Raw genomic sequence first — 56921 nt, 5'->3', positions numbered from 1 at the left:
CTCGGAGTAGCTCATGCCGGTCGCTGCGGCGACGGCCTGCCCCGCGGTCGCCGCGCCCAGGTTCGAGTATGCCCATGAGCCGCGGCCGAACAAGTATTGCTCTCGGATCTCCTCTGTCATTTCCTCAGCGGTGGTGGTGAGGAAGTTGAGGCCCAGCGGGGCGCTCCAAGCGGCTCGGTGCTCGGTCGACGATCCGAAGTCGGCATATCCGGCGGTATGAGTTACGAGCTCGGCGAGGGTGACTTCGCCGGCGGGCGATCCGATGAGCTCCGGAAGGTAGCGGGAAACAGGCGCATCCAGCTCGACCTCTCCACGGGCCACGGCATCGGCGATGACGAGGCCGGTCATCGCCTTGGTCAGCGACCCGGCCTCCATGCGCGTTGTCTCGACAGCTCCAAAGCCTGCCAAACGCACCGGTTGTGGCGCGTCCAAATCGATCTGGGCGACCGCGATGTTCTCGAAGCCATTCAAGGCGCCCACCAGTTGCTCGGCCTTGAGCTGGTCGAGGAGCACCGGGTCGCCGGTGCCTGATGTGGACAGGGTTGGGGCGAGTAGTGCGGAGGAGACGCCGACGATCAGCGTGGAGACCACGACCGTCACGATGAGCCGACGCGAGATGAGGTACACGCCGGCGAGTGCGACGGCCATCAACGGTGCGGGCCAGATGTCGGCGTACCCGCCTGAGCTGAGCGAAAGCTGGAGCACGGCGATCGGAAGCACGAGCATGACGAGTGCGATCAGCAGCTTCCCGGGCCACCGGCGGGCGAAGGATTCGGTGTCCCGCATCCACACGAGGCTCAGTGGCCGGCGACGCAACGCCGCGCGGACCCTGGATCTCCGGGTTTTGCTTTCCGGCGCAGGCTGTTGGGGCGTCGCACCTGGCTTCGATCCCTGAGGGTCCTCCGCACCCTCGAACGTGAGCTCGTGGTCCAGCGTGCGAGCCGACGGAAAAGGATCATCGGTATTGGTGGGATGCAGCATGTGCTCGGCGGCAGGATGCGGGCTGGTCACTTGTGTTCTATCCATTCTCGATATGAAACTGCGTAATTATCAAGCTATGGCGGTGGGGCAAACGGCAACAATCTGGCTAACCCCCTGACAACCGGGGGTTAACCCTCGGATTCGGGCGAGGGCTCGGCCGTCTCGGCTTCAGGGACTTAGCCGGGTTCTCAGACAGGTTGAGACATACGCGCGATCAAGGATCCCCGGGGTTAGTGGGCCGGATGAATGATCAGATTTTCATTCAGAGGGATCCAGCCCGTGGGGATTTCTTGTGCGCTAGGGGCTGAGGCAAGGTAGGTAGCCTTGCCGCTGGAGGCGTGGTCACGCATGCGGCGAGGCTCACCAACTGTAGGAATCACGTTTAGTTTCGTGAGCGCAGAAAAGTTTTCGTAAGCAGCAGCGCGCCCTGAAGCTCCGTAGTGAGGAGCTCATGGTCCGCGTTGCGACTCCCTGACCCTCTCCGAACACGGAACTGCTGTCCGTCTCCGAGCGAGGCGACAGGAGTGCTCGAGCTTACTAGCGCCGCTGGTCGCAGATTCCCCGTCTCGTGCCACACTTCGCCTCTTACGGCCGAGGGGAAGCGGCGGGACGATGAGGGCGACCGTCGTGGACACCTCGGACGGCTGCGGAGGCGAGTAACCCCACCGCCGGCAAGGTATTTAGGCTCAGTCCCGGCTGGAGAATGGTCGCAACGGCGAGACCGAGGGCGGCGCCGATCCCTATGATCCATGAGAGCCGCCTGGTCAGCACGAGAGTGACCAGCCCAGCTGCAACGCTGAGGGTGCTGACGGCGGCAGCCGGCCCGACCGCGTGTGCCCAATACTCTGTTCCTGTCATCGGAGCGTACTCATCCTGAACAAGCTCGCTGGATCCGTACCAGGTCCATCCGAGAATCCACGCGGTCGAAATCGCGGCAAGTAGAACAAGAAGCACGCGCGCCGTTCGATTCCGCTCGACGAGCAGCGCGACGAGGGAGCCAGCCAGAACCACAAGGAACCACATCACTCCGAGAACGACGGCTACACCGACATATCCGATGCCGTCGCTGCAATGCCAGCTATCCGCACCCTCAGAACCAGGTGGACCCATGCTGCATCTGATGTGCAACTGGTCTCGTGTGAGCGAAATGGCCGACCAGCCGAACAGGAATGCGAGGAGCCCGCTGCCGAGCACCCAAAGCGCAGCAGCAAGACGGTGACGGGACCGCGCAGCGTTGTCTACTCGATGCGTGTCCGTCCTCATGTCATCCATTTATATGAGCGACCCTAGCAATGGGGTGCTCTCGGCGGAGTATCTCACGACCGGGCGTTACCTGGAGTGCGATCGACGATTCTTCGATCACTCACTCGGCGCGACCGCGAAAACATTCTTGCGTTCACGAAAACTAACCTTGGGCGCGCGAAAAGTAACTTTGCGTCCGACAACAGAGCGAGAACAGCAGTCGTCACTTTGTGGAGCGGATGACGGGAATCGAACCCGCGCTATCAGCTTGGGAAGCTGAAGTTCTGCCATTAAACTACATCCGCACACCGGGCCATTCGGCGTCGGTTCACCCATGTTAGCGCGCCCCGCCTCCGCGTCTACATCCGGATGCGCGCCTCGATAGGCTGTCCACCATGCTGCTGAGCGACCGCGATATCCTGGCCGAACTCGACGCCGGGCGGGTGCGCCTCGACCCGTTTGAGCCGGCCATGGTTCAGCCCTCGAGCGTCGACGTGCGCATCGACCGCTACTTCCGCCTGTTCGACAACCACAAGTACCCCTACATCGACCCCGCCGAAGACCAGCCCGAGCTCACCCGCCTCCTCGAGGTCGACGCCACCCGGCCGTTCATCCTTCACCCCGGCGAGTTCGTGCTCGCCTCCACCTTCGAGGCCGTCACCCTCCCCGACGACATCGCGGCGCGCCTCGAAGGCAAGAGCTCGCTCGGCCGCCTCGGCCTGCTCACGCACTCCACCGCCGGCTTCATCGACCCCGGCTTCAGCGGCCACGTCACCCTAGAACTGAGCAACGTCGCGACGCTGCCGATCAAGCTGTGGCCGGGCATGAAGATCGGCCAGCTGTGCTTCTTCCGCCTGAGCTCGCCCGCCGAGCACCCGTACGGTTCCGAGAAGTACGGTTCCCGCTACCTGGGCCAGCGCGGCCCCACCGCCTCCCGCTCGCACAAGAACTTCCACCGCACCGACGTCTCGGTGACGAGTGCTGGCAGCACCGGCGGCTGACCCTCAGCGCTCCAACTGCTGCAACTGCAGCACCAGCCACGGGCTGAACGCGAACGGTGCGGCGTCGACCGCGCGGCGCAGCGCATCCGGCTCCACCCAGCGCCACTCCGCCACCTCGTCCGGGTTCGGCTCAAGCGTGTCGGTGACGACGGCCCGGAACACCGGGCACACCTCGTTCTCGACGATCCCGGATGCGTCGGTCGCCCGGTAGCGGAAGTCCGGCAGCAGTGGTTGAAGTTCGCCAACATTGACGCCCAGTTCGTGCACGGCCCGGCCGCGCACGGCATCCTCCAGCGGCTCGTCGGGCAGCGGATGCCCGCAGAACGCGTTCGTCCACACTCCCGGCCAGGTCGCCTTGGACAGGGCACGCCGCGTCACCAGCACTAGCCCAGTCGGGTCGAACAGGTGGCACGAGAAGGCCAGGTGCAGCGCGGTGTCCCGCGTGTGCACGGTCGCCTTCGGCGCGGTACCGACCGGGGTGCCGTCCTCGGCGAGCAGCACAACCTCTTCAGCGACCACGGTCATCCGATCATGAAAACGCATGACCCGGTGAACGAGCCGTGACTCACTCGCTCCAGCCCAGGTTCCGGGCGAGCCGCTCGAGCACGTCGATGGTCGCCGAGTACTCTTCCTCGGACACGTCCTTGGTCACCGCCGCCCGGTTGTCGTTCACGACCTCGGACAGCCGAGCGAATGCCGTCATGCCACGCTCGGTCAGGTCGTAGCGGTCGTCGTTGAGCACGACCCACTCGCTCTCGATCAGTTCGCCGAGATGGTCGGCGGATGACTCGCCGCCGGCGGTGTCGAGGAACGGCTCGAGGGCAGCGTCCAGCTGGGTGGCCGTCGCAGGGTTGTGCGAGAGCGCATTCAGTAGTTGCCACTGTCGCCGCGTGATTCCGTGCTCCTCGAGCGTCGTCGCGAACTGCTCGTCGATGAGCCGGTCGACGAGCTTCAACCAGAATCCGATCGGCCGCTGATCCGCCATGGCTCGACCCTAAGCGCGCTTCGAGCCGCTGGCAATCATGCGACGCGCATCAGCTGGCCGGAACCGGGTCCTTACCCACTTTCACGAACAGCATGAGCACGAACCCGACCGCGACCACGATCATGATTCCGAGGATGCCCCAGTGCGTCGCGGCGAACACGCCGGTGAACAGCGCCCACAACCCGGGTGCCATGAAGCTCGCCGCCCGACCGGTCGTGGCATAGAGACCGAAGATCTCACCCTCGTGCCCAGGGGGCGACAGGCGCGCCAGGAGTGCGCGGCTCGACGCCTGCGCCGGCCCGACGAAGAGGCACAGGATGAGACCGGCGACCCAGAACACGGTGCTGCCTGCATCGTGCAGGAAGAACACCGCCAGGCCGGTGACGAGCAAGCCGCCGAGCGCGAACAGGATGACCGCGCGAGCGCCGAAGCGATCGTCGAAGCGGCCGGAGATGATGGTCGAGACCCCGGCAACCAGGTTCGCGACGATGCCGAAGATCATGACCTCGTTGTTGGAGAACCCGAACACCTTTGCGGCGATGATCGCACCGAACGCGAACACGCCGGCGAGGCCGTCCCGGTAGATCGCGGCGGCGATCAGGAACCAGAACGTCGATCGGCTCATCCGGAACAACCGGACGATGTCGTGCCAGAGCACGACGTAGCTGCGGAAAAAGCTGACCTGCGGTCGGCCAGGCGTCGGAGCGACCTCGGGCACGTTGAGCAGCAGCGGGATGGTGAACAGGATCGCCCAGACGGCGCTGCCCAGCGCGATCATCCGGTACGCCATGCCGTTGCTGGTGTCCATGCCGAACCAGTTGAGCTGGGTGATCACGACCACGATCACGAGCGCGACGATGCCACCGAGGTAGCCGAAGCCCCAGCCGAGGCCGCTCACCCTGCCGACCGTCTTGCGCGTCGACACCTGGGACAGCATCGCGTTGTAGTTGACTCCCGCGATCTCGCTGAAGACGCTCGCGGCGGAGATGAGCGAGATGCCGAACAGGAAGTACGCCGGCGAGGCCTCGACGAAGAACAGCAGCGCCATGCAGATGATGAGGATGGCCGTGTTGACCAGAAGCCACTTCTTCCGACTGCCGGAGGCGTCACCGCGCTGTCCCATGACCGGCGCGATCAGCATGATCAGCAGGCCGCCGATGAACAGGGCGAATCCGAATTGGCTGTCGAGCTGTGCTGCTGCGGCGACGTAATCCGGATGCTGCGGCCCGAGCGCGCGGATCGCCGGATCCATGAAGTCATCGCCGACCAGGTACAGCGCCACGAAGACGAAGGTGAGGATCACCGAGTTGAACGGCTGGGTCGCCCAGTCCCACAGCGCCCAGGAGAAGACCTGCTTGCGCGGAACGACCCTGCCTTCCTGCAGGTCCAGTCCGGCGACCGCTACGGCCCCGGTGTTGGCCACCACGGGAACCTTCTTGGCGGTCGAGGGGGTGGTGGTGACTTCGTTGTCGGGAACCTTCTCGCTCATGCGACTCAGGCTAGTGGCGACCGGTAAACAATCGGTATTCCACGATCGGGGGGAATGGACCCGAACTTGACAGCGTTACTATCAAGGACGAAACTTGAGTTCGACAGACTCAAGTCTCAAAGAGATTTACACCGTGAGGAGAACAGAGCACATGGCTCGAGCAGTAGGAATTGACCTCGGAACGACGAACTCGGTTGTTTCGGTTCTCGAGGGTGGCGAGCCGACGGTGATCGCCAATGCGGAGGGTTTCCGCACCACCCCGTCGGTTGTGGCATTCACGAAGGACGGAGAGGTGCTCGTTGGGGAGACCGCCAAGCGGCAGGCCGTGACCAACGTCGACCGCACCATCGCATCCGTCAAGCGCCACATGGGCACTGACTGGAACCACGACATCGACGCCAAGCGGTACACGCCGCAAGAGATCTCGGCGCGCATCCTGCAGAAGCTGAAGCGCGACGCCGAGCAGTACCTGGGCGAGACCGTGACGGATGCCGTCATCACCGTTCCCGCGTACTTCAACGACGCCGAGCGCCAGGCAACCAAGGAGGCGGGCGAGATCGCCGGCCTCAACGTGCTTCGCATCATCAACGAGCCGACCGCGGCCGCACTGGCCTACGGCCTCGACCGCGGCAAGGAAGACGAGCTCATCCTGGTCTTCGACCTCGGTGGTGGAACGTTCGACGTGTCCCTGCTCGAGGTTGGCAAGGACGATGACTTCTCCACCATCCAGGTGCGCGCGACCGCCGGTGACAACCGGCTCGGTGGCGACGACTGGGACCAGCGCATCGTCGAACACCTGATCAAGCGCTTCAAGGAGACCACCGGCGTCGACGTGACGGGTGACAAGATCGCCCGCCAGCGCCTCAAGGAGGCCGCGGAGCAGGCGAAGAAGGAGCTCAGCTCCTCAACGAGCACCAGCATCCAGCTGCCGTACCTGTCTCTCACCGAGAACGGCCCGGCCAACCTCGACGAGACCCTGACCCGCGCGCAGTTCGAGAACATGACGTCCGACCTGCTCGACCGCACCAAGAAGCCGTTCGAGGATGTCATCCGCGAAGCCGGCATCAAGGTGTCCGACATCGCGCACGTCGTGCTGGTCGGTGGTTCGACCCGCATGCCGTCGGTCAGCGACCTCGTGAAGAAGGAGACCGGGCAGGAGCCCAACAAGGGCGTGAACCCGGATGAGGTCGTCGCCGTTGGCGCCGCCATCCAGGCCGGTGTGCTGATGGGCGAGCGCAAGGACGTCCTGCTCATAGACGTCACCCCCCTGAGCCTCGGTATCGAGACCAAGGGCGGAATCATGACCAAGCTCATCGAGCGCAACACCGCGATTCCGACCAAGCGCAGCGAGACCTTCACCACGGCGGACGACAACCAGCCATCCGTCGCCATCCAGGTCTTCCAGGGCGAGCGCGAGTTCACTCGCGACAACAAGCCGCTCGGCACGTTCGAGCTGACCGGTATCGCCCCCGCCCCGCGCGGCGTCCCGCAGATCGAGGTCACCTTCGACCTCGACGCGAACGGCATCGTGCACGTGTCCGCCAAGGACAAGGGCACCGGCAAGGAGCAGTCGATGACCATCACCGGCGGCTCGTCGCTGCCGCGCGAAGACATCGACCGGATGGTCCGCGAGGCCGAGGAGCACGCGGCAGAGGACAAGGCCCGTCGTGAAACGGCAGAGATGCGCAACAGCTCCGAGCAGCTGGCGTTCTCGACCGACAAGCTGCTCAAGGACAACGCCGACAAGCTGCCGGAAGACGTGAAGACCGAGATCCAGGCGGATGTCGACGCGCTCAACTCGGCGCTCGCGGGCGAGGACGACGACGCGGTGCGTGCCGCGTTCGACAAGCTCAACGCGAGCCAAAGCAAGATCGGCGAGGCGCTGTACCAGCAGTCGGAGACCGCGAACGCGAACCCGACCGATGAGGGCGCACCGTCTGAGCCGACGAGCGGAACCGACGACGAGGACATCGTCGACGCTGAGGTTGTCGACGACGAGCCAGAAGGCGGCCGGAAGTAACAATGGCTGACAAGGGCAAGGACAAGGACAAAGAGCCGAAGGACGAGCCGGTCATCCGCGACAAGCGGCGGGTCGACCCCGAGACCGGTGACCTGCGCGAGCCGGAGGCGAAGGCGGACGAGCAGGCAGAGCAGGCATCCGCGGAACTGTCCGAGGGTGAGAAGTTGACGGACGAGGACCTCGCTCGGCTGCTGGAGGAACCAGTGGCAGAGCGCGAGCCCGAGTCCGACCTGCTGAACGACCTCAAACGGGTGCAGGCCGAGTACGCCAACTACCGCAAGCGCGTCGAGCGCGACCGGGCGGTGGCCCGCGAGCGAGCGATAGCCGACGTCATCAGCGGCATCCTGCCGCTGTTGGACGATCTCGATCTTGCCGACAAACACGGCGACCTCGAGGGCAGTCCGCTCGAGCTCATCGCGCAGAAGCTCAAGGTGGCGTTTGAGAAGTACGGGCTGGAGCGCGTCGGGGAGGTCGGCGAGCCGTTCGACCCGAACATCCACGAAGCGATAGCGCAGCTGCCGTCCGCGGATGCGACGGTGGAGACGGTGGCGGATGTCGTGCTGCCCGGCTATCGCATCGGCGAGCGTCTGCTTCGGCCCGCCAAGGTAGCGGTCACAGTTCCGGCAGGCTGACGTGGCAAGTCAGGATTGGTTCGAGAAGGACTTCTACAAGGCCCTTGGCGTGTCGAAGGGCGTCTCCGAGGCCGACCTGAAGAAGACCTACCGCAAGCTGGCGCGCAAGTATCACCCGGATTCTAACCCGGGTGATACTGCGGCCGAAGCGAAGTTCAAGGAGATCAGCGAGGCGTACGCCGTGCTTTCCGACGCCGAGCAGCGGGCGGAGTACGACCAGATGCGCGCGCTCGGCGCCGGTGCGCCGCGCTTTGCGACCGGCGGTCGCGGCGGTGGCTTCGAGGACGTCTTCGGCGGCATGTTCGGCCAGAGCGGCTCCGGTGGCCGCCAGAGCTACAGCAGCAGCGACTTCGAGGACATCTTCGGCAGCATGTTCGGCGGCGGCGGGTTCGGGCAGTCGACCGGCGGCTTCCGCGGGTTCGGTGGCCCAACCAGGGGCCGCGACCTGAGCGCCACCACGACTCTCGACTTCGTTACGGCCATCAACGGCGACACCATCCGGCTGCAACCGGCCGGCGGGAAGCCCATCAGCGTCCGCATCCCAGCCGGAGTCGCCGACGGGCAGAAGATCCGACTGAAGGGCAAGGGAGAGCCCAGCCCGGATGGCGGTGAAGCCGGGGACCTGGTGATCACGGTCACCGTGCGCAAGCATCCGGTGTTCGAGCGGGAGGGGCTGAACCTGCGCGTCGATGTGCCCGTCACCTTTGCCGAGGCCACCCTCGGCGCGACCATCGAGGTGCCGACCCTGGACGGGCCGCCGGTCAAGCTCAAGGTGCCGGCCGCGACACCCAGCGGACGCGTGATGCGCGTCAAGGGCCGCGGGGTCACGACCAAGAAGGGCACCGGCGACCTGCTCGCAACCATCCACATCGTCGTGCCGCGTCACGTGCCGGCTGACGCGAAGAAGCACCTGGAAGCGTTCGAGAAGGCGATGCCCAAGGAGAACCCCCGGGATGAGCTGATGGCGAGGGCCGGATGATGATGGACATGGACGAGAACTCGCCGCTGTTCGCGATCGCCATCGCGGCCGAGTTGTCAGAGATGCACCCGCAGACGCTGCGGCAGTATGACCGACTCGGGCTGGTGAGCCCGAAGCGCACCGCGGGCAAGTCGCGCCGCTACTCGATGCGGGATGTCGCCCAGCTGCGGGAGATCGCCCGGCTCAGCTCCGAAGGGGTCAGTCTCGAAGGCATCCGCAGGGTGCTCGACCTGGAGAACCAGGTCAACGAGCTCGCGCAACGCGTGCGGGAACTGGAAACCGCACTCGCCGACGAACTGCTGAACCGCCCCGGCCGGCGGGTGTTCGCCGCGGACGAGGCTGGCGACGTCATCCCGTTGCGCGCCGGAACGAGAACACAACGCAATACACAGGTCGTGCTGTGGAAACCCTTCACCCGATGACTCATGAGAGCTCGACAAAGGAGTAGGAGACCATGACCACCGAAGACCCGAACCAGCAGCCCTACGGTCAGCAGCCAACGCCCGGGCAGCCCTACGGAGAGCAGCCCACGCAGCCTTACGGGCAGCAGCCCGCACCCGGGCAGCCGTATGCCCCGCAGTACGCGCCGGCAACCCCACCCCGCCCCCCACTGGGCAGTCGGCAGAAGATCGGCGCCGCGTGGGCAGGCATCGTCGGCTTCAACCTCCTGACGATCGGCTTCGGGCTGTTCATCGTGCCGATCATCCTCGGCCTGTTCGCGGGGCTTTTCGCCTGGATCGCCCGCGTGAGCACCGACTACGGCCAGTACGCCGGACTCGAGGAGTTCGTCGAGAACGTCAACCTCAGTGCGTGGGTCATCCCGCTCATCATCATCTCGATCGTCGGCCTCGGCATCATGTGGCTCGGCCTATACCTGAGCAAGGTCATCCTCGCCCGGCACGACGTCAATCGGCCGTGGCCGGTGACCTGGGCCGGGGCGGGTGTCGCCGTCGCGGCGTTCTGGGTCGTCCAGTCGTTCACGAGCTTCGGCCTCCAGCTGGGAGGCGGTGCACTGTCGGCAGGCGGCCTCGACGGTGGAGCCATCGCCGCCGTGCTCGGCGTCGTCGGCTTCCTGCTCGGGTTCATCGTCAACTCGGTCATCGGCTGGCTGAGCTGGTGGTGGATGGCGCACGTGATGCGCTCCGGCCTTGAGACTGCGACATCCGAGCCGAGGACAACAGTAATTCCCTAAGAACCAAGAGAAAGAAACGCGAAAGCTATGGCGAACATGCAGGGCGCTCCGGCGACCGATGAGGAACAGAAGACCGCGCTCGAGCAGTACGGGGTCGACCTCACGGCGATCGCCCGCACGGGCAAACTCGATCCGGTCATCGGCCGCGACGCGGAGATCCGACGGGTCAGTCAGGTGCTCACCCGACGCACCAAGAACAACCCGGTGCTCATCGGCGAGCCCGGCGTCGGCAAGACCGCGGTGGTCGAGGGGCTCGCGCAGCGCATCGTCGCTGGCGACGTCGCCGACTCGCTGAAGGACAAGCGACTCGTCTCCCTCGACCTTGCTGCGCTGGTCGCGGGCGCCAAGTACCGCGGTGAGTTCGAAGAGCGACTCAAGGCGGTGCTGAAGGAGATCAACGACGCCGACGGCCAGATCATCACTTTCGTCGACGAACTGCACACACTTATGGGCGCAGGCGGTGGAGAGGGCTCGGTCGCCGCATCCAACATGCTGAAGCCCATGCTGGCCCGCGGCGAGCTGCGCCTTATCGGTGCGACGACGCTGGACGAGTACCGCGAGTACATCGAGAAGGATGCCGCCCTCGAGCGGCGGTTCCAGCAGGTCTTCGTCGGCGAGCCGAGCGTCGAAGACACCATCGCCATCCTGCGCGGCTTGAAGGAGCGCTACGAGGCGCACCACAAGGTCGCGATCGCGGACACCGCGCTCGTGGCCGCGGCGACCCTCAGCAACCGCTACATCTCCGGCCGGCAGCTGCCGGACAAGGCGATCGACCTCGTCGATGAGGCGGCCTCCCGGCTGAAGATGGAGATCGACTCGTCCCCGGTGGAGATCGACCAGCTCAAGCGGCAGGTCGACCGGATGAAGATCGAGGAGCTCGCCCTGAAGAAGGAGAAGGACGAGGCCTCCAAGCAGCGGTTGAAGAAGCTGCGCGAGGAGATGAGCGAGAAGCAGGCCTCCCTGGACGAGCTCGAGGAGCGCTGGCGCTCGGAGAAGGCCGAACTGCAGGACATCGGTGAGCTGAAGATGAAGCTCAACGATGCCCGCATCGACCTCGACCGAGCCATCCGGGAGGGACGCTATGAGGATGCCGCCCGACTGAACTACGAGGTCATCAAGAAGATCGAGGATGACCTCACCGCGGCAGAGAAGGCCGAGAGCTCGGGCGAGCGGATGGTCAACGAGCAGGTCACCGATGAGGACATCGCCGCAGTGGTCGCCGCGTGGACCGGCATCCCGGTGGGTCGCCTCATGCAAGGCGAGACCGAGAAGCTGCTGAATCTCGAGGGTGAGCTCGCCCGCCGGGTGGTGGGGCAGAAGCAGGCGGTGCGCGCCGTGTCGGAGGCGGTTCGCCGCAGCCGCGCCGGCATCGCCGATCCAGACCGGCCGACCGGTTCTTTCCTGTTCCTCGGCCCCACCGGGGTGGGCAAGACCGAGCTGGCCAAGGCGCTCGCCGAGTTCCTCTTCGACGATGAGAAGGCGATGATCCGGATCGACATGAGCGAGTACGCCGAGCGGCACTCGGTCGCGCGGCTCATCGGCGCCCCACCCGGATACATCGGCTTCGAGCAGGGCGGTCAGCTCACCGAGGCGGTGCGCCGGCGCCCGTACTCCGTGGTGCTGCTCGATGAGGTTGAGAAGGCGCACGGCGACGTATTCGACGTGCTGCTGCAGGTGCTCGACGACGGTCGCCTGACCGACGGTCAGGGCCGCACTGTCGACTTCCGCAACGTCATCCTGATCCTCACCTCCAACCTCGGCAGCCAGTTCCTGGTCGACACCGACCTGTCCTGGGAGCAGAAGGAGGAGGCGGTCCAGCTCGCGGTGCGGCAGGCGTTCAAGCCGGAGTTCATCAACCGGCTCGACGACATCGTCATCTTCTCGCCGCTGTCCACCGACGATCTGGGCCAGATCGTGGAGCTGTACATCGATCGGCTGCAGCGCAGGCTGACCGAGCGTCGGCTCGACCTCGCGGTGGTGCCGGATGCGCGGACCTGGCTTGCCGAGCGCGGCTTCGACGCGATCTATGGCGCCCGGCCGCTGCGCCGGCTCATGCAGCACGAGATCGACGACCGGCTCGCGAGTGCCATCCTGGCCGGTGAGATCCGGGACGGCGACACCGTGCTGGTCGAGTTGAATCCGGATGCCGATGAGCTCAGCATCCGGAGCGCGGAGCACGAACCGGCGTGAGATACCCTGACTGGCGATGACTGATCAGCGCCAGTCGGTACACACTCGAGCGGAGCACCCGCCGACACCGGCTCGCTTCCAGCCACGCCTTCAGGGACTGCGAGCGATCGCGGTGCTGCTGGTCGTGCTGCATCACGTGTGGCCGGACCGGCTAACCGGCGGTTACGTCGGTGTCGACGTGTTCTTCGTCATTTCCGGGTTCCTCATCACCGGGCAGCTCGCCATCGAGCTCGAGCAGAGTGGGCGACTCGACCTGCCGGCGTTCTGGGCGAAACGCGCGCGACGGCTGCTGCCCGCGTCGATCACCGTGCTCGTGTTCTGCGGGCTCGCTGTGCTGTTCATCCTTCCGCTCAGTGCGCTTCCCGGCGAAGTTCGCGAGATTCTCGCCAGCACCTTCTATGTCGAGAACTGGGCACTCGCCTTCGGCTCGGCCGATCAGGATGTGACCACCGCGCAGCACTTCTGGGCGCTTTCGCTCGCCGGGCAGTTCTCCATCATCTGGCCGCTGCTGCTGCTCGGGGCGACCTGGCTCGGCGCGAGATATGCGGCCGACCGCAAGTGGACATCGCTGATCGCGGTGATCGGGGTCGTCAGCGTGCTGTCGCTTGGCGCATCCGTCATCTTCACCATGACCAACCCGGCTGAGGCCTACTTCGTCACGTTCACGCGCATCTGGGAGTTCGGCGCCGGCGCTGCACTCGCGCTGCTTCCGCGGTTCCGCCCGCACGGTGAGCTCGCCCACAATCTCGTCGGCTACACCGGTCTCGCGATGATCCTCGCGGCGGCGTGGTTCTTCGACGCCGAGACACCGTTCCCCGGCTACATGGCGCTGCTGCCGGTCGTCGGTACCGCGCTCGTGATCATCAGCGACCGGGCCGAGCGCTGGTGGGACATCGGCAGCGCGCTCGGCGGGCCGCCTCAGCGCTTCATCGGCGGGCTCTCCTATTCGATCTACCTGTGGCACTGGCCGCTCATCATCGTGCTGCCGTTCGTGCCTGGCTGGGGGGCGGGCGACCTTAGTCGGGTGCTGCTCATCGCCATCTGCATCGTGCTCGCGTGGCTCACCAAGAAGTACGTCGAGGACCCGGCCCGCACCTGGAGTTTCCTCACCGAGAACCAGCCGCGCTACACCTTCGCCGGCGTCGTCGCGCTCATGGCGGTCTCGAGCCTGGTCGTCGGCACCGCGTGGGCGGTCACGAGCCCGAAGTATGACGCGGCGGCCGCTCAGCGTGAGGCGGTCGGCGAGACCCCACCGGAGTGTTTCGGCGTCGAGACCAGCGTCGATTGCGTGAATCCGGCGCTGGCGGACGCCATCATCCCCGACCCCGGGCTCGGCAATGCTGACCGGCCGGGTCACGTCGAGTGCCTCGTGCAGCCGAACGAGATCGAGGCGCGCAGTTGCCAGTTCGGGTCGACGGATGCCGGTGCCCCGCGGATCGCGCTCATCGGCGACAGCCATGCCTACCAGTACATCGAGGCGCTGATCAGGGTTGCGGAGGAACGCGGCTGGTCGCTCACCACCCACCTGAAGGATGTGTGCCCGTGGACCGATGCCCCCGTCGGCGCGCTCGCCGAGGGGGATGCGGACTCGTGCTCATCGTGGCGCGCCGTCGTCGCTACCGAGCTGGCCGAGGGTGAAGCGTTTGACGCAATCTTCACGGCCGCGCACGCAAGCACCCCGTATCGGGTGTCGGCCGCCGAGAAAGATGAGGTTGCGATCCAGGGATTCGTCGACGCGTGGGCACAGGCGCGAGGAGCTTCCATCATCGCCATCGCTGACAACCCGGACTTCGAGGACGATCCCAACCGCTGCCTGCGCTTCAACCCGGCAGACGAGTGCACCCAGTCACGCGACAGCGCGCTGGTTCGAACGGATGCGCTGAGAGAGGCAGCGGTACGTGCCAGCGCCACGCTCATCGACTTCACCGACAAGTACTGCGACGAAGAGCGCTGTCGCAGCGTCGTCGGCGGCGCGAATGTCTACCGCGACAAGGAGCACCTCACCAACACCTTCGCCCTGAGCATGGTGCCGGTCATCGGCGCCGCCATTGCGCACGTGGTCTCGCCGGGGGAGTAGGCGGAGTCCCGGCGATCGCCTCTCCCGGTGATCGAGGATTCCGAGATCCCGGCTGTAACGGGCCCTGTCACTCAAGGGACCAGCCGACCCACAGAACGCTAATCGCGGGAGGCTGCCGGCGCCCGTGGCGGCTACCACCGCGTCGCGCGTACGGCACCCCGACGGGTGCGAAAATCACCACGTGAAGCCCTGCGCCGAGCAGACCCACGGAAGTGACAACGACCCAACTCCCCATGCGCCCAATTTGCCGCTCAGGTGAGTCTGTCCTCATCAGGTTCGATGCCGTGCGAGGTTCGGGGTCGGGCGCTGTTTCCGCTAACGTCTGGTTATGCCTCAGTCCCTGTTCAGCATTTGGCCGGATTTTGGGTTCTCAGCGAATCCGTACAACCAGGAAACACTTACAGCGGATGCTGTGGGAGATGAACTCCTAGTTGGTCGTGATTCGGAATCGGCCCGTCTTCAACGGCTCATCGGCACGGACGGCTCATTTCCTACAGTGGAAGGCTCCATAGGGGTCGGAAAGAGCAGCCTTCTTGAGGTCTCCGCGTATCGCATGCGAAAGGCATGCCTCAATTCGCCTAGCGGTGAGCTCTACGTCCCCGCCGTGTCGAGATTGCAACCCGGGACTGATGCGGAGAGTTTCGAGTTCGATGCTCTTCGCGTAATAGCGCAGACGCTCATTAGGTACGCTGACGACTTCGAACAGGTGGGAATGTTCCGCCCCAAAGTCGATGAGCTTGACAGGTGGCTCAACGCCAGCATGTTCCGGCACCATGAAGGTGGCGGACAGGTCTTGGGCGTCGGCGCAAATTGGGGAAGCGGCGAGGACGCAAATACCAGCGAAGGTTACTCTCGCTCTGGGTTCCCAACTGCGATTCGCCAACTCCTCGAGGAGTCCTTCGATGGTCAGCGAGGCGGAATTGTAATCATCCTCGACAATCTCGAGCTTTTAGAAACGGTCGGAGCCGCACGGCGTTCGCTTGACCTTCTTAGGGACACTGTATTCAATTTGCCACACGTGCGATGGGTTCTTAGCGGGTCGCGCGGGATCGTCTCTCGGGCGAGAAGCGAACGGCTCAGCGGAGTGTTTCAGGCTCCACTAGTTCTCCGTCCGCTAGATGATAGGCAGGCGGTTGCGGCGATTCAAAAGCGAATCGAGAGTTTCGGTGGACCCTCAGCGGCTGCACCGGTTACGCCTAGGGGCTTCGCATATCTTTACCAAGCGCTGAATTCAAACCTGCGTGAATCGTTGGCAACGGCGCAACAGTTTGCGCAGTGGTTACATGAGGAATTTGTCGTGTCGGGCCGAGGCGTTCCGTCGCCGGAGGACTGTGACGCGTACCTAGAGTCTTGGCTGCTGGAGCGCGCTGAGAGCGCTTTCGCGGACGCGGGTCGAGTGCAGGCTCGGAACTGGCAGTTCTTTGAGGAGCTGTGTCGTGCTGATGGTCGGGCCGGTTCCTCCGACTGGGAGCGATTCGGGTTTGGTGTTCAACAGCAGATGGTCGGTGCCGTAACGCAGCTATCCGAGGTCAACCTCGTATCGCGGGAGACCGACCCGGATGACGGAACCAAAACTGTGAACTCTGTTACCCCGTTGGGTTGGCTCGTCTACTTTTTCCGTTCCCGCTTCCGTTTCCCGGCGGCGCGCGAAGCGCGCTCTTGACTTGAGTACGCCAGGTACCTCGGGAGTGCGGTTGAACCATCGAAGGTAACTGTTTGAGTCGAGGCACCAAATGGATGAGTCGGGCCTTGGTCGTCCCGCAACCTCGACTAAGGATGTCAGCTCGGGGCTCGGTGATCGAGCTTTTCGAGATCCCTGCCCAGCGTTTCGAGACGATCCCTTCGCGATCCCTCAACCAGCCGCGACGAGTTCCTCGCGGATCGCGGTCACGAACGAGTCGATGTCGTCCTCTGTGGTGTCGAACGAGCACATCCAGCGCACCTCGCCGGTCGCCGGGTTCCAGTCGTAGAACCGGAATCGCTCCCGCAGCCGATCGGCGACACCCGGCGGCAGCACCGCGAACACGGCATTCGACTCCGTCGCCTGGGTGAACGAGATCCCGCGCAGGTTTCCGGAGGCGACCTCCCGCGCGAGCGCTTCCCGCAAGCGCAGCGCCATCCGGTTCGCGTGCGTCGCCGACCTCAACCACAGGCCTCCCTCGAGCAGCGCGACGAGCTGCGCGGACACGAAGCGCATCTTCGATGCGAGCTGCATGTTCAACTTGCGCAGGTAGACCAAGCCGGGTGCGGCATCCGGATTCAACGCGACGATCGCCTCACCGAAGAGGAGGCCATTCTTGGTGCCACCGAAGCTGAGCACGTCGATGCCCGCGTCGGTGGTGAACTCACGCAGCGGCTCGCCCAGCGCGGCCGCGGCGTTGGCGATGCGAGCGCCGTCCATGTGCACGAGCATGCCCTTCGCGTGGGCGTGCTCGCTGATCGAGCGGAGCTCCTCCACCGTGTAGAGGGTGCCGAGCTCTGTGGTCTGGGTGATGCTGACCGCAAGCGGCTGGGCGCGGTGCTCATCGCCCCAGCCCCACGCCTCGCGATCGATGAGCTCCGGGGTGAGCTTGCCGTCGCTGGTCTCTACGGTGAGCAGCTTCAGCCCGCTGACCCGCTCGGGCGCGCCGCCCTCATCGGTGTTGATGTGTGCGGTCTGGGCGGAGATCACCGCACCCCACCTCGGCACCATCGCGGTCAGCGCCGTGACGTTGGCTCCGGTGCCGTTGAACACCGGGAAGGTCTCTGCCTGCTCACCGAAGTGCTGCCGCATCACCTCTTGCAGACGCTCGGTGTACACGTCCTCGCCGTAGGAGACCTGGTGCCCGCCGTTCGCATCCGCGATGGCCTGGATGATCTCGGGGTGCGCTCCCGCGTAGTTGTCGGATGCGAAGCCGCGGCGATTCTGGTCGTGGAGTGTGCTCACCCCACCATTCTGCCCGCATCCGACAACCACGCTGACGGTCTAGCCGACCAGGGCTTCCTTCAGGGTCACCCGGGCGCCGGTGCGCAGCAGCGAGTTGCGGTACATCCGCTCGCCGATCCAGACCACGAGCGCGGTCGTCGCCACCAGGATGCCGAGCGACAGCAGCGGCTCCCACCACTCGGCGGTGCCGAGGAACACCCGCATCGGCATGCCCACCGGTGCAGAGAACGGCACGTACGACATCACGCCCAGCACGACCGGGTTGTCGTTGAAGAAGATCACCAGGAAGTAGGGGATCATCACGAGCATCGTCACCGGGGAGGTGACCGAGCCGACGTCCTCGACTCGGGACACCAGCGCCGCGGTGGCCGCGAACAGCGCGGCGAGCAGCACGAACCCGAACAGGAAGAACACCACGAACCACACCAGCGACGGCCCGATATCGGCGAGCAGGAGGTCCTGACCGGATGCGAGCATCCCGACCCCGGCGAGCACGGCGATGAGCGCGATCTGACCGAACGCGAGGATGCTGTTGCCGAGCACCTTGCCCGCCATCAGTGCGCGCACCGGCACGGTCGCCATCAGGATCTCCACGATCCGCGTCTGCTTCTCCTCCACAACGCTCTGCGCGATGATCGAGCCGAACGTGAGGGCGGAGACGAAGAACACCAGTCCGAACCCGAGCGCCACCAGGTAGATCAGGAACGGGTTCTGTCCGCTTGGTTCGAGCACCTCGATGCCCGGGGTGACGCTCAGCACGGCGAGCACCGAGGTGGGTGCCTCGTCGAGGCCGATCACGGTCAGCTCGAGCGGCGCATCCGGATCCGGCACGAGCGCCGCCTCGACCTCCTCGGATCGAACCAGCTCCTCCGCCTCTTCCACGGTGGCGGCCTCGGTGACCTCGAGCGCACCGGTGTCCTCCGCGACGGCGACGGCCGAGCCGACCGCTGCGACCTTGGGCAGGTCAACGTTCTGGCTGGCGAACCCGCCGAACAGAACGCTTGCGAGCACCATCAGCAGCAGGATGCCGGTGGAGATCAGGAACGCCTTGCTGCGCAGGCGCATCCGGATCTCCCGCTCGGCGATCAGCCACGTGGCCTGAGCGAGTCCGGGGCTGGTGTAGCGGCTCACTGGACTACCTCCTTGAAAATCTGGGCGAGTGATGGCTGGCGAGGCGCAAAGCGCTGCACGTCGCCGGATGCCGCGGCGCGCTTCAGCACGCGCTGAGCGGTCTCGGTCGAGTCGGTCTCGAACACCGCGTGTCCGCCGTCGAAGTCGACGACCCGCACGCCGGGCTCCGAGCGCAGCCATCCGGTGTCGCCGGCAACGGTGAGCTCGTAGAGACCAGGAGCGTGCGCCTCGCGCAGCGTCTCCCGCGAGCCGGCGGCGCGAATCTCCCCGTCGGCGATGACGATCAGGTCGTCACACAGCCGCTCGACGATGTCGAGCTGGTGCGAGGAGAACAGCACGGGCGCGCCCTTCGCGGCGAAGTCCTTCAGCACGCCCTGCACGACCTCGACCGCCATGGGGTCGAGCCCCGAGAACGGCTCGTCCAGCACGAGCACCTCCGGTTCGTGCACCAGGGCGGCTGCGATCTGCGCGCGTTGCTGGTTACCCAGCGACAGGCTCTCGACTGTGTCGTTGGCACGCTCGCCCAGTCCGAGCCGCTCGAGCAGCTCCATGGTGTTGCGTTTGGCATCCTCGGTCGGCATGCCGTGCAGCCGGCCGATGTAGGTCACCTGCTCGGCGACCTTCATCTTGGGGTACAGCCCGCGCTCCTCCGGCATGTAGCCGAACCGGGTGCGCGCTTCGGCGGTGAGCGGCGACCCGTCGAGGGTCACCGAACCCGAGTCGGGCGCAAGCACACCGAGGATGATCCGCATGGTCGTGGTCTTACCCGCGCCATTGCCGCCGACGAAGCCGGTCATGCGTCCGCCGGTGACGCTGAACGCGACATCCGTGAGCACCCGGCGGTCCCCGAACGACCTGTTGATTGAGTGGAGTTCCAGCATGAGCTCCACGCTACGGATGCGCCAAGCCGGGCACATCCGTCGCACGGCGGGTTTGTGTGCTCCCCCTCGCGGTGGAGCCGAGTCAGGAGCCGTTGGGGGTGACCAGGCCGCTCTCGTACGCGTAGACCACCGCTTGTACCCTGTCACGCACGCCGAGCTTGGCGAGCACGTTCGACACGTGCGTCTTCACGGTGGCTTCCCCGAGGAACAGCCGCGCGGCGATCTCGGCGTTGGACAGCCCCTGCGCGACCAGCACGAGCACTTCCCTTTCCCGCTCGGTGAGTCCGACATCCGTTGCCACCTCGGAGCGGGGTGCGGCCGCACCGCCGAAGCGGGCGATGACGCGACTGGTCACCTCGGGCGCGAGCATCGCGTCGCCGTCCGCGACGACGCGCACGGCCTCAATGAGCTTCTCCGGGCTGGCGGTCTTCAGCAGGAAGCCGCTCGCGCCCGCACCCAGCGCATCAAACAGGTAATCGTCTCGGTCGAAGGTGGTCAGGATCAGCACGCGCGAGCGCAGCGAAGGATCGCCGATGATGTGCCGGCTGGCCGTCAGGCCATCCATGCCGGGCATCTGGATGTCCATGAGCACGACATCCGGGTTGGTGCGCGTCACCACCTCGATCGCGTCGGCACCCGACCCGGCTTCACCGACCACGTCGATGCCGGGCTCCGTCTGAAGGATGATTCGGAACCCGGCGCGCACCAGCTCCTGGTCATCGGCGAGGACGACGCGGATCACGCGTGCTCCGCCGACCGTGCGGCGAGCGTGCGGCTCGACATGAGCGGGATGCGCGCGCGCACCAGGTAGCCGCCGCGACTCCGCGGCCCGACCTCGAGGTCACCGCCGACGGCGACAACGCGCTCTCGCATTCCCACCTGGCCGAGGCCGCTTCCGCGCGCCGCTGCGGCTCTTCCCAGTCCGGTGTCCGCGACCTCCAGCTCGACCGCATCCGGTTCGTAGCGCAACCGGACGTCAGCGGTGGCGCCGGTGCCCGCGTGCTTGCGGGTGTTGGTGAGGGCCTCCTGCGCGACCCGGAACAGGGTGAAGCTCACGAGCGGGCTGAGCGGCACCGGGTCGCCGATCACCTGCACGCTCACCGGCGTTCCGGCGTGGCGGGTCTGCTCCGCGAGCTCCTCGAGCTGTTCGACACCGCGCGTTGACGCACTCTCGCTCGCGGTGTCGGTCTCGTTCTCACGCAGGGTCGTGAGCAGGCGGTGCAGTTCGTCGACCGCGGTTCGGGCGCTGGTTTCGATCAGCTCGAGTGAAGCGGATGCCTGGGCAGGGTCGGTCTGCAGCACTCGCCGAGCTGCCCCGGCCTGAATGCCCATGACCGAGACGTGGTGGGCCACGACGTCGTGCAGTTCGCGCGCGATGCGCAACCGGTCAAGCGCGACCGCCTGCACCGCGCGGCGCTCGCGCTCCTCGGATAGCTCGGCGGTGCGCGCGCTCAGCAGCGCCTTCTCTCGCGCCGCACGCCACGCGGTGTTGCCGAAGAAGAACGCGCCGCCGAAGTACAGCAGGTTGGTGACCACCTGGATGATGGCGAGGGAAGCGAGCTGCGAGAAGATTCCCGAGCGGGAGAAGTCCGGGACGGCATCCGGATCGGACACGGTCACGATCAGGTTCACCACGACCCACACGAGCATCGCCGCGATGATGATGCCACGCACGACATTGGCTCGCCGACGGTTCCTGCCCCACGCGCCGACCGTGTAGATGGCCATGAACAGCGCAATGTTGCTGAAGAGCAGCTCCGGCACCATGAACTGCTGGCTGACGTAGAAGGCGATGGCGATGAAGAACGCGACAGCCTCTGGCCAACGGCGGCGGAAGGCGAGCGGCGCGGTCAGACCGACAACCGCGAGCGCGCTCATCCACAGCGGCGCGGGGTCGTTGTACCAGCCGATCCGGTTATAGAGCATCGAGGAGAGCGCAGTGCCGATCATCAGCACGAACGCCGCCAGCGCGTCGCGCCGGTAGCCATCTGGGCCCGGCCGCTCACGCACCCACTCGTCGGTAGCCATCCGTTAACGCTACCGACGAGCCGGGGGAGTCACATCCGTCGCGCGACGGAGCCCTCAGGGGCTGAAGCCAGTGGCTAGTCGGCGCCGGTGATCCCGGACGTCGACTCGATCACGGTGGCCATCTTCTTCTGCAGCGCCTCGTAGAACATCGACAGCGGGAACTCGTCGTCCATAACCTGGTCGGTGTACCCCTTGGCCGGTCCGGCGAGCGTCTCGTCGTCCAGCCCGCGGGCCCACTTCGATGCCGGATGCGGGGCGAGCGTCCCCGAGACCAGCTCGTACGCGGCGAGCCAGTGCGCGACTTTCGGCCGGTCGATGGAGCGCCAGTAGAGGTCGTGGATCGCCTCGCCGAGCGCGTTCACGACATCCGGAACCTCATCCCAGTCGATGCTGAGCGTCGTGTCGGTCCAGTGCAGCACGCCCTTCTGGTGCATCCACGCGAACAGCAGCTGGCCACCGAGACCGTCGTAGTTGCGCACCCGGCTGCCGGTGAGCGCGAACCGGAAGATGCGGTCGAAGATGACCGTGTACTGCACCAGCTGCGCGTGCTTGCGGGTCACCGGGTCGGTGTCCTCTGCGCGCACAAGCCGCACCGACTCGCGGAATGCGGTCAGGTCGCAGCGCAGTTCCTCTAGGGAGTAGAGGAAATACGGCATCCGCTGCTTGATCATGAACGGATCGAACGGCAGGTCGCCGCGCATATGGGTGCGGTCGTGGATCAGGTCCCACATCACGAACGTCTTCTCGGTGAGCTCCTGATCCTCGAGCAGCTCGCGCGCATCCGCGGGCAGGTCGAGACCGGTGATCTCGGATGCCGCACGCACGACGCGGCGGAAGCGAGCGGCCTCACGGTCGGCGAAGATGGCGCCCCAGGTGAACACCGGGATCTCACGCGTCGCGACCGTCTCCGGGAACAGCACAGCCGCGTTGGTGTCGTAACCGGCCGTGAAGTCGAGGAAACGCACCGGGATGAACAGCTTGTTCGAGTAGTCACCGGCCTCCAGCTCAGAGACGAACTCCGGCCAGATCACTTCGATCAGCACCGCCTCGACCAGCCGGTCGCTGCTGCCGTTCTGCGTGTACATCGGGAATACCACGAGGTGGCGGATGCCGTCCTCACGGTGCTGCTCCGGGTGGAACGCGACGAGCGAGTCCAGGAAGTCCGGCACGCCGAAGCCGTCCGCTGCCCACCGCTCGAAGTCGGCGACGGATGCCCGCAGGTACTCGTCGTCGTGCGGGAACAGCGGGGCCAGCTCCAGGATGCGCACGGTGATCTCGGCGACGAGCTCGGCCGCGCGCACGTGGTCTCCGGCATCCGGGATGCTGCCGTCCTTGATCTGCAGCTCACGAATGGCGCTCACGGCGCTCTTGAGGGCCAACCAAGCCGGGGACTGCGCGGTGGCACCGTCCTCAACGACCTCGGGTTCGCCAATGATCGCCTGCGTCGCGTGCTGCGCTGCCTGCTGGGACATGGTTCAACCTCCGCATCGTCGACTCGGGACCGCACTGTGCAGTCACACCCCTCCAGCCTACGGGGGCGCGGTGCCGGAATTCTTTGTGACCTCGGTGGTTATGGTGCGTTTCGGGTGGGAATGGCGCAGGGAAACTGCTTACAGCCCGTGTTCACGCAGCCAATCCCCCAGAACGCGCTCGAACACGTCCGGCTGTTCGACGTTCGGCAGGTGCGCGGAGTCGTGGAACCGGCATCCGTCGGCGTTCGGAATCGTGGTCACCAGGTACTCGTACTGGGCGAGGGTCTCGGACACGTCGTGGTCGCCGACCATCACCAAGGTCGGCACGGTGATGTCGACGACCCGGTCGTACGCGGGTGGTTCGAGCGGGATCGGCGACGGCTCCTCATCGGCGTGCCGCACGTTGGCGGCATTGAGCGCGTACGCCGTCTCAACAAATGCGGGGTCGAGCTCTTCGGCGGAACGCTCTGCTCCGAACGACCACAGCTCGACCTCCTTGCGGGCGATCTGCTCCCAGTTCTCCTCTTCGACGAGAGCGTCCAGCTCGTCGAACAGGGCATCCTCGCGCTCCGTCAACTCGATGACCGGAAACCCGCCTGGGCCGCTTCCGATGGTGACCAGGCCCACAACCCGCTCGGGCGACTCGACGGTGAGGTCGATCGCGATCATGCCGCCGCGCGAGCAGCCGATGACGGTCGCCTTGTCGACGCCCAGGTGATCCAGCACCGCGCGGGCGTCCGCTCGGTTGGAGAACTCGACATTCTCGGTCTCTGTCTCCCCGAAGCCTCGCGTGTCGTAGCGGATGACGTAGTGGTCCTTTGCCAGCGCGTCCACCTGGGGGTCCCACATCCGAAGCGTCGCTACTCCGGCGTGAATCAGCAGCAAGGCGGGGGAGTCGGAGCTGCCCGCGGTCTCGTAGTAAAGCCGGGCGCCGTCGACGTCGATGGTGGGCATGAGGCAACGCTATTCCAGCGCCCGCACTGCACGCCAGAGGTCGACCCCGTGCGCTACTGCGGGATACGGATGCCGCGGATGACGCCGAGCGCGTCGCGCGCCTTCTCGAGGTCGCGCTTCCGGGTCGCCGCAAGCAACTCGGTCTGCGCCTGGGTCAGCGCCTCCAGGTCGATGAACTCGGGAAGGTGGAGGCTGCCGAGCCGCACCATGTGCACGACCGAGCGGATGGCGCGTCGCAACTCCGGGTTGAGCGATACGACCGCCATCCGGTTGAAGAATTGGAAGTTGGTCGTCGCGATCGATTGCACATCAAGCTTCGCGACCGCATCTTCGAACGCGGCATGGTCGGCGGACAGCTGTTCGACCAGTTCGTCGGTCGCGACCGGAACGACCTCTTCGATGAGGGCCGCATAGAGAGCGATCCATACTGTCATGGCGTTCGCGGTCTGCTGCGGGCTCACCACAGCGACGCGAGTGAAACGGTTGGCCGAAGCCTCGACCAGGCCGATCTCGCGGAGTCGCTGGATCGCCTCACGAACCGGTGTCCTGGAGACGCCGAAGGACTCTGCGAGGTTGGTGTCGCTGATCTTCTGGCCCGGCAGGAGCCTGCCCTCGTTGATGTCGGCGAGGATCGCCTCGAAGACCGTCGTCACCACCTTGCTGGTGGCAATTCCCTCGTCACCGGAAATGGTTGTTCGCGGCACCGTGGCGGTCGTCTCGATCACGCTCCCAGAATAGTCATTCGGATGCCCCCGTGCGGGGGCGCGACCGATGTGTCTACCTCCCGCGGGCAAGAAACCTGACCGAACACGCGGGCGTAGCGAGGCTCAGAAGATCATCGGGCGATCGTCGTCGTCACTTTCGTCGTCCGCGAGGTCGACCGTGACCGGCACGTGGTCGCTCGGGGCGTCGCCCTTGCGCTCATTCCGGTGGATCGCGCCGTCGGTCACCCGGTCGGCGAACGCCGGCGAGCCGAGGATGAAGTCGATGCGCATGCCCTCGTTGCGCGGGAACCGCAGCTGCTTGTAGTCCCAGTAGGTGAACAGGCCCTCCGGCACGTGCGGGCGCACGACGTCGATGATGCCGGCCTCCGCGAAGGCGTTGAACGCGGCGCGCTCGGGCTCCGACACGTGTGTCGAGAACCCAGGCACCACCGCCGGGTCGCCGTTGTCGGCGTCGGTCGGCGCGACGTTCCAGTCGCCCATGAGCGCGAGTGGGGCATCCGGATGCTCCTGCAGCCAGTTCTGCGCGTACACCCGCAGCCGGGTGAGCCAGTCGAGCTTGTAGTAGTAGTGCGGGTCCTCGAGCGCGCGGCCGTTCGGCACATACAGGCTCCACAGCCGGATGTCATCGATCGTCACGCCGAGCGCCCGTGCCTCGAGCGGCAGGCCGACGCCCTCCTTGCCCTTCTCGAAGCCGGGCTGGTCGGGGAAGCTCGTCTCGACATCCGTCATCGGCAGTCGGCTGGCGAAGGCCACTCCGTTCCACTGGTTGAGTCCGTGGGCGACGACCTCGTAGCCGGCCGCTTCGAACGCCTCGATGGGGAACTGCTCTGGCTTGCACTTGATCTCTTGCATGCCGAGCACGTCGATGTCCTCACGGACCAGCCAGTCGACGACCCGCCCGTAGCGTGTGCGGATGGAGTTGACGTTCCAGGTCGCGATGCGCATGTCCCAACGCTATCGGGAGCGGGTGTCCCACCAGCCGACGGACGCGGCGACGGCGAGCCCGCCGATCACCATCGAGCCGTGCGGGTAATAGGCGAACAGCACGGCGCCGCCGATGAAGAATGCGAGGAGCGCGCCGAACCGCACGATCGGCCAGCGGGGCCGGATGCCTCGGCGGAACGCCGCGATGGCGCACACGATCGCCAGCAGGCCGATCGCGATCAGCAGAAACGGTTCGATGCCCCAGAGCGCGCGGAGCGGATGCGGCCAGTCCCGCGCGAGATAGCTGACGATCACCATCGGACCGCTCGCGAGAGTGACCCAGAAGGTGATCGCCCCTGTCACGCCGAGCGTTGTCGTGATGGGACGCATCGCGAACGCGAGCAGCACGAACGAGACGGACGCGGATGCGCCAAACAGCAGATAGTCCTCGGTCTACCCCAGCGGGGCGAACAGCGCGCGGTAGCCGTCGTAGATCGGCAGCGGCTCGATTGCGTGCGCCCAGCCGGGCGCCGGATAGTCGGGGAGCGACTCCCACGCCACGTGCTGGGCGGGGAGCAGGAACAGCGACCACAGCGAAGCGAGCACGGCTAACACAGCGGCGACGACGCGGGGATTGATGCGAGATGGCATGGGAGTTCTCACTAGAGTTGGTCGGGTGACGGACGCGCGCCAGCAGCTCATTGAGCACATCTCGCGGAATGCAGTATTCCACGGAGACTTCACCCTCACGAGCGGCGCGCGCGCCAACTTCTATGTCGACCTGCGGAGCGTCAGCCTCGACCACAGCGTCGCACCGCTCATCGGTCAGGTGATGCTCGACCTCATCGCGCCGATCCCGGATGTCGCCGCGGTCGGCGGGATGACCATGGGCGCCGACCCGATAGCCGCGTCGATCCTGCACCAGGGGGCAGCGCGCGGACTCGCCTACGACGCCTTCGTCGTGCGCAAGGAGCCGAAGGATCACGGCCGGGGTCGTCAGGTCGAGGGACCGGATGTCGCGGGCAAGCGCGTGATCGTGGTTGAAGACACATCCACCACGGGGGGTTCCCCGCTTCAGGCGATCGAAGCGCTCGTCAAGGTCGGGGCAGAGATCGTGGCAGTCGCCGTGGTGGTCGACCGTGACACCGGCGCACGCGAGCGCATTGAAGCGGCCGGTTATCCGTATCTGGCGGCGATCGGGCTCGAGGACCTCGGGCTGGCATCCGGAGGTTCCGCGCAGTGACCAAACCAGGCGAGGCGAGTCTCGAGGACTGGCTGGCCGAGAGCTTCGGCGCAAAGGAAGAGCCACCGCCTCTTGTCGAGCCGCCGGAGCCGACCTTCGGCCCGCCGACGGTCGCACTCGGGGAGTCCTTCACACCCACTGTCGCTGCCGAAGCGCCGACGGTGGCACTCGCTGATCCGCTGGTGTCCGCGTCGAGCACCGCGCCCCCGGAGCTGCCGACCGAGGTGTTCGCCGCTCCCGCCGGCGGCGCGCTTGATGACCTGTTCGGCGAGCAGCAGTTCCGCGACTATGAAGCAGAGCCGATCGCCAGCGAGAACCCGTTCGCCGCGCGCCGCACGACGGAGGCGACCGCCCAGGGGGCGGAGGGCGGCGTCAGCTCGACGCAGAAGAAGCTCATGTGGGCGGCGGGTTCGGTCGTCGCGGTGCTCGCGCTGGTCGCGCTGTTCATGGTCGGCACCAAGATGCCCGGTCTCGTCGGCTCGCCGCAGGCATCCGGGATCGGCGCCGAGGACACGGCCGACACGGTCGGGCCGCTTCCACCCGGGCAGTACTCGTGGGACCTGCTGCGGGGCGGCGAGTGCCTCGACAGCTACTCCGGGGCGTGGAGCGACACTTTCACGGTCGTCGATTGCGGCACTGACCACAGTGCGCAACTCGTGCACCGCGGCATCGTGCCGCTGCCGGAGACCGGCGCCGACTCGTTCCCGGGTGTTGCCGCGCTCGACGCACAATTGCAACCGCTGTGCGCGGCCGCGACCGTGCTGGACTACGAGGCCGCGGGCGCGTACAGCGACATCCAGGTCGAAACCAGCTTCCCGGCGACCGAGCAGGCCTGGAACGAGGGTCGTCGCGACTTCCACTGCTTCGTCAGCCGGGCATCCGGCGAGCCGATCAGCGGAAGCCTCGCCGCGCAGCCCGACGCAGAAGATTAGACCGCTACGAGCTGGGCGCTGACCCCAGCGCGGCGGCGACCAGGCGCACACCCTCTTCGGCGTCGATTCCGAGCTGCCGGATGCGTGCCGCGTATTCGGCGGCCGCCTCTTGCGCCTTCCGCTCGGCGGCATCCCCATGGGTGGACACGAATGTGCCGTTCCGGCCGCGGGTCTCGATGATCTGGTCCAGTTCGAGCTCGCGGTAGGCACGCGCGACGGTCCCGGGGGCGATGCCGAGATCGTCGGCGAGCCGACGCACGGTCGGCAGGCGCGTGCCCGGTGCCAGCGTGCCGCTGCTCACCTGCTCGAGCAGGTGCGTCCGGAGCTGCTCGAACGGCGGCACCGACGACTGCGGGTCAACGACAACCCTGCTTGCGTCCCACGCTGCCTCCATCATGCGCCCAACGTATCAACCGGGTCGGCGCAGGCGTCAGGATGCCGGGGCGTGGGTTTCCAGGAACTCGTACACCTCGGTGTGGTCCACCCCGGTGAACGTGTCCACCGGCACCGCGGCCAGCAGCGACGACTGCAGGCGCGGGCTGGGGAACGATTGCTCGCTCCACTTCGAGGCCAGCGGCGCGGGTGGCTGACGGCAGCACGCTGGGTCCGGGCATCCGGAATTCTTCCGGTTCGCCGTGTCCCGCCCGCGGAACCACTTCACGTGAGCGAACGGCGTGCCGACGCTCACCGAGAAGTCGCCCTGGGTGGTCGACTGGATGCTCGAGGTGCACCAGTAGGTGCCGTTCGGTTTGTCGGTGTACTGGTGGTACGGGCTGAACCGGTCGGCGATGTCGAACACCTGCCGCGCGCTCCAGAACCGGCACACCACCTGCCCCTCGACAGCTCCGAGCACGTCGTGCGGGAACTTGGCGTCGTCGTTCTCATACGCCTTGGAGATGGTGCCCGACTGGTGCACCTTCAGGAAATGCAGGGGGATGCCCAGGTGATGGGTCGCCAGGTTGGTGAAGCGGTGCGCGGCGGTCTCGTAGGTGACGGCGAACGCATCCCGCAGGTCCTCGACCGACAACTCCCGGTTCGCCTTCGCCTCGGCCAGAAACTCGACCGCGCCAGCTTCCGGCACCATCAGCGCCGCCGCGAGGTAGTTAGTCTCGACCCGCTGCAGCAGGAACTCGCGGTAGTCATTGGGCTCCTCGGCGCCCAGAACATGCCCGGCCAGCGCCCGCAGCAGCGACCCGCGCGGGTCGGCGCCCTTCTTGTCCACCGGGAGGTAGATGCGCTTGTGCCGCAGGTCGCTCACCGAGCGGGTCGACGCCGGCAGGTCGGTGACGTAGTGCAGCGTGAACCCGAGGTGGGCGGCGAGTTCGGATGCGAGTCGCTGCGAGAGCGGACCGCCGGTGTGCCCGACCGCGGCGAGCAGGCCGCGAGCGGTGCTCTCGAGTTCCGGGAAGTAGTTGTTCTGCCGGCGCATCTGGTCGCGCAGTTCCGTGTTGGCCCGACGCGCCTCCTCCGGGGTCGCCGCGCGCTCGCGGTGCAGCCGTTCGAGCTCCGCATGCAGCCCGAGCACCGTCTCGATCGCCTCGTCGCTGAGCGACTTGCGCACCGGCAGGGGTGGGAGACCGAGCGAGCTGTAGAGCGGCCCGCGCTGGATCCGCTCGAGCGCGATCTCCAGTTGGGCTCGCCGCGACGGCGGCTCGGCGCTGAGCAGGTCGTCGAGGGTCGCGCCAAGAGCGCGAGCGACGGTCTGCAGATCGCTGAGCCTCGGTTCCCGCTTGCCGTTCTCCAGCACGCTCACTTGGGAGGCGGCTCGCCCGATCGCGGTACCGAGGTCCTCCAGCGTCATGCCGCGGCTCTGCCGCAGTTGCCGGATGCGCTTGCCGATGGTGAGCGCATCCAGGCTTGTGTCGTCAGCGGGCAGGGGCATTACCGTCGTCATCCACCCACAATGTCAGGTCTGCCGGTTCGGCGGAACAGAAAACCAGCGGTTCTTCGGCATAAATGCTGCGCGCGCAATCGACGAAGTTCTGGAGACGATCAGGAATCGAAGCCCAAGCCGAGCGCGTCGAGCGTCTTCAGGATGAGATTCCTGCGCCCGCGATTGTGGTCGGCTCGGTCCATCGACCACCGTGTGGCCTGGATGCCCATTGACGCGATCGGCTCCGGCGGGAACGGCAGTGGGCGCTTGCGCACCATCTCGAGTTCCGTCCTCTCGGTCGTCAGGCCTTCGAGCTGGTCGAGCATTACGTTCGCCGCGAAGTGCACCGCTCCGACACCGAGCCCTGTAAAACCGGCTGAGTAGGCGACGCGACCGCCGCGAGCGGTTCCGAAGAACGCGCAGAACCGGGTCGAGCTGTCGATGGCTCCGGCCCAGCGGTGCGTGAAGCGGATGCCCTCCAGTTGCGGGAAGGTGGTGAAGAAGTGGCTGGCGAGTCGCTCAAACGACTGCGGTCGTTCCTCGTACGCACTGCGAAGCCGCCGCCCGTAGTGGTAGATCGCGTCGTAGCCGCCGAACAGGATCCGGCCTCCCGCGCTCATCCGGTAGTAGTGGAACTGGTTCGCCATGTCGGCCAGTCCCTGCCGGTTCTGCCAGCCGATCGACGCGAGTTGCGCCGAGTCCAGCGGCTCGGTCATCAACACATAGTCGTAGACCGGAACGGTGGCCAGCGCGTTGCGCTTCAGCAGCGACGGGAACGCGTTGGTCGCCAGCGCCGTCTTGGTGGCCGTCACCTCACCGTGCGCGGTCACCAGCCGCGACACCGGCTGCCCGGATGCGTCGTCGGCGTCGATACGTTTCACGGGCGAGTTCTCGAAGATCTCCACGCCCAGTTCAGCGGCAACCCGTTCCAGTCCCGCGACGAGCTTGCCGGGGTGGATCAGCGCGGTGCTGCGCTTGTGCCAGAGCCCGGCGAGGTAGGTGGGGGAGTCCACTTCGGCACGAACGGCTTCAGCGTCGAGGAAGACGTTGTCGGCGTCGGTCCGCTCCTCCAGCAGCCACTCGACCTGGTGGTCCTCGATGGCGAGGTCGATCGAGCCGGTGCGCTCGAATTCGCAGTCGATGCCCAACTCGATCACCGCGCGTTCGATCTCATCGAGGTTCTCGAGCCCCAGCCGGTTGAGCGCTTCGATCTCCTTAGGCCAGCGGTTTCGGCCGTTCTGTTCGCCGTGGGTCAGGCTCGCCTCGCAGAAGCCGCCGTTGCGACCGGATGCCGCCCACCCGAGCGTGCGGCCTTCCAGCAGCACGACGTGGGCATCCGGGTTCCGTCGCTTGGCGAGCACCGCCGTCCACAGGCCCAGGAAGCCACCGCCAACCACCGCCAGGTCGCACCGGATCGCACCGGACAAGCTCGGGTGCGAGACCCGTTCACCCAGATCGTCGAGCCAGAACACGGCGTGCTTGCTGTCGCTCAGCGATTGGCTGACAAGGGAGGCCGCCGGCCGGTTCCTCTCAAAAACGGTGGTGCCCACGAAGGACGTTCCTCTCTTGCTTCTCTGGTCAGGCGTTGTCGGCGGCGTAGACCCGCTCGCCGTTCACGAACGTCTGCAGCGTGCGGGTGTTGCCGATCTCTTCGGGGGATCCGGCGAACGGATCGCGATCCAGCACGACGAGGTCGGCGAGGTTGCCGGGTCGAATGGTGCCGGTGTCGTCGAGGTGGTTTACCCAGGCCGAACCGGCCGTGTAGGCGGTGAGCGCGCTCGCCAGGTCGATGCGCTGCTCGGGGAGGAACACGTCGAAGTCGCCCTCCTTCTGACTCGGCGCGGAGAGCCGATTCACGGCGACATGGATCGCGGCGAACGGGTCGGGTGTGCTCACCGACCAGTCGCTGCCGGATGCGAGCACAGCGCCACTGCGCAGCAGGTCACCGAACGGGTACTGCCAGGAAGTGCGTGGCTCGCCCAGGAACGGGAGGGTGAGGTCGACCATCTGCGGCTCGAGCGCAGCCCACAGCGATTGCATGTTCGCCGCGACGCCGAGTTCCCTGAACCGGGGGACGTCATCCGGATGCACCACCTGCAGGTGTGCGATGTGGTGCCGGTTGTCGCCGCGCCCGTTTGCCGCAATCGCCGCACCAACCGAGTCGAGGCACTCGCGCACAGCACGGTCGCCGATGGCGTGGAAGTGCACCTGGAAGTCGAGCTGGTCCAGCGCGACTACCGCGTCGCGCAGCACTGCAGGGTCGACGAAGGAGATGCCGGAGTTGCCGGTGTGATGCCCGCAGCCGTCGAGGTACGGCTCGATCATCGCCGCGGTGAAGTTCTCGGCGACACCGTCCTGCATGACCTTGACGCTCGTGGCCGCAAACCGGCCGGCTCGGGACTGCTCCCGCCGGGCGACGAGTTCCGGCACCTGCTCCAGGCCGCGCGTACGGTCCCACCAGAGCGCACCGACGACGCGCGCGGTGAGCTGGCCGCTTTGCGCCGCCGCCAGGTACGCGGGTGTTGCGTCCCCGGCGTCGCCGTAGTCGCCGAGGATGGCATCCTGCCAGGCGGTGACCCCCACCGAGTGCAGGTACTCCTGGCCGATGAGCAGCGCGCGCAGGTAGTCCTCCGGCGAGGTGGCGGGCAGCAGACGGTTCACCAGGGTCATCGCACCCTCGTGCAGCGTGCCGGTCGGGGTGCCGTCCGGGTCGCGTTCGATGCGGCCATCGGCGGGGTCCGGTGTGTCGGCGGTGATGCCGGCGAGCTCGAGGGCACGACTGTTCACCCAGGCGCCGTGGCCGTCGCGGTTGGGCAGGAAGGCCGGTCGATCCGGGATGACGGTGTCCAGGTCCTCGGCCCGCGGCGTTCCGCCCGGGAACGCCGACATCCCCCACCCGCCGCCGAGGATCCACTCCTTGTCCGGATTCGCCGCTGAGTACTCCGCCAGCCGTGCGAGGTAGCCGGCCTTCGTCGATTCCTCGGACAGGTCGCAGCGGATCAGGTCGAGGCCGCCCCACACCGCATGCACGTGGGCGTCCTGGAAGCCGGGCACAAGCATCCGGCCATTCAGGTCGACGACCTCGGTGGCGGAGCCGATGAACTCCTTCACCTCGTCATGGCCGACCGCCACGATGCGGCCGTCCTTGACTGCGACGCCGGTTGCCCGACGCCGGACGGCGTCGGCAGTGAAAACCGGTCCGCCGGTGAAGACGAGGTCTGCGGTGGGCATAAGACTCCTTTGGATGCGATCTCGGCAGGTGGGGAGGACGGCTCAGCCGCCGCCGACGGTCTTGGCGATGTCTGTGGCCGAGTCGCCGGCGCGGCGCAGCACCACCGCGACCAGCGCGAGCGCGCCGAGGGTGAGCAGCAGCATGATGGTGGACACCGCGGCGATCTCCGGCCGCAGCCCTGTGCGCACCGCGCTCAGCACGTACACCGGCCATGGGGTGGACCCGGACACCTGCACGAATGCGGCGACGATCGTGTTGTCGAGGCTGAGAGTGAACGACAGCAGCGCTCCGGCGAGCACGGCCGGGGTGACGAGCGGCAGGGTGATCTGGGTAAAGCGGCGCAGCGGCGGCGCGTACAGGTCGGAGGCTGCCTCCTCCAGCGACTCGTCCAACCCGATCAGGCGGGAGCGGACGATGTACGCGACGACCGCAGTCGAGAACAGCGAATGCCCGACCACAAGGCGGACGATGCCGTTGTCGAACAGTCCGAGGCCGACATCCTGGCCGAGGAAGACCATCCACGGCAGCAGCGCGACAGCATCCACGATCTCCGGGGTGACCGTGACCAGCACCAGCAGGACGAGGAACCAGGGCACCCACTTGCCTGCCCGCCGCGCAAGGGCGACCCCGGCGAGAGTGCCGAGCACCGTGGCGATCAGCGCGGAGATGACGCCGGCTTGCAGCGACACCCAGACCGCGTCGCGAATCGCCGGCTTGGTCACGATGGACGCGAAGGAGTCGAATCCGAATCCGCCCCAGGCCACGAGCAGCCGGCCGTTGTTGAACGAGTAGATCAGGATGATGATGATCGGCGCGAACAGGAACGCAAAGACGATGACCGCCCAGGCGCGCATCGACAGGTCGATCAGCGAGGTGCGTTGCTTCATTTGGGTGATCCCAACACGAGGCGCCCACGAGCGCGGAGCGGCCAGCTGGCGAGCCAGGCGACGAGGAATGCGATCGCGGCCGAGATCAGGATGGTGAGGATGAGCACTACCGCCATCGCCGAGCCGAGCGCCCAGTTCTGGGCGGTCTGGAACTGGTTGGCCACCATCTGCCCGGCCATGTTGCCCTTCGCCCCGCCGAGGACGGTGGCGGTGATGTAGTCGCCCATCAGCGGGATGTACACGAGCAGGATGCCGACGATGATGCCCGGCTTGGCGAGCGGAAGGGTGATGTTGATGAACGTGCTCCAGCGACCGGCGCCTAGGTCCTTGCTCGCCTCGCGCAGCGGCAGGATCACCCGGTCGAATGCCACGAACAACGGCAGCACCATGAGCGGCAGGTAGTTGTAGACCACCCCGATGAGCACCGCCGTCCTTGTGAACATCACGTCGAGTGGTTCATCCAGCGCGCCGGTTGCCTGCAGCAGCCCCGAGAACCAGCCCTCGGGCGCGAGGATGATCTGCCAGCCGATGGTACGGATCAGGAAGTTGGTCCAGAACGGGATCATGACCATGGCGAGCAGGATGCCGCGGTGCCGGTTAGCCGCCTTGACCGCGAGCCAGTAGGCGAACGGGATTGAGATGGCGAGGCAGATCAGGGTGCCGGTGACGCCGACCCACAGGGTGTTCTGGAATGTCTGGAAGAAGGTCGGAGACAGCGCTTCTGCGTACCGGTCGAACGACAGCCGGTCGTTCGCGTGCGTCCCGAAGATGCCCGGCTTGTAGCCGAAGCTGAACCACAACACCATGCCGACCGGCGCGACGAAGAACGCCGTCAGCCAGGCCCAGGCGGGAAGGGCAAGCGCAGCGCGCGGTCCCTTGAGCCAGTCCGGGCGGCGGCGTGCCGGCGGCGTGTCCAGCATCGTCACCGGAGCGTTGGTCGAGTGTGTCGTCATGGCGTTGCAGTTCGCGCGCTAAGCGCCGGCGGCGGCCTTCATCTTGTCCCAGATCTCAACCGCGCGCTGCTGAGCATCGTTGACCTCACCGGTGTGCATCATGTCGAGCTGTTCTGGCGTGAAGAACACGAGGTCCAGCATCTCCAGACCGGCCTCGCGCGCGGCGTCCTCGATCCCGGCGACACCGGTGTGGTAGCCGATGTAGTCGAGTTCGGCCAGCGACACCTCGGGGTCGAGCACGTGGTTGATGAACGCGTGAGCGGCCTCCGGATGGGGTGCGCCCTCGGCGATGGCCCAGTTGTCTGCCCACAGTTCGGTGGCGGGGTTGCCCAGCACCCACTGCCAGCGGTCCGGGTCGGCGCTCTCGAGGATGCCGATGCGCGCGTCGCCGTTCCAGGCCTGCATCAGCGCGTGCTGCGACTGCGGGATGGCGACGCCGCCGGGGTAGGAGTCGAAGGCGGCGACGTGCGACGCGAGGGTGTTCACCAGGAAGTCCTCGGCCGCATCGAGGTGGGCGGCATCAGTCGTCGTCCAGTCGATGCCGTTCGCCCAGAAGTAGAGGCCGGTGAGTTCCGCAGGGTCGTCGAGCAGCGAAACGTCGCCACTTGCCTCGTTCATGGCTGCGTCGATGAAGTCCTTCCAGGTCTTCAGCTCGCGAGTGATCTTGGTCTTGTCGTAGACGAAGCCGGTGGTGCCCCAGGCCTTGACGACCGAGTAGTCGTTGTTCGGGTCCCAGTCCCGGCCGAGGAACACCGGGTCGACGTTCTTGAGGTTGGGGATGAGGTCATGGTTGAACTTGGCGAGCAGCCCGTTCTCGACCATCTGCGGGATGAACTGGCCGGTCGGGACGACGATGTCGTAGCCGCTGGTGCCCTTCGCCGCGACCAGCTTGGAGATCATCTCCTCGTTGGAGTTGAACGAGTCGAGAGTGACCGCTGGGCCGAGGTCCGCGGTGAACTGCGCGAGCACGTCTGGGTCGTCGTAGTCGCCCCACGTGTAGATGGTCAGCTTGTCCTCGAGCGCAGCACCGGTCGCCCGGGGGGCCGTTGAGCCATCGGGGGAACTGCACGCGGCCAGCAACCCGGCGCCCGCCGCGGCCGCGGCGAAGCTGAGGAAGCGACGCCGGTTGTACTGTGCCGCGATCATGCGGCTGGCCGCACTTGAGGCGAGAATCCGAACAGGCTGCTCGTGGGACATCAGGGTCGCTCCTTCACTGAGATCGAGTTGGTGGGTGCTGCTGGGTTGCTCAGGGCGCGTTCGATCTCGGCCTGGGCCTGCGCCGCCTGCTCCCCGGGGAAGTAGTTGACGCTGTCCGCGTCCCAGGAGCACCAGACCCTGGCGCCCACCGGAATGCGGGGGGCGGTCGGGCGGGGTGCCCTGGCCTGGATGGTCAGTCCATCTCCGACCGAGACGAGGAACTGCAGGGTCTCGCCAAGATGCGAGATGCCGATGAGCTCTCCCGGCAAGGCGTTCTGCTGGGAGGCGGGCTGGTCTTCGGAAACGGTGACCTGTTCCGGACGAATCGCGGCCTGGGCATCCGTTCCCGACGCCATGTCGGAGGGTCGAGACGTGCGCAGGGTGCCGTGCGCGGTGTCCAGCAGGTCGGTCTGACGCCCGATGGTGCCGGGGATGAAGTTCTGCTGCCCGATGAACCCGGCGACGTAGGCGCTGGCGGGGGAGTCGTAGATGGTGTCGGCATCCGCCAGCTGTTCGATGCGCCCGTCGCGCATGATGGCGATCCGGTCGCTCATCGACAGCGCCTCGCCCTGGTCGTGGGTCACGAAGATGAAGGTGATGCCGAGACGGGACTGCAGCAGCTTCAGCTCGACCTGCATCTCTTCTCGCAGCTGCCGGTCGAGTGCGCCAAGCGGTTCGTCGAGCAGCAGCACGGCCGGGCGGTTGATGAGGGCACGCGCGAGGGCGATGCGCTGCTGCTGGCCGCCCGAGAGCATGTTCGGCCGCCGGTCGGCGAAGGAACGCATCTTCACCATCTCGAGCGCCTCGGTCACCAGCTGGTGGGCTTCCGCCTTGGGGACCCGCTTCTGCCGCAGGCCGTAGGCGACGTTCTCGGCGACGCTCATGTGCGGGAACAGTGCGTAGGCCTGAAAGACGGTGTTGACGTTGCGCTTGTGCGGTGGGACCCCGAGCACGTCCTGGCCGGAGATGCGGATGCGGCCGGCGTCTGGCCGCTCGAAGCCGGCGAGCATGCGCAGCGTCGTGGTCTTGCCGCATCCGGATGGCCCGAGAAGGGAGAGGAACTCGCCCGGCTCGACGCGGAGGTCGATGCTGTCGACCGCGGTGCTCGCACCGAACGTCTTGGTTACCGACTCGAGCACCACTGCGCCGGGGGCTTCCACGCGTTGCGCGTCTGAATGCTCGCTGGATCCGGGGGAAGCCTCGCTCGTGAGATTGGTCGAAACAGTCACTTCGGCTTCAGGCCTCCGGGCTCACAACGATGGGACGCGGGTTGTCTGTAGTCAAGCGGAGTTCCGGTAGAACCGCAACGGGATTGATTGTCATTTTGTCTCGCGGCTACGGAATCCGAAGCGAATGGCGGGCTGATGCGCTCAAATCCTCCGTTTGACCGTCGTCACGACACATTTCCGAACTGCAGAAAAACAGGCGAATTTCTATCGTCAGGAGCGCGCAGAACCGGCTCTCTTGCCCTGAGAGTGGTGTCACGGGCCCGAGTCACGGGCCATGGACGATCTACCGGAGGCACCGATGAGCACCGCCCGCGCAGGAGACCAGACCCAGACCGCTGACCAGCTTGCAGCGGAGTGGAAGACGGATGCCCGTTGGGCGGGTGTCGAGCGCGACTACAGCGCCGAGGACGTCATCGCGTTGCGCGGCAGCGTTCGCGAGGACCGCACTCTGGCTCGCCGCGGCGCCGAGAACCTGTGGCGTTACATCCACGAGGAGCCGTTCGTGAACGCGCTCGGCGCTCTGACCGGAAACCAGGCGGTGCAGCAGGTGCGCGCGGGACTCAAGGCCATCTACCTTTCCGGCTGGCAGGTCGCCGCCGACGCCAACCTGTCCGGCCAGACCTACCCCGACCAGAGCCTCTACCCGGCGAACTCGGTTCCCGCGGTCGTGCGCCGCATCAACAACGCGCTGCTGCGCGCCGACCAGATCGAGTTCGCCGAAGGCGCGGAGACGCGCGACTGGCTGCAGCCGATCGTCGCCGACGCCGAGGCCGGCTTCGGCGGACCGCTCAACGCGTACGAGCTCATGAGCTCGATGATCGAGGCGGGAGCAGCCGGCGTGCACTGGGAGGACCAGCTCGCGAGCGAGAAGAAGTGCGGCCACATGGGCGGCAAGGTGCTCATCCCGACCCAGCAGCACATCCGCACCCTGAACGCCGCGCGCCTCGCCGCCGACGTCGCCGGCGTGCCGACCATCATCATCGCGCGCACCGACTCGCTCGCCGCCGACCTCATCACGAGCGACATCGACGACCGCGACAAGCAGTTCCTCACCGGCGAGCGCACCTCGGAGGGCTTCTACCGCACGACCCCCGGCCTCGACACGGTCATCGCGCGCGGCTTGGCCTACGCGCCCTACGCCGACCTGCTCTGGGTGGAGAGCGCCGAGCCCGACATCGAGCTCGCACGCACTTTCGCGGAGGCGATCCACGCGCAGTTCCCGGGCAAGAAGCTGGCCTACAACTGCTCCCCGTCGTTCAACTGGAAGCGGCACCTCGACGACGACCAGATCGCGCGCTTCCAGAAGGAGCTCGCGGCGATGGGGTACGCGTTCCAGTTCATCACCCTGGCCGGGTTCCACGCCCTCAACCACTCGATGTACACGCTCGCGGCCGATTACAAGGAGCGGCAGATGAGCGCCTATGTCGAACTGCAGGAGGCCGAGTTCGCCTCCGAGGCGGACGGTTATACCGCAACCCGCCACCAGCGTGAGGTTGGCACCGGCTACTTCGACCGCATCGCGACTGCCCTGAACCCGGACAGCGAGACCCTGGCGCTCGTCGGCTCCACCGAGACCGCGCAGTTCCACTAAATCGCAGCAGGATCAGCAAAGGAATGAAGCAATGAACACGAGCATCGAGATCACCGGAGAACTGCGCGAGCGGTACAACGAGATCCTCACTCCGGATGCGCTGCAGTTCCTCACCGAGCTGCACGACCGGTTCGCGGGTCGCCGACACGATCAGCTGGCCGCCCGGATGCGGGTGCGCTACGACCTGGGCAACGGCCGCAACCTCGGCTTCCTGCCGGAGACCGCGCACATCCGCGAAGACACCGAGTGGCGTGTCGCCGGCGCCGGGCCGGGCCTCGAGAACCGGCGCGTGGAGATCACCGGCCCCACCGACCGCAAGATGACGATCAACGCCCTCAACTCCGGGGCCAACGTGTGGCTCGCCGACCAGGAGGACGCGACCAGCCCGACCTGGGCGAACGTCATCGAGGGGCAGCTCTCGCTCTTCGACGCCATCCGTGGGCAGATCGACTACACGAGCCCCGAGGGCAAGCGCTACGAGGTCAAGGGTGAGATGCCCACGATCGTGTTGCGCCCGCGCGGCTGGCACCTGGTCGAGAAGCACCTGAGCCACATCGACCGTGCGGGGCGCCGGATGCCGGCATCCGGATCGCTGGTCGACTTCGGCCTGTACTTCTTCCACAACGCGAAGGCGCTCATCGACTCCGGTCGCGGCCCGTACTTCTACCTGCCGAAGCTCGAGAGCCACCACGAGGCCAAGCTGTGGGACGACGTGTTCAGCTACGCGGAGGACCGTCTCGGCATCCCGCACGGCACCATCCGCGCGACGGTGCTGATCGAGACGTTCCCGGCAGCGTTCGAGATGGAGGAGATCCTGTTCGAGCTGCGCGACCACATGGCGGGACTGAACGCCGGTCGCTGGGACTACATCTTCAGCATCATCAAGAACTACCGCGGCCGCGGGCAGCGCTTCGTGCTGCCGGACCGCAACCAGATCACGATGACCGTTCCGTTCATGCGTGCCTACACCGAGCTGCTGGTGAAGACGGCGCACAAGCGTGGCGCGCACGCGATTGGCGGCATGAGCGCGTTCATCCCGAACCGTCGCGACCCCGAGGTGACCGCGATGGCGATGGAGAAGGTCAGCGCGGACAAGCGCCGCGAGGCGGCCGACGGCTTCGACGGCACCTGGGTCGCGCACCCGGACCTCGTCGACACCGCGCGCGCCGAGTTCGACGCGGTGCTCGGCGACCGCCCGAACCAGCTCGATCGCCAGCGCGACGACGTGGAGGTCACCGCCGCGCAGCTGCTCGACATCCGCTCCACGAACGGGTCGATCACGCTCGAGGGCGTGCGCGACAACGTGTCGATCGCGATCCGCTACATCGACTCGTGGCTGCGCGGCGTCGGGGCGGCCGCGATCGACAATCTCATGGAGGACGCTGCGACAGCCGAGATCAGCCGATCGCAGGTGTGGCAGTGGATCCACCAGGATGTCGTCACCGAGGACGGTGTGCAGATCACCCGCGAGCTCGTCGACGGGCTGCTGACCGGGCTGCTCGAGACGCTGCCGCGCACCGACGGCGACCGGTTGGATGATGCCGCAGAGGTGTTCCGCACCGTCGCGCTGCAGGATGACTACCCGACGTTCCTGACGCTGTGCGCCTACTCGCGCTACCTCGTCGAGGAGCCGATGGCGGCAGCTGCCGCATAGATCAGCGACGAGCGCGGACCGCGACCCGAACGGTCCGCGCTCGTCGTTTGCGTGGCGCTGGCGATGCCGTCATCGCGCTGTCCTTGTAGGTTTCCGCCAGCCGGATGTCGCCGCGCTTGAGTCCACCGCTAGATTTCGCTTCGTGAACCTGATCTGGCGCACCCTCTGGCACCTGCTGATCAAGCCGCGCGGCGCGACGCAGGGACCGTTCGATGTGTCATCGACCGAATTCCGGGTGCTGCCCACCGACATCGATATGTACCGGCACCTCAACAACGGCCGCTATCTGTCTATCGCCGACCTCGGCCGCTTCGATCTGCTGCGCCGCGCCGGCCTGTACAAGGCGATGACCGCGCGCGGCTGGTACCCGGTGGTGGTCGCGACGACGATCTCCTACCGGAAGTCACTCGACCTGTGGCAGAAGTTCACCGTCGAGAGCCGATTCCTCGGCTACGATGACCGCGCGGTGTACCTCGAGCAGCGGTTCGTGGTCGACGGCGAGATCTACGCTCGGATGTTCATCCGGGGCCGCTTCCTGAAGAAGAGCGGCGGGCTGGTGCCGATGGACGACCTGATCGAGCTCATCGGCGTGGCGCCGCACGAACTCGAGGTGCCCGAGTGGATCCTGCGCTGGGGACAGAAGGTCGCACTGCCGTCGACCAAGGTGCCTGCGCCCAGCGAGTGGGAATAGCCACTGGGCACAAGCCGAGGCTAGGCGCGCCGAGCCTCGATTGATTCCGCCACTTCGCACGCAGCTGGGTTGATCGCATCCAGCACTTTGCCCGAGGCGGCCGAGACGAGCTCCTTCTCCTCATCGGTGAGCACGTCGAAGAAGAACCTGCGGATGGCGTCATGGTGGTTGCGCATGGCGCGGAAGATGGTGCGCTTGCCTTCGTTGGTCATGCCGATCCAGGTCCCGCGGAGGTCGGTTTCGCACTCGGTGCGCTCGACGAGGCCGCGAGTCTCCATGCGGCTGACCTGGTGCGAGATGCGGCTCTTCTCCCACCCGATGATCTCCGCGAGCTCACGCGCGCGAAGCTTGCGGTCCGGGGCGTCGAACAGGGCAACGAGGATCTCATAGTCGGGGCCGGAGATGCCGGAGTCGCCCTGCAGCTGCTGTTCCAAGGCGCGGTCAAGCTGCCGTCGCATGGCATAGAACCGGCGCCAGACGGCCCACTCCTGCTCGGAGATCTGGGGTGAAGCGGCCATAGAACACCATCATAGCTCATTGTTGACATGTCAACCAGTGGAGCGTATCGTTGACGCGTCACCAATTTTGGGTGACGTGTCACCAAGAACTTTTCAGGAAGGCAACACGTGTCAGATCTAAAGATCGGAATCATCGTCGGAAGCACCCGCCCCGGACGCCTCGGCATCCAGGTTGGCAACTGGGTCAAGGACAACGCGAAGGCCGACGGCGTCGAGTTCGAGCTCGTCGACATCGCCGACTACAACCTCCCGCTGCTCGACGAGGCGATCCCCGCCGCCGCCGGCCAGTACCAGCACGAGCACACCAAGAAGTTCGCGTCGAAGATCGGCGAGTTCGACGGCTACATCTTCGTGACCGGCGAGTACAACCACTCGATCCCGGGCGCGCTCACCAACGCCATCTCCTTCGTCGGCACCGAGTGGCACAACAAGGCCGCCGGCATCGTCAGCTACGGCAGCATGGGCGGCGTGCGCGCCAACGAGCACCTGCGCCAGGTCCTGGCCGAGCTCGCCATCGCCGACGTGCGCCAGAACGTGCTCCTCTCGCTGTTCACCGACGTGGAGAACTTCACCACCGTGAAGCCCGCCGAGATGCACCTCCCCGAGCTGCAGACGCAGGTCGACCAGGTCGTCGCATGGGCCGGTGCCCTGCGCAGCCTGCGCGTCGACGAGGCGCTCGCCGCGTAACTCGCGCTCACCCGCCGCTCACCCGAAAGCGGCAGAAGGGCCCGGCATCCGTTTGCCGGGCCTTTCGCATGTCTGCTCAGGCGGCCGGCTGCTCGGGAAGGTGCTGCACGTCGAGGTGGAGTCGCTCCATCTTCGCGTCCAGGTCGCTCGCCGACTCCGCCGCCCGACTGAGGTCCGCGAGGATCGACTCCGGCACGTGGCGGTCGTACTTGTAGTAGATCCGGTGCTCGAGACTCGCCCAGAAGTCCATCGCGATCGTGCGCAGCTGCACCTCGACCGGCACGATCTCGACCCGGTCGGACAGGAAGACCGGGATCTCCAGCAGCAGGTGCAGGCTGCGGTAGCCGTTCGGCTTGGGCTCGGCGATGTAGTCCTTCACCAGGCGCACCGTGATGTCGCTCTGCGCGGTGAGCATCTCCGCCACCCGGTAGGTGTCGCCGATGAACGCGCAGGTGATCCGGATGCCCGCAATGTCGGTGACGTTGTCCCGAACCGACTCCAGCGACAATTCGAAGCCCTTGCGGCGCATCTTGTCGACGATGCTGTCGACGGTCTTCAGCCGCGAGTTCACATGCTCGATCGGCGAGTAGTCCTGACTGACCGCGAACTCCTCTTTGAGGATGTTGATCTTCGTCATCAGCTCGTCGATGCCGAACTTGTAAGCCAGCAGGAACCGGCTGAGTTGATCCCTCAGGTCGCGAAGCTCGTCAAGGTCGGCTGGTGATTCGAACTGCACCCGGCAATCCTTTCACGCGGACGCTTGGCGGTTCCCTGATGCGGCTAGCGGGCGGATCAGGGTTCGTATGGCCGGTGGATCAGCTTCGACAGCACGATCGCGCTGCGGGTGTGATCAACGTTGGGGGCGATACGCACGCGCTCGAGGGCGACCTCGAGGCTCGAGATGTCCCGCGAGCGCATGTGCACGATCGCGTCGGCGCTGCCGGTGACGGTCCCCGCGTCGACGACCTCCGGCACCCCGGCGAGGATCCGTCTGAGCTCCTCCGGCGCGACGGTGCCCCGGCAGAACAGTTCGACGTACGCCTCCGTGCCCATCCCATCGACGGCTGGGTCGACCTGAATGGTGAAACCGCGGATCACCTTGTCCGCGACCAGCCGGTCCACGCGCCGCTTCACCGCGGACGCCGAGAGCCCGATCCGCTCCCCGATGTCGCCATAGCCCGCTCGTGCGTTCTGGCGGAGCAGGTCGATGATGCCGTAGTCGAGACTGTCCATGACCCAAGGGTATGGCCGCGCGGGAGGTGGCGGCCAGTATCCGGATGCCGCAAATCGGGTGATTCTTGCACCCGGCTGCCCCACAACGCGTGAATCCTGCTCGACTCGACAGGAAACGTGGATAAAGAGCGTGGGAGACTGGTTAAGGCGTCCCGACCCGCGGGGCTCGAACGAGCGACCTAGTCCGCCCAATCACTGAGCCCGAGGACAAGAGATGACGACCCAGACCGCGAACCTTGCCAACCCGGCAGCCCGCAAGGCCACCGAGCGCACCATCCTGATGTGCCGCCCGGACTTCTTCACCGTGAACTACCGCATCAACCCGTGGATGCACCCCGAGCAGCCCACCGACACATCGCTGGCGGTGCGGCAGTGGGAGGTGCTGTACAACACCTACCTCGAGCTCGGTTTCGACGTTCGCCTGATCGACCCGATCGACTCTCTGCCCGACATGGTCTACGCCGCGAACGGCGGCTTCGTGATCGACGGCATCGCCTACGGTGCCAAGTTCCGGTACGAGCAGCGTGGCCCGGAGGGTCCCGCCTACATGGACTGGTTCCGCGACAACGGTTTCGACGTGCGAGAGCCAGAGCACACCAACGAGGGCGAGGGCGACTTCCTGCTCGTCGGCGATGTGATCCTGGCCGGCACCGGCTTCCGCAGCGACACGGCCAGCCATCGCGAGGTCGAGCGGATCTTCGGGCGCGAGGTGGTCAGCCTCGAACTCGTGAACCCGAACTTCTACCACCTCGACACCGCGATCGCGGTGCTCGATCCCGAGCCGATCGAGGGCGGAGCGCAGAACATCGCCTACCTGCCGTCGGCGTTCAACGAGGAGGGGCTCGCGGTGCTGCGCGAGCGGTTCCCGGATGCCATCGAAGTGAACGAGGAGGACGCATCCGTCCTCGGACTCAACTCGTACTCGGACGGGTACAACATCGTGATCGCGTCGCGCGCGAAGGACTTCGAGCGGCAGTTGCGCGAGCGCGGGTACAACCCGATCGGCGTCGACCTGTCCGAGCTCCTGCTCGGAGGAGGCGGCGTCAAGTGCTGCACGCTGGAACTTCGGCGCTGACCGCGGCGGCGATCGCCGCCGAACAAGAGCACATCGCCCAGAACTACCATCCGCTGCCGGTGGTGGTCGCCTCCGGTGACGGTGCGTGGGTGACCGACATCGAGGGCAACCGCTACCTCGACTGCTTGGCCGCCTACTCGGCCGTGAACTTCGGGCATGGCAACCGGATGCTGCTGGACGCCGCCCGGGCGCAACTGGAGCGGATCACGCTGACCAGTCGGGCGTTCCACAACGACCAGCTCGGACCGTTCGTCGCCGAACTCGCTGAGCTCGCAGGCAAGGACCTGGTGCTGCCGATGAACACCGGGGCGGAAGCGGTCGAGTCCGCGATCAAGGTGGCTCGCGCGTGGGGATACCGGGTGAAGGGCGTGCCTGAGGGCAACGCCAACATCGTCGTGGCGGACGGCAACTTCCACGGCCGCACGATCTCCATTGTCAGTTTCTCCACCGACCCGGTCGCCCGGAGGGACTTCGGACCGTTCACGCCCGGCTTCCGGTCGGTGCCGTTCGGCGACCTCACGGCGCTTGAGGCGTCGATCGACGATGAGACCGTCGCCGTGCTGCTCGAGCCGATCCAAGGCGAGGCCGGGGTCATAGTGCCGCCGGCCGGCTACCTTGGGGCGGTGCGCGAGCTGACCACCCGCAGGAACGTGCTGTTCATCGCCGACGAGATTCAGACCGGGCTGGGCCGCACCGGCGCGACCTTCCAGTGCGACAACGAGGGCGTCGTGCCCGACCTGTACCTGCTCGGCAAGGCACTTGGTGGCGGCATCGTGCCGCTGTCTGCGGTGGTCGGCAACCGGGACGTGCTCGGCGTGCTGAACCCTGGGGAACACGGGTCGACCTTCGGGGGCAACCCGTTCGCGGCTGCCGTCGGTCGCGCGGTGATCCGGATGCTGCGCACGGGCGAGTACCAGGAGCGGTCGCGCACGCTCGGCGAACACCTGCACGCGCGCCTCGCGGGACTGGTGGGCGCTGGCGTCACCGCGGTGCGCGGAGCCGGACTCTGGGCGGGCGTCGACATCGACCCTGCGTACGGGTCGGGACGCGATGTCTGCGCCCGCATGCTGGAGCGCGGAGTGCTCATGAAGGACACCCACCAGACCACGGTGCGAATCGCGCCGCCGCTGGTGATCTCTGGGGGCGACCTCGACTTCGCGGTGGACCAGCTCGCCGCGGTGCTGGCTGAACTGCGTCCCGTCGGCTGAGCTCGGGTTTACGGTCATTCCATGACGCATGAGACCCTCAACCAGCCGCCGCCGCGCGTCGACGTCGACGAGTTCGGGCTCAACGGTCCCCTCGTCGAGGGGGTCGCACGCTACGACGCCGCTTGGGCGCAAGACGACCTGCACGAGGTCGGACGACTGGTCGGCAGCGCGTCATTCCAGGCGGACGCGGAGCGCGCGAACACCCACGCGCCGGTGCTGCACACCCACGACCGGTGGGGCAATCGCGTCGATGAGGTGGAGTACGACGAGTCGTATCACCGGGTGATCGCGGCGGCCGCGGCATCCGGCGCGCACACGAGCGCGTGGGCAGAGCCCCGTCCCGGCGCGAACGTCGCGCGCGCCGCCACCTTCATGCTGTTCGCCCAGGTCGAGCCCGGCCACGCGTGCCCGATCTCGATGACCCACTCGGCGGTGCCGGCGCTCGCCGCCTCCCCGGAGCTCGAAACGAAGTGGCTGCCGAGGCTGTTGAGCCGCGACTACGACGGCGCGCTCGGCCAGCCGAAGGCATCCGCCCTGTTCGGGATGGCGATGACGGAGAAGCAGGGCGGCTCGGACGTGCGCGCCAACACCACCCGCGCGATCGACGCGGGCGACGGCAGCTGGCGCCTCACCGGCCACAAGTGGTTCTGCAGCGCGCCGATGTCGGACGCATTCCTGGTGCTCGCGCAATCGACGGCCGGACTGAGCTGCTTCCTGCTGCCCCGGATGCTCGACGACGGCAGCCGGAATACGTTCCGCATCCAGCGGCTCAAGGACAAGGTCGGCAACCGCTCCAACGCGTCGAGCGAGGTCGAGTTCGACGGCACTGTCGGCCACTTGCTCGGCGAGGAGGGTCGCGGGGTCCGCACCATCATCGAGATGGTCGCGCGCACCCGCCTGGACTGCGTGTTCGGCACGGCGGCCGGCATGCGGCAGTCGGTGGCCGAGGCGCTGTGGCATGCACGACACCGCAGCGCCTTCGGCGCGAAGCTCGTCGACCAGCCGGCGATGACCGCTGTGCTCGCCGACCTCGCCCTCGAGTCGGAGGCGGCCACCGCGACCGCGCTGCGGCTCGCGCGAGCGCACGACGACGATGCGGATGACGCCGAGCACGCCTTCCGCCGGCTCGCCACCGCGGTGTCGAAGTACTGGATCTGCAAGCGCGGACCCGGGCATGCCTACGAGGCCATGGAGTGCCTCGGCGGCAACGGTTACACCGAGGGCTTCCCGCTCGGCCGCCGCTACCGCGAGCAGCCGGTGATGGCGATCTGGGAGGGCAGCGGCAACGTCATCGCGCTCGACGTCCTGCGTGCGATCGAGCGCGAGCCGCAGAGCGTTGACGCGTTCTTCGACGAGGTGGACCTCGCGCGCGGCGCGCATCCGGTGTTCGATGCGCACGTCGAGGCGACCAAGCGGATGCTGCGGGCACCGGATGACGCGCAGCGCCAGGCACGCCAGCTGGTTGAGCAGCTGGCGCTCGCCCTGCAGGCGTCACTGCTGCTCCGGCACGCCCCCGCGGCCGTGTCACACACGTTCGTCGCGGCACGGCTGGGCGACGACCGCGGCAGCCTCTACGGGGTGCTGCCCGCGCGCGCCGACCTTGAGGGCATCATTCGGCGCCACTGATCCCGAGCCGCTCAAGCTGCCATTGATGCACTTCCGGCAGCCAATTCAACGGCGCCGAAGGACCGACCCGCACGTCGTCGATGACACCGCCGTCCCGCAGGGCCTCCGCGTACGCGCGATCCTGTTTGATCCGCTCTCGCAGCTGTTGCGCTCCGCCGACCGAACCGTGACCGGGGACGACGACAACAACGTCGTCGGCCACGCTCTCGAACAGCCGCAGCGCAGCAAGGTAGTCCTCGATCGGATCGGCGGCATCCAGATCCAGGAACGGCATCAGGATGTCCGAAAGCATGTCGCCGGCGACGAGAACCCCACGCTCCTCGATCAGCAGCGCCGCATGACCTGGGGCGTGGGCCCGGTGCTCGATGATCCGCACTGTGGGACCATCCCATTCAATCCGCTCGGCTTCGGCGGGCAGGCCGGTGATGAGCCCGAGCAGCTCCATCGGGATGTCCTCGGCGTACTCCGGCGGCAGCCCCTCGGCGACGCGGGCCTCCCAGTCCGCGTGCGCCAGCAGCTCGCGCATGGAGGCCGCGCAGCGGGCTGTGCCGTACCGGGGCGCGTCACCCAAGTCCGCGTGCCAGAGCACGTGGTCCCAATCCGGATGCGTCGAAAAGCCTGCCACGACGCTCTGGCCCGACTCGCGAAGGTCCTTCGCGATGTCGACCAGTTCGGCGCTCGTTATGCCGGGGTCGATGAGCAAGACCCCATCCCCGGACCCCTGCACGACAACGGCGTTGCTCTGGATGAATTCGCTCTCGTGAACGAGAACGCCTTCAGCGACCCGCTTCAGCATGAGTTGCCTTCCGACAAGTAGTGTGCGCCCGTCTTGTGGCGACAGTATTTCGTCGGGACGCAGCCCGCAAGCCCTACGGCCGGTCTAGGCTTCTTCGGTGACTCCCGCCGGCCGCCGCAAGCATTTCATCGACTTGTCGCCGCTGCGCTCCAGCCCCGCGTTCGCAAAGCTCTGGCTCGGCAGTTCGATCGCGGGCATCGGCAACCAGATGACCATCGTCGCGGTCGGGCTGCACGTTTACGACCTCACCGCCTCGACCACCGCGGTGGCGATGGTCGGTGGAGTCGCGCTTGTGCCGATGATCCTCGCCGGACTGTTCGGCGGCGTGCTCGCCGACTCTTTCGACCGACGGCTCGTCGCGCTGGTCTCGGCGATCCTCGCGTGGGTCTCGATCGCATCCATCGCAGCCATGACGTGGCTGGGCTTCGACCAACTCGTGTTGTTGTACCTGCTGACCGCACTCAACGCCGTCGCCTCCACCGTGATCGGCACATCCCGCCAGGCAATCCTCCCGCGTCTGCTGCCGCCGAACCTGCTGCCGGCCGCATCCGCCCTCCAGGGAATGGGCTTCGGACTTGCGGTGACCGTCGGGCCGGCGCTCGCGGGCGTGCTCGTTGCCGTAGCGGGCTTCGCCTGGACCTACACCATGGACGTCCTGCTCTTCACCGCCGCGTTCATGGGCATCATCGCGCTTCCTCGCATCCTGCCAGAGGGCGATCGCGAGCGGCCCGGCCTGAAGTCGCTGCTCTCCGGGCTCGCGTTCCTGCGCCGCGCCCCGAACATCCGCTCGTCGTTCGTCGCCGACATCATCGCGATGACATTCGGGCGCCCCCACGCGCTGTTCCCCGCGGTCGGCGCGCTGCTGCTCGGCGGCGGAGCAGTCACCGTCGGCGTGCTCACCGCCGCGGTCGCGGTCGGCACCCTGGTGAGCAGCGTGTTCTCCGGCAGGGTCGGCACCGTGCGTCGTCACGGGCTCGCGATCGGCTGGGGTGTGATCGCGTACGGCTGCAGCATCCTCGCGTTCGGTGTGGTGCTCGTCCTGGCCGGGTTCGACCCGGCGACGGATGGCGCGCCGCACTGGGTGGCGATCGTCGCGGCCGCGCTCACTCTGGTCTGCGCCGGTGCGGCGGACAACGTATCGATGATCTTCCGCACCACGATGCTGCAGGTCGCGGTCCCAGATGCCATGCGCGGCCGACTGCAGGGAGTGTTCATGGTCGTCGTGGCCGGGGGTCCCCGCGTCGGCGATATCTACATCGGCATCGCGGCGGCCGCGGGAGCGCTGTGGTTCCCACCCGTGCTCGGGGGCATCCTGATCGTGTCCCTGGTCGCGCTGCTGCTGAGGTTCCAGCCGTCGTTCCGCAGCTACGACGCCCTGTCGCCGACACCCTGACCAACCACTCCCGCCGAAGCCCTGAGCCGGGCGTGTGAACCGACTGGGAACATCGTCCGGTCTCGGGTGGGCACTGTTCGCCCGGTTCAGGCTGGAGGCGAAACACGGGAGGTTTCTCATGGCACACATGCCGGAACCGCCGTACCAGGTCGGCTACTTCGTCGGCAGCCTGGCAACGGCATCCATCAACCGGACGCTCTCCAAGGTGCTCATCAAACTGGCGCCGTCCGAACTGCAGTTCACCGAAATCCCGATCAAGGATCTGCCCCTTTACAGTTACGACTACGACGACGACTATCCGCAGGTTGCGCTCGACTTGAAGAAGGCGATCTCCGACGCCGACGCGGTGCTGTTCGTGACGCCCGAGTACAACCGCGCGATTCCCGGCGGGCTGAAGAATGCGATCGACTGGGCAAGCCGGCCGTGGGGACAGAACTCCTTCGCGCGCAAGCCGTCAGCGATGATCGGCACGTCGCCGGGGTCGATCGGCACCGCGGTGGCTCAGCAGAACCTGCGAAGTGTCATGAGCTTCTGCAACTCGCCGCAGATGAACACCCCTGAGGGTTACATCCAAGCGAAGCCGGGGCTGTTCACGGAGCACGGCGAGGTCACCGACGATTCGACGGCCGACTTCCTCCGCGGGTTCATGACCGAGTTCCGGGACTTCATCGAACGCGTCTACACCGCGCTGCACCAGCACGGCTGAGCCGCGCCCCTCAACCGCGCTTGATCGTGCCCTCGATGATCGAAATCTCCTGGGTCGCGAGTTCGCGGTCGCGCTGGTCTCCGCGATACCGGATGACGAACCGTCGCGCCGGGCGGGAGTAACGCACTCGCAGGTCCTTGTATCTGACCATCCAGATTACCGCGATGATCACCGCGAGGAATGTGCCCGCTGCGCCCACTCCGAGTGCCCAGCGCGGGCCGAACTCGTTCGCGACCCAGCCGATCAGCGGAGCGCCGATGGGGGTGCCGCCGGTGAAGATCGCCATGTAGACGGCCATCACGCGGCCCCGCATCATCGGCGCCGTCGACGTCTGCACGTAGGCGTTCGCCGCGGTCATCATGGTGATCGAGCTAGCTCCGATGAGCACGAGCGCAGCCACGTAGGTCCAATAGGTGGGCATGAACGCGGCCAGCAGGATCGCGGCGCCGAACGCGGCGGATGCGCCGATCACGAGTCGAAGGCGCGGCCGGTCGCGACGGGCGGCGAGCAGTGCGCCAGTGAGGGCACCGATCGCCATGATCGAGGACATCAGCCCGTACTCGCCTGCACCCACCCCGAATTCGACGGTGGCCATAGTGGAGTTGAACACGGCAAAGTTCATCGCGAACGTGCCCATTAGGAAGATCATCACGAGGATCAGCACGATGTCGCTGCGTGAGCCGACATAGCGCAGCCCGGCGCGAATCTGACCCTTCGCCCTAGGCGGTCGCACGGCTGGGTGCAGCTGGTCAACACGCATCATCCATAGGGCGATGAGCACGGCGGCGAAGGTCAGTCCGTTCAGCACGAATACCCAGCCCGGCCCGACGATGGCCACGAGCACTCCGGCCGCCGCCGGGCCGAAGAGGCGTGCGGCGTGGAACGACGCGGAGTTCAGCGCAACCGCGTTCGGCAGGTTCTTCTCACTCACGAGATCGGAGACGAACGCCTGGCGCGCGGGCGAGTCGACAGCGGCCGCAACACCGAGCGCCGTGGCGAAGGCGAAGACGTGCCACAGCTCGACCACGCCGAAGATCACAATGGCGCCGAGTGAGACACCGAGCAGCGCCATGGTCACCTGGGTCCAGATCAGCACCGTGCGCCGGTCGAACCGGTCGGCGACCCAGCCGGCGACCGGCATGAGCAGCAGCTGCGGGCCGAATTGGAGCGCAATCGTGACGCCGACGGCTGCCGCGTCGTGATCGGTCAGCTCGGTGAGCACCAGCCATTCCTGGGCGGTGCGCTGCATCCACGCGCCGATGTTGGAGACGAGCGCCCCGATGAACCACAGCCGGTAGTTGAAGATGCCCAGCGAGCGGAACATCGCCCTCATTGCTCGGCCAGCTTTTTCAGCACGGGGGTGGCGGCGCTGAGCGCGTCGCGCTCGTCCTGGCTGAGTCCGGCGAGCTGTTTGGTGAACCAGGCATCCCGCCGCTTGCGGGTTTCCTTGATGAAGTCGGCACCGGCATCCGAGATGCTCAGGATGACCCGGCGGGCGTCCTGCTCGTCGACCTCACGTTCGAGCAACCCGGCCGCGACGAGCGCGTTGACGGTGCGGTTCATGCTCGGCGGCGTGACGCCCTCGAGTTCGGCGAGCGAACGCAGCGTCTGCGGACCATTGTTGTGGATGGTCGCAAGCACCGAGCGCTGACCCTCTGTGACGTCACCGTCGGCCTGCATGATCCGGATGCGACGGCTCAGTCTCTGTACGGCGAAGCGGAGCTCCTGAGCGGCAACGGGTTTCATAGATCGATTAGTCTATCAAATTAGTTTGGCTAACGAAACTGGAAGCGCGCAGTTGGCTGGGCCGCGCAATACACTGGCCCTGAGCAAGGAGGCCCAGTGTCCGATAGCGAAACGGTCACGCGCGAGGAGCGCACCTTCGTCGACACAGACGGCGTGACGATCCACCACTACCGCTGGGTTGCTCCCGCCGCCACCGCGGTGGTGCAAATCGTCCACGGTCTCGGCGAGCACGCCAAGCGCTACGAGTGGCTCGCCCAGAAGCTCGTCGCCTCCGGGTACTCCGTCTACGCCGACGACCACCGTGGGCACGGCGAGACCGGCCGCGAGCAGTACGCGGGCGATCTGACGCGGCTGGGCCGGCTCGGCCCGGGCGGGCATCGGGCGACCGTCGAGGCCGTGCGCCAGTTCACCCGCATCATCCGGGAGGAGAACACGTCGCTGCCGCTCGTGCTGCTCGGCCACAGCTGGGGATCGATCATCGCCCAGCTGATCATCAACAGGCATCCGGGTGACTATGACGCGCTCATCCTCAGCGGCACCGCGTACCGGACGCTGCGGCACATGAACTCGGGAGACCTGGCTGCCAGGCACAGGCACCTCGGCACGACCGGCTACGAGTGGCTCAGCCGGGACGCCGCGGTCGGCGACGCGTTCAAGGCCGACCCGCTGACCTTCGACGCGAAGACCCTGAAACTCTTCGGCATCCGGGACAGCCTCGGGCTGCTCGGCACCCCTGCGAAGCAACTCGCCTCCGACATCCCGGTGCTGATTCAGATCGGCAGCGACGACTCGCTGGGCGGTCCGCGCAGCGCCGAGCTCCTCGCCGCCGCCTACCTGAAGCGGTCCCGGCTCAGCGATGTCGAGTTGATCGTGTACACGGATGCCCGGCACGAAGTCTTCAACGAGACCAACCGCGACGAGGTGGTCGCCGACACGCTGCGCTGGCTGGGATCGCGCCTGAGATGACGTCGATCTTCTCCAAGATCATCCGCGGTGAGGCATCCGCCAGGTTCATCTGGAAGGACGAGAAGTGCGTGGCGTTCCTCACGATCGAGCCGCGGCAGCCCGGCCACACGCTGGTCGTGCCGCGCGAAGAGGTGGACCGTTGGCTCGATGTGCCTGACACCCTCATCGCCCACTTGATGGTGGTCGCGCACAAGATCGGGCTGGCGCAGCGCGATGAGTGGCAGTCCGATCGCGCCGGCCTGATGATCGAGGGCTACATGGTGCCGCACCTGCACATCCACGTCTGGCCGAGCTGGTCGCCGTGGGAATTCCACCCTGGTGGCATCGATCGATCGGCGAAACCGGCCGACCTCGACGATGCCGCGGTGCGGCTGCGCGCCCGGCTGCGAACCCACGGCCACGAGGACCACGTACCTGCCGAGGATTAGGCTGGATATCTGCTGAGTCGCGGTGAACGGAGGATCATGCACGGCGAGTACAAGGTGCCAGGCGGCAAGCTCGTCGTTGTCGACCTCGAGGTCGAGGGTGGCAAGATCACCGGCTTCCGCCTCGCCGGCGACTTCTTCCTCGAACCGGACTCTGCGCTCGAGGAGATCAACGCCGCGGTCAACGGGCTGCCGGCCGATTCGGATGCCGCAACCATCGCATCCGTGGTCCGCCACGCGCTCCCGGAGGGCGTGCAGATGCTTGGCTTCTCGCCGGAGGCGGTCGCGACGACGGTTCGACGTGCACTCTCGCAAGCCAGCACCTGGACCGACTACGACTGGCAGCTCGTGCACGGGGACGCCTACCCGCCCACGCTGCAGCTCGCACTCGACCAGGTGCTGACCGAGGAGGTCGGCGCCGGACGACGCAAGCCGACGCTGCGCATGTGGGAGTGGAACGAGCCGGCGGTCGTCATCGGCAGCTTCCAGTCGGTGAAGAACGAGGTCGACCTGGAGAACGCCGAGAAGTACGGTTTCCAGGTGGTGCGCCGGATCAGCGGCGGCGGCGCCATGCTCATGGACGCCGGCACGATCATCACCTACTCGATCTACGCGCCCTCCGAGCTCGTGCACGGGATGTCGTTCGCGGACTCGTACGCATTCCTCGACGAGTGGGTGATCACCGGGCTGAAGAAGCTCGGCATCGATGCCTACTACCAGCCGCTCAACGACATCGCCAGCAGCAAGGGCAAGATCGGCGGCGCAGCCCAGAAACGCATCGGCGCCGGCGCTGTGCTGCACCACGTCACCATGAGCTACGACATGGACGGCGACAAGATGGTGCAGATCCTGCGCATCGGCCGCGAGAAGATGAGCGACAAGGGCACCAAGAGCGCCGCCAAGCGCGTCGACCCGCTGCGCAGCCAGACCGGACTGCCGCGCGAGGAGATCATCGGCAGCCTCAAGCAGACCTTCCGGGAGCTTTACGGCGCCACGGACGGTGAGATCACCCAGGACGAACTGGAGAAGGCGCAACGTCTGGTCGACGAGAAGTTCTCTACCGAGGAATGGCTGTACCGGGTTCCGTGAGGCGCACGGCACTCGTCGTCGGCCTCACCATCACGCTCGTCCTCGGCGTGGTGCTGTCGGCCATGGCCGGACAGCTGGCGGTGGCGCCCAGCGAGGTCATCGGCTCGCTGCTGCGCGCGATCGGCATCCAGAACGAGTGGGCACCGGATGACCCGGTGACCGAGGCAGCCCTGCTGGTGGTCCGCTTTCCCCGCATCCTGATGGCGCTCGCGGTTGGTGCGGCGCTCGCCGTAGCGGGCGCGGTCATGCAGGCGATCTTCGGCAACCCGCTCGCCGAGCCGGGGGTGGTCGGCGTGTCATCCGGTGCCGCGCTCGGTGCCGCGATCGGGATCGTGTTCGGGCTCACCGCGCTCGGCGGCTGGAGCGTCGCCGCGCTCGCCTTCCTCGGCGGTCTCGTGGCGACCCTGCTCGTCTACTTCATGTCGCGAGCCAATGGGCGCACCGAGGTCGTCACGTTGCTGCTCACCGGCATCGCGGTCAACGCGTTCGGCGGCGCGGGGCTGGCGCTGCTGCTGTTCCTCGGCGACTCGGCGAGCCGGGAGCAGATCATCTTCTGGCAGCTCGGCTCCCTGAACGGGTCGCGCTGGCAGGAGGCCATCATCGTCTTCGTCGTCGCGGCGATCGGCAGCGTCGTGGCGGTCAGCATTGCACGCAGACTGGACCTGCTCTCGCTCGGCGAGCGGAACGCGCGCCACCTGGGGCTGAACGTCGAACGCCTGCGGATCTGGTCGATCGTGCTGGTCGCGCTGCTGACCGGCGCAGCCGTCGCGTTCTGCGGCATCATCGCATTCGTCGGCCTGGTTGTGCCGCACATCATCCGCATGATCATCGGCCCGTCGCACCGCGGTGTCATCATCGGCAGCGCCTTCGGCGGCGGCGCGCTCATGCTGTTCGCCGACCTCGCCGCTCGCACGCTCATCCCCGGCGCCGACCTGCCGATCGGCATGCTCACCTCGCTCATCGGCGGCCCGTTCTTCTTCTGGCTGCTGTTCCGGGCGCGCCAGCGCAGTGGAGGCTGGGCATGAGCGCACCGGAGGTCGCAATACGGGCCGAGCAGGTCGGCCTGGTTCTCGACGAGAATCGCATCCTCGACGCGGTGAGCATCGACATCCGGCGTGGTGAGATCCTCGCGCTTGTCGGCCCGAACGGTGCGGGCAAGTCGTCGCTGCTTGGCGTGCTCTCCGGTGACATGCCGCCCACGGAAGGGCGTGTGCTGCTCGACGGTCGCGAGCTCGACTCCTATCGGCCGATCGAGCTCGCCCGGCGCCGCGCTGTCCTGACTCAGGAGAATGCGGTGACGTTCCCGTTCCGGGTGCGCGAGGTCGTCGAGATGGGCCGAAGCCCATGGGCGCGGACGCCGCAGTTCGAGGATGACCAGGCCGCCATCGCCGCGGCGCTCGCCAAGACCGACGTCAGTCACCTGGCCGATCGCCGCTACACCCGGCTGTCCGGCGGCGAGAAGGCCCGGGTGTCGCTCGCGCGCGTGCTCGCGCAGCGCGCCGGCATCCTGTTCCTCGACGAGCCGACGGCGGCCCTGGACCTGCGCCACCAGGAGGAGGTGCTGCGCACCGCGGGCGAGCTGGCGGCCGGGGGGGCGGCGGTGGTCGTGGTGCTGCACGAACTCTCCCTCGCCGGCGCCTACGCCGACCGCATCGCGCTGATCTCCGCCGGGCGGCTCGCAAGGCTGGGCGACCCGGCGACCGTGCTGACCGCCGACCTGATCAGCGAGGTGTACGGGCTCGACGTGGAGATCCTCACCCAGGAGTCGACGGGGCGGCCGATCGTACTTCCGAAGCGCGCACCGCACTCGGGTTAGGATCATCCGCATGGCCGGCTTCATGGGTGCCCTCGATGAGGTGTTCTACCCGACCAAGCACGAGGCGGAGCAGGAGCTCTCGCGGCAAAGCGTGCTGCCTGCGCCAGCACCCATCCCCGGGGACGGAGATCACGGGGTCTACGGCGGCAAGATCGTGATCGACCTCGAGAAGGCCAACTACCCGAAGAAGCGCTAGCTAGCGCCCGGCGAGTTCCAGATACTCCGGATGCCGGTCGACCCAGCGGGCCGCGTGCGGGCAGACGGCGACCACGCGCGCCTGCGTGGTGTCGTGCAGCGAGTCGAAGAGTTCCTGCAGCATCATGTCG

56 protein-coding genes and 1 tRNA gene (2 of these 57 only partly in view) are annotated in these 56921 nt (G+C 66.7%); 26 read left to right on the top strand and 31 right to left on the bottom strand.

The window, feature by feature from the left end:
- Positions 1–786, bottom strand: partial view of a serine hydrolase domain-containing protein gene (locus HGK58_RS02175; RefSeq protein WP_168625901.1) — the 5' portion only. The gene continues 447 nt to the left of window position 1, outside the view; only the first 786 of its 1233 coding nucleotides appear in the window; the start codon lies at positions 784–786; its stop codon lies beyond the left edge, outside the window.
- A gap of 1668 nt (positions 787–2454) precedes the next feature.
- Positions 2455–2528, bottom strand: a tRNA-Gly gene (locus HGK58_RS02170).
- A gap of 90 nt (positions 2529–2618) precedes the next feature.
- Between HGK58_RS02170 and dcd the strand changes: the two genes are divergently transcribed.
- The gene (dcd, locus tag HGK58_RS02165) at positions 2619–3224 is read left to right on the top strand and encodes a dCTP deaminase (RefSeq protein ID WP_168625900.1); all 606 of its coding nucleotides are present in this window, start codon (positions 2619–2621) and stop codon (positions 3222–3224) included.
- Positions 3225–3227: 3 nt separating this feature from the next.
- Here dcd and idi read toward each other — a convergent pair whose 3' ends face one another.
- From idi to HGK58_RS02150, 3 genes are read right to left on the bottom strand one after another with little or no spacing between them, the layout of a single operon-like run.
- On the bottom strand, positions 3228–3749 hold the full coding sequence (gene idi / locus HGK58_RS02160; protein ID WP_168625899.1) for an isopentenyl-diphosphate Delta-isomerase: 522 nt from the start codon (positions 3747–3749) through the stop codon (positions 3228–3230).
- 40 nt (positions 3750–3789) lie between these two features.
- Complete coding sequence (locus HGK58_RS02155; protein ID WP_168625898.1) at positions 3790–4209, bottom strand: MarR family transcriptional regulator; 420 nt, start codon at positions 4207–4209, stop codon at positions 3790–3792.
- A gap of 49 nt (positions 4210–4258) precedes the next feature.
- A complete protein-coding gene (locus HGK58_RS02150; protein WP_168625897.1) occupies positions 4259–5698 on the bottom strand; it encodes an MFS transporter in 1440 nt (479 codons plus the stop codon).
- A gap of 151 nt (positions 5699–5849) precedes the next feature.
- Here HGK58_RS02150 and dnaK point away from each other — a divergent pair, with 151 nt between their 5' ends.
- The 8 genes from dnaK (at position 5850) to HGK58_RS02110 (ending at position 16451) form a co-directional block, all read left to right on the top strand.
- Positions 5850–7718 (top strand): molecular chaperone DnaK, encoded by a 1869-nt coding sequence (gene dnaK, locus HGK58_RS02145; RefSeq protein ID WP_168625896.1) that lies wholly within the window; start codon positions 5850–5852, stop codon positions 7716–7718.
- Positions 7719–7720: 2 nt separating this feature from the next.
- Entirely contained in the window at positions 7721–8350 is a 630-nt protein-coding gene (locus tag HGK58_RS02140; RefSeq protein WP_168625895.1) for a nucleotide exchange factor GrpE, read from the top strand.
- 1 nt (position 8351) lies between these two features.
- The gene (locus tag HGK58_RS02135; protein WP_168625894.1) at positions 8352–9329 is read left to right on the top strand and encodes a DnaJ C-terminal domain-containing protein; all 978 of its coding nucleotides are present in this window, start codon (positions 8352–8354) and stop codon (positions 9327–9329) included.
- Positions 9330–9337: 8 nt separating this feature from the next.
- Positions 9338–9751: a MerR family transcriptional regulator gene (locus tag HGK58_RS02130; protein WP_168625893.1), complete on the top strand. Its 414-nt coding sequence runs from the start codon at positions 9338–9340 to the stop codon at positions 9749–9751.
- A 32-nt stretch (positions 9752–9783) separates the two neighbouring features.
- Positions 9784–10521 (top strand): hypothetical protein, encoded by a 738-nt coding sequence (locus HGK58_RS02125; protein ID WP_168625520.1) that lies wholly within the window; start codon positions 9784–9786, stop codon positions 10519–10521.
- A 27-nt stretch (positions 10522–10548) separates the two neighbouring features.
- A complete protein-coding gene (locus HGK58_RS02120; RefSeq protein ID WP_168625892.1) occupies positions 10549–12711 on the top strand; it encodes an AAA family ATPase in 2163 nt (720 codons plus the stop codon).
- Positions 12712–12727: 16 nt separating this feature from the next.
- Complete coding sequence (locus HGK58_RS02115; protein WP_168625891.1) at positions 12728–14788, top strand: acyltransferase family protein; 2061 nt, start codon at positions 12728–12730, stop codon at positions 14786–14788.
- 328 nt (positions 14789–15116) lie between these two features.
- Entirely contained in the window at positions 15117–16451 is a 1335-nt protein-coding gene (locus tag HGK58_RS02110; RefSeq protein WP_168625890.1) for an ATP-binding protein, read from the top strand.
- A gap of 189 nt (positions 16452–16640) precedes the next feature.
- On the opposite strand, the gene HGK58_RS02105 is transcribed toward HGK58_RS02110, so the two are convergent.
- The 11 genes from HGK58_RS02105 to HGK58_RS02055 all read right to left on the bottom strand — a co-directional run bounded on the left by HGK58_RS02105 (position 16641) and on the right by HGK58_RS02055 (position 26480).
- Positions 16641–17714 (bottom strand): low specificity L-threonine aldolase, encoded by a 1074-nt coding sequence (locus HGK58_RS02105; protein WP_168625889.1) that lies wholly within the window; start codon positions 17712–17714, stop codon positions 16641–16643.
- 39 nt (positions 17715–17753) lie between these two features.
- Positions 17754–18845 (bottom strand): ABC transporter permease, encoded by a 1092-nt coding sequence (locus HGK58_RS02100; protein ID WP_349236101.1) that lies wholly within the window; start codon positions 18843–18845, stop codon positions 17754–17756.
- Positions 18842–19726, bottom strand: a complete 885-nt coding sequence (locus HGK58_RS02095) for an ATP-binding cassette domain-containing protein (RefSeq protein ID WP_168625888.1) — start codon at positions 19724–19726, stop codon at positions 18842–18844. Before HGK58_RS02095 ends, HGK58_RS02100 begins: the two co-directional genes overlap by 4 nt.
- 82 nt (positions 19727–19808) lie before the next feature.
- Positions 19809–20468, bottom strand: coding sequence for a response regulator transcription factor (locus HGK58_RS02090; protein ID WP_168625887.1), 660 nt, complete (start codon positions 20466–20468; stop codon positions 19809–19811).
- Complete coding sequence (locus HGK58_RS02085; RefSeq protein ID WP_168625886.1) at positions 20465–21754, bottom strand: sensor histidine kinase; 1290 nt, start codon at positions 21752–21754, stop codon at positions 20465–20467. Before HGK58_RS02085 ends, HGK58_RS02090 begins: the two co-directional genes overlap by 4 nt.
- Before the next feature lie 74 nt (positions 21755–21828).
- On the bottom strand, positions 21829–23226 hold the full coding sequence (locus HGK58_RS02080) for a DUF6421 family protein (protein ID WP_168625885.1): 1398 nt from the start codon (positions 23224–23226) through the stop codon (positions 21829–21831).
- Between the two features lie 138 nt (positions 23227–23364).
- Positions 23365–24180, bottom strand: a complete 816-nt coding sequence (locus HGK58_RS02075) for an alpha/beta fold hydrolase (protein ID WP_168625884.1) — start codon at positions 24178–24180, stop codon at positions 23365–23367.
- A gap of 53 nt (positions 24181–24233) precedes the next feature.
- On the bottom strand, positions 24234–24905 hold the full coding sequence (locus HGK58_RS02070) for a GntR family transcriptional regulator (protein ID WP_168625883.1): 672 nt from the start codon (positions 24903–24905) through the stop codon (positions 24234–24236).
- Between the two features lie 102 nt (positions 24906–25007).
- On the bottom strand, positions 25008–25850 hold the full coding sequence (locus HGK58_RS02065) for an exodeoxyribonuclease III (protein ID WP_168625882.1): 843 nt from the start codon (positions 25848–25850) through the stop codon (positions 25008–25010).
- A 9-nt stretch (positions 25851–25859) separates the two neighbouring features.
- The gene (locus HGK58_RS02060; RefSeq protein ID WP_168625881.1) at positions 25860–26237 is read right to left on the bottom strand and encodes a hypothetical protein; all 378 of its coding nucleotides are present in this window, start codon (positions 26235–26237) and stop codon (positions 25860–25862) included.
- A gap of 45 nt (positions 26238–26282) precedes the next feature.
- A complete protein-coding gene (locus tag HGK58_RS02055; protein WP_168625880.1) occupies positions 26283–26480 on the bottom strand; it encodes a hypothetical protein in 198 nt (65 codons plus the stop codon).
- 25 nt (positions 26481–26505) lie between these two features.
- Here HGK58_RS02055 and pyrE point away from each other — a divergent pair, with 25 nt between their 5' ends.
- Complete coding sequence (gene pyrE / locus HGK58_RS02050; RefSeq protein WP_349236100.1) at positions 26506–27072, top strand: orotate phosphoribosyltransferase; 567 nt, start codon at positions 26506–26508, stop codon at positions 27070–27072.
- On the top strand, positions 27069–28004 hold the full coding sequence (locus HGK58_RS14000) for a septum formation family protein (RefSeq protein ID WP_168625878.1): 936 nt from the start codon (positions 27069–27071) through the stop codon (positions 28002–28004). The genes pyrE and HGK58_RS14000 overlap by 4 nt, the downstream gene beginning before the upstream one ends.
- A 4-nt stretch (positions 28005–28008) precedes the next feature.
- On the opposite strand, the gene HGK58_RS02040 is transcribed toward HGK58_RS14000, so the two are convergent.
- The 8 genes from HGK58_RS02040 to HGK58_RS02005 form a co-directional block, all read right to left on the bottom strand.
- Complete coding sequence (locus tag HGK58_RS02040; RefSeq protein ID WP_227411716.1) at positions 28009–28401, bottom strand: GntR family transcriptional regulator; 393 nt, start codon at positions 28399–28401, stop codon at positions 28009–28011.
- A 33-nt stretch (positions 28402–28434) separates the two neighbouring features.
- Positions 28435–29898, bottom strand: a complete 1464-nt coding sequence (locus HGK58_RS02035) for an XRE family transcriptional regulator (protein WP_168625877.1) — start codon at positions 29896–29898, stop codon at positions 28435–28437.
- Positions 29899–29996: 98 nt separating this feature from the next.
- Positions 29997–31427 carry an FAD-dependent oxidoreductase gene (locus tag HGK58_RS02030; RefSeq protein WP_168625876.1) on the bottom strand — a complete coding sequence of 477 codons (1431 nt, stop codon included), beginning with the start codon at positions 31425–31427 and terminating at the stop codon, positions 29997–29999.
- A 28-nt stretch (positions 31428–31455) separates the two neighbouring features.
- On the bottom strand, positions 31456–33108 hold the full coding sequence (locus HGK58_RS02025) for an amidohydrolase (RefSeq protein WP_168625875.1): 1653 nt from the start codon (positions 33106–33108) through the stop codon (positions 31456–31458).
- Positions 33109–33150: 42 nt separating this feature from the next.
- Positions 33151–33996: an ABC transporter permease gene (locus tag HGK58_RS02020; RefSeq protein ID WP_168625874.1), complete on the bottom strand. Its 846-nt coding sequence runs from the start codon at positions 33994–33996 to the stop codon at positions 33151–33153.
- Positions 33993–34949 (bottom strand): ABC transporter permease, encoded by a 957-nt coding sequence (locus HGK58_RS02015; RefSeq protein ID WP_168625873.1) that lies wholly within the window; start codon positions 34947–34949, stop codon positions 33993–33995. The genes HGK58_RS02020 and HGK58_RS02015 overlap by 4 nt, the downstream gene beginning before the upstream one ends.
- A gap of 18 nt (positions 34950–34967) precedes the next feature.
- Positions 34968–36146, bottom strand: a complete 1179-nt coding sequence (locus tag HGK58_RS02010) for a spermidine/putrescine ABC transporter substrate-binding protein (protein WP_168625872.1) — start codon at positions 36144–36146, stop codon at positions 34968–34970.
- Positions 36146–37306, bottom strand: coding sequence for an ABC transporter ATP-binding protein (locus tag HGK58_RS02005; protein ID WP_349236099.1), 1161 nt, complete (start codon positions 37304–37306; stop codon positions 36146–36148). Before HGK58_RS02005 ends, HGK58_RS02010 begins: the two co-directional genes overlap by 1 nt.
- A gap of 367 nt (positions 37307–37673) precedes the next feature.
- Between HGK58_RS02005 and aceA the strand changes: the two genes are divergently transcribed.
- From aceA to HGK58_RS01990, 3 genes are all read left to right on the top strand, one after another.
- Complete coding sequence (aceA, locus tag HGK58_RS02000) at positions 37674–38966, top strand: isocitrate lyase (protein ID WP_193509248.1); 1293 nt, start codon at positions 37674–37676, stop codon at positions 38964–38966.
- A gap of 31 nt (positions 38967–38997) precedes the next feature.
- A complete protein-coding gene (gene aceB, locus HGK58_RS01995; RefSeq protein WP_168625869.1) occupies positions 38998–40620 on the top strand; it encodes a malate synthase A in 1623 nt (540 codons plus the stop codon).
- A gap of 142 nt (positions 40621–40762) precedes the next feature.
- A complete protein-coding gene (locus tag HGK58_RS01990) occupies positions 40763–41311 on the top strand; it encodes a thioesterase family protein (RefSeq protein ID WP_168625868.1) in 549 nt (182 codons plus the stop codon).
- A 20-nt stretch (positions 41312–41331) separates the two neighbouring features.
- On the opposite strand, the gene HGK58_RS01985 is transcribed toward HGK58_RS01990, so the two are convergent.
- Entirely contained in the window at positions 41332–41829 is a 498-nt protein-coding gene (locus tag HGK58_RS01985; RefSeq protein ID WP_168625867.1) for a MarR family winged helix-turn-helix transcriptional regulator, read from the bottom strand.
- 108 nt (positions 41830–41937) lie between these two features.
- On the opposite strand from HGK58_RS01985, the gene HGK58_RS01980 reads away from it, so the two are divergent.
- Positions 41938–42516, top strand: a complete 579-nt coding sequence (locus HGK58_RS01980) for an NAD(P)H-dependent oxidoreductase (protein WP_168625866.1) — start codon at positions 41938–41940, stop codon at positions 42514–42516.
- A 76-nt stretch (positions 42517–42592) separates the two neighbouring features.
- On the opposite strand, the gene HGK58_RS01975 is transcribed toward HGK58_RS01980, so the two are convergent.
- Together HGK58_RS01975 and HGK58_RS01970 are read right to left on the bottom strand one after the other, a co-directional pair.
- Complete coding sequence (locus tag HGK58_RS01975) at positions 42593–43252, bottom strand: GTP pyrophosphokinase family protein (RefSeq protein WP_349236098.1); 660 nt, start codon at positions 43250–43252, stop codon at positions 42593–42595.
- Between the two features lie 56 nt (positions 43253–43308).
- Positions 43309–43749, bottom strand: a complete 441-nt coding sequence (locus tag HGK58_RS01970; protein ID WP_168625865.1) for an Lrp/AsnC family transcriptional regulator — start codon at positions 43747–43749, stop codon at positions 43309–43311.
- Positions 43750–43963: 214 nt separating this feature from the next.
- On the opposite strand from HGK58_RS01970, the gene ddaH reads away from it, so the two are divergent.
- The 3 genes from ddaH to HGK58_RS01955 are packed head-to-tail and all read left to right on the top strand — an operon-like array spanning position 43964 to position 47658.
- Positions 43964–44824: a dimethylargininase gene (gene ddaH / locus HGK58_RS01965; RefSeq protein ID WP_168625864.1), complete on the top strand. Its 861-nt coding sequence runs from the start codon at positions 43964–43966 to the stop codon at positions 44822–44824.
- Positions 44797–46032 carry an ornithine--oxo-acid transaminase gene (rocD, locus tag HGK58_RS01960; RefSeq protein ID WP_349236097.1) on the top strand — a complete coding sequence of 412 codons (1236 nt, stop codon included), beginning with the start codon at positions 44797–44799 and terminating at the stop codon, positions 46030–46032. The genes ddaH and rocD overlap by 28 nt, the downstream gene beginning before the upstream one ends.
- A gap of 21 nt (positions 46033–46053) precedes the next feature.
- The gene (locus HGK58_RS01955) at positions 46054–47658 is read left to right on the top strand and encodes an acyl-CoA dehydrogenase family protein (RefSeq protein ID WP_168625863.1); all 1605 of its coding nucleotides are present in this window, start codon (positions 46054–46056) and stop codon (positions 47656–47658) included.
- On the opposite strand, the gene HGK58_RS01950 is transcribed toward HGK58_RS01955, so the two are convergent.
- The gene (locus tag HGK58_RS01950; protein WP_168625862.1) at positions 47642–48454 is read right to left on the bottom strand and encodes an MBL fold metallo-hydrolase; all 813 of its coding nucleotides are present in this window, start codon (positions 48452–48454) and stop codon (positions 47642–47644) included. The two genes, HGK58_RS01955 and HGK58_RS01950, sit on opposite strands and share 17 nt — an antisense overlap.
- A 97-nt stretch (positions 48455–48551) precedes the next feature.
- Between HGK58_RS01950 and HGK58_RS01945 the strand changes: the two genes are divergently transcribed.
- Both HGK58_RS01945 and HGK58_RS01940 read left to right on the top strand, forming a co-directional pair.
- Entirely contained in the window at positions 48552–49847 is a 1296-nt protein-coding gene (locus HGK58_RS01945; protein WP_168625861.1) for an MFS transporter, read from the top strand.
- A gap of 118 nt (positions 49848–49965) precedes the next feature.
- The gene (locus HGK58_RS01940) at positions 49966–50553 is read left to right on the top strand and encodes an NADPH-dependent FMN reductase (RefSeq protein ID WP_227411715.1); all 588 of its coding nucleotides are present in this window, start codon (positions 49966–49968) and stop codon (positions 50551–50553) included.
- A gap of 10 nt (positions 50554–50563) precedes the next feature.
- On the opposite strand, the gene HGK58_RS01935 is transcribed toward HGK58_RS01940, so the two are convergent.
- Together HGK58_RS01935 and HGK58_RS01930 are read right to left on the bottom strand one after the other, a co-directional pair.
- On the bottom strand, positions 50564–51877 hold the full coding sequence (locus HGK58_RS01935; RefSeq protein ID WP_227411714.1) for an MFS transporter: 1314 nt from the start codon (positions 51875–51877) through the stop codon (positions 50564–50566).
- Between the two features lie 5 nt (positions 51878–51882).
- Positions 51883–52299 (bottom strand): MarR family transcriptional regulator, encoded by a 417-nt coding sequence (locus tag HGK58_RS01930; protein WP_168625859.1) that lies wholly within the window; start codon positions 52297–52299, stop codon positions 51883–51885.
- Between the two features lie 96 nt (positions 52300–52395).
- Between HGK58_RS01930 and HGK58_RS01925 the strand changes: the two genes are divergently transcribed.
- Genes HGK58_RS01925 through HGK58_RS01900 form a run of 6 tightly spaced genes read left to right on the top strand, consistent with a single transcriptional unit; the run spans position 52396 to position 56791 of the window.
- Positions 52396–53265 carry an alpha/beta hydrolase gene (locus tag HGK58_RS01925; protein ID WP_168625858.1) on the top strand — a complete coding sequence of 290 codons (870 nt, stop codon included), beginning with the start codon at positions 52396–52398 and terminating at the stop codon, positions 53263–53265.
- Complete coding sequence (locus tag HGK58_RS01920) at positions 53262–53693, top strand: HIT family protein (protein ID WP_168625857.1); 432 nt, start codon at positions 53262–53264, stop codon at positions 53691–53693. Before HGK58_RS01925 ends, HGK58_RS01920 begins: the two co-directional genes overlap by 4 nt.
- A 36-nt stretch (positions 53694–53729) precedes the next feature.
- Positions 53730–54779: a lipoate--protein ligase family protein gene (locus HGK58_RS01915; protein ID WP_168625856.1), complete on the top strand. Its 1050-nt coding sequence runs from the start codon at positions 53730–53732 to the stop codon at positions 54777–54779.
- Entirely contained in the window at positions 54758–55804 is a 1047-nt protein-coding gene (locus HGK58_RS01910) for an iron ABC transporter permease (protein ID WP_168625855.1), read from the top strand. Before HGK58_RS01915 ends, HGK58_RS01910 begins: the two co-directional genes overlap by 22 nt.
- Complete coding sequence (locus tag HGK58_RS01905) at positions 55801–56595, top strand: heme ABC transporter ATP-binding protein (RefSeq protein WP_168625854.1); 795 nt, start codon at positions 55801–55803, stop codon at positions 56593–56595. Before HGK58_RS01910 ends, HGK58_RS01905 begins: the two co-directional genes overlap by 4 nt.
- A gap of 10 nt (positions 56596–56605) precedes the next feature.
- Positions 56606–56791 (top strand): hypothetical protein, encoded by a 186-nt coding sequence (locus HGK58_RS01900; protein WP_168625853.1) that lies wholly within the window; start codon positions 56606–56608, stop codon positions 56789–56791.
- Here HGK58_RS01900 and HGK58_RS01895 read toward each other — a convergent pair whose 3' ends face one another.
- On the bottom strand, positions 56792–56921 hold the 3' end of the coding sequence (locus HGK58_RS01895; RefSeq protein WP_168625852.1) for a GNAT family N-acetyltransferase. Its footprint extends 155 nt past the window's final position; the window shows 130 of its 285 coding nt (coding positions 156–285); its start codon lies beyond the right edge, outside the window; it ends in the stop codon at positions 56792–56794.

It is taken from the genome of Cryobacterium sp. BB307 (assembly GCF_012274275.1).
Taxonomy (GTDB): Bacteria; Actinomycetota; Actinomycetes; order Actinomycetales; family Microbacteriaceae; genus Terrimesophilobacter.
The sequence above is the reverse complement of the archived record's forward strand: the minus strand, read 5'-3'. Positions and strand labels throughout refer to the sequence as shown.

Coding starts and splice junctions, on each gene's coding strand:
- dcd (WP_168625900.1), top strand. CDS start 2,619: ATGCTGCTGAGCGACCGCGATATCCTGGCCGAACTCGACGCCGGGCGG.
- idi (WP_168625899.1), bottom strand. CDS start 3,749: ATGACCGTGGTCGCTGAAGAGGTTGTGCTGCTCGCCGAGGACGGCACC.
- HGK58_RS02155 (WP_168625898.1), bottom strand. CDS start 4,209: ATGGCGGATCAGCGGCCGATCGGATTCTGGTTGAAGCTCGTCGACCGG.
- HGK58_RS02150 (WP_168625897.1), bottom strand. CDS start 5,698: ATGAGCGAGAAGGTTCCCGACAACGAAGTCACCACCACCCCCTCGACC.
- dnaK (WP_168625896.1), top strand. CDS start 5,850: ATGGCTCGAGCAGTAGGAATTGACCTCGGAACGACGAACTCGGTTGTT.
- HGK58_RS02140 (WP_168625895.1), top strand. CDS start 7,721: ATGGCTGACAAGGGCAAGGACAAGGACAAAGAGCCGAAGGACGAGCCG.
- HGK58_RS02130 (WP_168625893.1), top strand. CDS start 9,338: ATGGACGAGAACTCGCCGCTGTTCGCGATCGCCATCGCGGCCGAGTTG.
- HGK58_RS02125 (WP_168625520.1), top strand. CDS start 9,784: ATGACCACCGAAGACCCGAACCAGCAGCCCTACGGTCAGCAGCCAACG.
- HGK58_RS02120 (WP_168625892.1), top strand. CDS start 10,549: ATGGCGAACATGCAGGGCGCTCCGGCGACCGATGAGGAACAGAAGACC.
- HGK58_RS02115 (WP_168625891.1), top strand. CDS start 12,728: ATGACTGATCAGCGCCAGTCGGTACACACTCGAGCGGAGCACCCGCCG.
- HGK58_RS02110 (WP_168625890.1), top strand. CDS start 15,117: ATGCCTCAGTCCCTGTTCAGCATTTGGCCGGATTTTGGGTTCTCAGCG.
- HGK58_RS02095 (WP_168625888.1), bottom strand. CDS start 19,726: ATGCTGGAACTCCACTCAATCAACAGGTCGTTCGGGGACCGCCGGGTG.
- HGK58_RS02085 (WP_168625886.1), bottom strand. CDS start 21,754: ATGGCTACCGACGAGTGGGTGCGTGAGCGGCCGGGCCCAGATGGCTAC.
- HGK58_RS02080 (WP_168625885.1), bottom strand. CDS start 23,226: ATGTCCCAGCAGGCAGCGCAGCACGCGACGCAGGCGATCATTGGCGAA.
- HGK58_RS02075 (WP_168625884.1), bottom strand. CDS start 24,180: ATGCCCACCATCGACGTCGACGGCGCCCGGCTTTACTACGAGACCGCG.
- HGK58_RS02065 (WP_168625882.1), bottom strand. CDS start 25,850: ATGCGCATCGCGACCTGGAACGTCAACTCCATCCGCACACGCTACGGG.
- HGK58_RS02055 (WP_168625880.1), bottom strand. CDS start 26,480: ATGCCATCTCGCATCAATCCCCGCGTCGTCGCCGCTGTGTTAGCCGTG.
- HGK58_RS02040 (WP_227411716.1), bottom strand. CDS start 28,401: ATGATGGAGGCAGCGTGGGACGCAAGCAGGGTTGTCGTTGACCCGCAG.
- HGK58_RS02035 (WP_168625877.1), bottom strand. CDS start 29,898: ATGACGACGGTAATGCCCCTGCCCGCTGACGACACAAGCCTGGATGCG.
- HGK58_RS02025 (WP_168625875.1), bottom strand. CDS start 33,108: ATGCCCACCGCAGACCTCGTCTTCACCGGCGGACCGGTTTTCACTGCC.
- HGK58_RS02020 (WP_168625874.1), bottom strand. CDS start 33,996: ATGAAGCAACGCACCTCGCTGATCGACCTGTCGATGCGCGCCTGGGCG.
- HGK58_RS02015 (WP_168625873.1), bottom strand. CDS start 34,949: ATGACGACACACTCGACCAACGCTCCGGTGACGATGCTGGACACGCCG.
- HGK58_RS02010 (WP_168625872.1), bottom strand. CDS start 36,146: ATGTCCCACGAGCAGCCTGTTCGGATTCTCGCCTCAAGTGCGGCCAGC.
- aceA (WP_193509248.1), top strand. CDS start 37,674: ATGAGCACCGCCCGCGCAGGAGACCAGACCCAGACCGCTGACCAGCTT.
- aceB (WP_168625869.1), top strand. CDS start 38,998: ATGAACACGAGCATCGAGATCACCGGAGAACTGCGCGAGCGGTACAAC.
- HGK58_RS01985 (WP_168625867.1), bottom strand. CDS start 41,829: ATGGCCGCTTCACCCCAGATCTCCGAGCAGGAGTGGGCCGTCTGGCGC.
- HGK58_RS01970 (WP_168625865.1), bottom strand. CDS start 43,749: ATGGACAGTCTCGACTACGGCATCATCGACCTGCTCCGCCAGAACGCA.
- ddaH (WP_168625864.1), top strand. CDS start 43,964: ATGACGACCCAGACCGCGAACCTTGCCAACCCGGCAGCCCGCAAGGCC.
- HGK58_RS01955 (WP_168625863.1), top strand. CDS start 46,054: ATGACGCATGAGACCCTCAACCAGCCGCCGCCGCGCGTCGACGTCGAC.
- HGK58_RS01950 (WP_168625862.1), bottom strand. CDS start 48,454: ATGCTGAAGCGGGTCGCTGAAGGCGTTCTCGTTCACGAGAGCGAATTC.
- HGK58_RS01940 (WP_227411715.1), top strand. CDS start 49,966: ATGGCACACATGCCGGAACCGCCGTACCAGGTCGGCTACTTCGTCGGC.
- HGK58_RS01935 (WP_227411714.1), bottom strand. CDS start 51,877: ATGTTCCGCTCGCTGGGCATCTTCAACTACCGGCTGTGGTTCATCGGG.
- HGK58_RS01930 (WP_168625859.1), bottom strand. CDS start 52,299: ATGAAACCCGTTGCCGCTCAGGAGCTCCGCTTCGCCGTACAGAGACTG.
- HGK58_RS01920 (WP_168625857.1), top strand. CDS start 53,262: ATGACGTCGATCTTCTCCAAGATCATCCGCGGTGAGGCATCCGCCAGG.
- HGK58_RS01915 (WP_168625856.1), top strand. CDS start 53,730: ATGCACGGCGAGTACAAGGTGCCAGGCGGCAAGCTCGTCGTTGTCGAC.
- HGK58_RS01910 (WP_168625855.1), top strand. CDS start 54,758: ATGGCTGTACCGGGTTCCGTGAGGCGCACGGCACTCGTCGTCGGCCTC.
- HGK58_RS01905 (WP_168625854.1), top strand. CDS start 55,801: ATGAGCGCACCGGAGGTCGCAATACGGGCCGAGCAGGTCGGCCTGGTT.
- HGK58_RS01900 (WP_168625853.1), top strand. CDS start 56,606: ATGGCCGGCTTCATGGGTGCCCTCGATGAGGTGTTCTACCCGACCAAG.